This window comes from Dermacoccus sp. PE3 (assembly GCF_001021715.1).
In the GTDB taxonomy this organism is placed as follows: domain Bacteria; phylum Actinomycetota; class Actinomycetes; order Actinomycetales; family Dermatophilaceae; genus Dermacoccus; species Dermacoccus abyssi.
Genome location: NZ_LDCM01000004.1, coordinates 56,825 through 114,495 on the forward strand (window position 1 = coordinate 56,825; position 57,671 = coordinate 114,495).

A 57,671-nucleotide genomic window follows, 5' to 3' on the forward strand; every position below is an offset into this window, starting at 1 on the left:
CTCCGTCCTCGCCGAGATCCGCGACGAGCTGCGCGCGCAGCGTCGCGTCTGAGCTTCACGCTCATCCCGAGGTCACTGACCCTCTGACGCGAAACGGCGTCGACACCATCACGGTGTCGACGCCCTTTCTCGTGACCGCGCGTTCGGATCGTTTCGCGACTCGTTCGCGACGCCCGGGCCACTCAGTCCCAGTGCGGTGGACGCTGCTCGAGGAACCACCGATCCCGCTCGTTCAGGCGCGGCTTCTCGGCTGCCCCCTTCGCCTCGGATTCGTCCGTGCTCACGGGCGAAGGCGGCGTCTGGGTCTCGGGTTCCCGGCGAGCGAGCCACTCGGCCCAATCCGCCTCCGGCGTGGCGGAGGCGGCGGGCACGACCGATCCGGTCTGGGCAGCCGTGGCGCGACGAGGACCGCGACGCGGTGGCCGCCCACTCCCCTGCCGCTCGCCTCCCGCAGCCTTCGGGCGGTCAGCGCCGTCGGGCCCTGACACGTCGGTCACTGCGGCACGCTTTCACCTGCGACGTCGACCTGCGCCGCGAGACGGTGAACCAACTCGACGATGCGGGCGGTGTCGCGCGCCGGGTCACGGAAGAGGTCGACGGTCCACACCCTGTCGTGCGCCCAGCCGAGACGCTGCAGCGCGTCGGGACGGAGCCGGTCGCGTTCGCGCACGCTGTTCATCGCCGCGTAGTGCTCGCCGTCGCTCTCGACGGCGAGCAGCATCTGCCCCGGCTCGCGCGGATGCTCGATCGCGAGGTCGACGCGCATGCGCGAATGGCCGTAGCCGGTGTGCACCGTGAGCCCCTCGGCGCGAAGGCGCCGCGCCAAGTCCTCGACGACGAACGGCACGGGCACGATCTCCGCGTCGGCCCCGACCCGGCGCAACGCGACGGATCCGGACGTTGCAGCACGGCGACGCTTGCCGCCGACCACGGTGACCCCGTCGACGTCCTCGGCACGAGGTTCGAGGCGTTCGTCGCACTCGGCGACGTAGAGCAGGAAATCGCGGAGCAGCGTCGCCCCGCGCGAGCGCAGAGTCGTGGGTTCCAGGTCCTCGCCGGCGAACGTGCTCACGACATCCATGCGGCGACGGGCGCGCGAGATGGCAACGTTGAGGCGTCGTTCGCCACCCACGTGGTTGAGCGCCCCGAAGCGGCGCACGAGGCTGCCACTCGTCGGGGCAATACCCAGGGTGAGGACCACCGCGTCGCGCTCGTCACCCTGGACGCGTTCGAGGTTCTTGACGAAGAACGGCTCGTCGACGTGCGCCTCGAGGTAGGCCGCGAGCGCCTCGTCGGTGCGGGCTGCCGCCGCCACGGCGCGCTCGACGCGGCGTGCGTGCGTGAGACCGAGCGCGATGACGCCGAGGCTTTCCTCGGGCCGCTGACGGGCGTGCTGTGAGACGAGATCGACGACGGCCGCGACCTCCGGTGCGTTCTCGTCGACCGAGGCTGCCTGAGCTGCGGCGACCGGGAGGTCGTCGGAGGCCACGGCGTGCGCGCCGACGACGTGCAAGCGTAGGACGTTCTCGGTACGTGCCCGCGGGAACGTCACGAGTTCACCGTCGTAGACCGCGTCGTTGGAGAACGCGATGAGGCGCTCGTCGAGCGAGCGGTAGTGCCAACGCAGGTGGCGCACCGGCAGGAGTGCGGAGAGCACGTCGAGCACAGACTCCCCCGTGTGTGCCGTGTCCTCACCCGCGGCCGTGCGCTGGAAGAAGCTCGTCGGTGCAAGCTGCTGGGTGTCTCCGGCGACGACGACCTGTGCACCACGGCTGATGGCGGAGATCGCCTCGGCCGGCGGGATCTGGCTCGCCTCGTCGAAGATGACGACGTCGAACCACTGCCCCGGCGGGAGAGTCTGCGCAACGACGAGGGGGCTCATGGCCCAGCAGGGAGCGAGCGCCGTCATGAGGTCGGGGGCGCCGGCGAACGCGTGGCGCAGCGCGTCGGCGCTGCCTGCGTGATGACCGAAGACGAGGGCCGATTCCATCGCCTCGACCTGCTCGGGGAAGTGTTCCGCGACGGCGTCGATGCGTCGGTAGGCGCGGGCGCGCACACGCTCGGGGGCTGCGGCAAGGTGCTGGCGATCGGCGTCGGCGAACTTCACCGCAGACGCACGCAGTTCGTTGCCGCGGTGCTGCTCGTAGGCCGGATCGTGACGGCGCACACGACCGAGAACGCTCGTCCACCACACGAACTCCCACTCGGGGCCGACCGCGTCAGGGCCGAGACCGCGAGCGGCGAAGTCGTCGATGACGGCGCCGAGACCCTGGGCGCGCAGGCGCTCGAGATCGCCTCCGACGGTCGGCACGATCTCGAGTCGATCGACATTGGCGGCAAGATCGGCAACTCGCTCCGCGAGCTCGTCGAAGTGTGTGGTGAGCAGTTCGGTGGCGCCCGCCGTGCCCTCGAGCCGCACACCGAGCCAGTCGAGCTCCTCGGTGAGGCGGGCGTGGGCGCTGCGGGCCTCCTCCGTACCGATGGGAACGTTGGGGCGCCCGGTACCGCCGAGTTCCTTCCAGCGGGTCTGCTGCACACACGCCCGCTCGAGCGCGGCGTGCAGATCGGCCGGGGGCCGTCCCGGCCGCAGCGTGGCACGGGCCTGCTTGAGTACACGGCGTCGTTCGAGGACGCCGGGAGCCTCGCCCGTTTCCTTGCGCTGGGCGCGGGTGGCGCTCGCCGTGACGGCGATGTCGAGCGGAACACCGAAGATTTCGGGGGTGAAGACGTCGAGCGTCTTGTTCACCTGTTCCATGAGATCCAGGACCTCGGCCGCACGCGTGGCCGATTCCGGCAGCGGGAGGCCCGCCTTCGTGAAGAGTTCGTCGAGTTGGGATCGGTGAGCGGCGAGATCGCCGTCGTTCCCGTTCTCGCCGGCGAGGCGGGTGACGAGTGCCTTCGCGCGCTCCATGTGGTCACGCCCGCGCACGCGCGAGCCGAACCAGGGGTCGGGCTGCCCGTCGTCACGCCAGGCGTTGCGGCGCGCAAGGTCGCTCAGCAGGCGGCCCACCTCGTCACGGCCCTGTTCGTCGAGGCGCCGCAACGGCTCGCCCTCGAGGCGCACGCGCGAACGCGGCGCCACCGGCAGGGCGTTGAGTTCGGCGATGCGATCCTGCGCGTCGTTGGCGCTGACGCCGAACGGGTCACGCACGCGGTGCAGCGCGCGCACGTGCTCGAGCAGGGTGAAGCGGTGCTCCTCGAGCGTCTCGATGACGGCCTCGTCAGGAGCGTCCTGGCCCGGGCCGGTGTCGTGACTCGAACGAAGGGCATCACCGACGTGCGGTGCCCCCGAGGCAGGCGCTGTGACGAGGCGGCGCGCGAGAGCGTCGACGAGGTCGGCTGCGGTGCCGGAGCCCGCGTGGGCGTCGAGCATGAGGTCACGCAGCCCGAGACCCTCGAGCCGGCCGATGACCGCGTCGATCGCGGCGCGCTTCTCCGCAACGAAGAGAGCGCTGCGGCCGTGTGCGGTGAGCGTGGCGACGAGGTTGGCGATCGTCTGGCTCTTGCCCGTACCGGGCGGGCCCATGAGCACGAGGTGCTGGCCGCCCATGACGGCGTCGATCGCCGCCTGCTGCTGCGCGTCGGCATCGAGGACGAGGAACTCCTCGCGCGGGTCGGCGTCGAGGCCGGGTTCGGGCATCTGCGCGCCGACGTCGAAGGTGGCCTGCTCGTCACCCGCCATGGCAGCGATGACGGGGTGTTGGTGCAGCCACGCCGACTGGTCGGAGACGTCGCGGACCATGGAGAGCTTGGCGTAGCTGAACGTCGAGACGACGAGACGTTCGTCGACACGGAAGCCGGGGATGCTCGCGCCGGCCCGGCGCATCATGTCGTAGGTCGGAGCAGGGTCGAAGCCGTGGGGGCCGGACGCGAGCGACGTCAGGTAGTCCTGGTCGATGTTGATGCCGCGCGAGGCGAAATAGGTCGACAGCGCCGAGTTGAGTTCGACGGTGCGCGACACCTCGAGCACGAGGTCGTCACCGTCGCGACCACCGAAGTGGATGTCGCACTGGCGCAGGAGGATCGGGGCGGCGGGGACGGCGTCACCGCTGAGCTGCCAGGTCGCACGCCCGAGGGCGAGGAAGCAACTGATGATGCCCCGCTCCTCGAGCAGCTCACGCGAGAGATCGCGCACGGCGATGGCCCGCTCGTACGCGGCACGGTAGGCGCTGGGTTCGCGCACGATCTCGGACAAGAGCACGTTGCGGCCGGAGAGCAACTTCGCGACGCCGGCCGGGTGCGCCGTCGTGAGGTCGAGCTCGACCGTGTCGTCGGTGCGCTGCCACAGAAGCGAGTTGCGTCCGCCGAGGTCGACGAGGTGACGCTGCCAAAGAGCGGCAGCGTCACGCACGGCCTGGGCGCGCTCGGTGTCGAGCACGCTCGCGTGGGCCTCGGGAGCGCTGCGGTCGTCGTTCGTCACCCCGGAAGGCTATCGAGACGAAGGGTCTGTTTCGCCTCGCCTCGCCGTGACGGGGTGCGACTTCACCCATAGAGCTCGGCCAGGGCCGCCTGTTGGGCGTCCGGCGACATGGTGGTCAGCAGCTGTGCTCCCGCACGACGGTTGGCCTCCCGCTGTTCACGCGAGGTGAGCAGGGCCAGGGCACGACCGGCGGCTGCCGTCGGTGAGTCGACGGCCCACAGCGGTGTTCCCTCGAACGCGGGGATGTCACGCACGAGCGTCGGCGTACCGAGCGCGAGCGCGTCGAGAACGCTGAGCGGGAACCCCTCGTACCGCGCCGTGTGGAGATAGACGCCCGCCGCACCCACCAAGCGCCGCACCTCGTCGGCGTCGACCCAACCGGTCACCGTCACGTCGGCGGCCATGAGGCGCTCGGCCAAGCCCTTGTCGTCGTCGCTGCCGAGCCACACCGCCCGCACGTCCGGACGCTCTCGACGCACGAGCTGGACGGCGGCGACGAACCACTCCGGATCCTTCTGCCGGCTGACCCGGCCACTCATGACAATCGTCGGATGGGCCATCTCGCCACCGCCCCGCGGGGCCTCCGAGCTCTCCGGTGATCCCTCACGAACCGGCAGCGTCGGCACGTTCGGCACGACGACGACCTGCGCCCTCGGCGTCAGCCGTCGGGCGAGCCGTGCCTCCTGCGGTGAGAGAACGACGACGGCATCGCTTCTCAGCCCCAGCAGGCTCTCGGCGGCTGCCACAGCGAAACGCGCCGGCCGTGACGCACTCGTGTCGGAGAGCTTGTACCCGTGCGGCTGGTAGACGACGCGGGCCGACAACGGCAGCGCCCGCGTGTAGACGCCGGCCCAACTCGAATGTGCGTGAACAACATCGGCACCGAGCGCGCCGGCAACCTCACGCACCGCCCGAATGCGCGCCGAGGTTCCCTCCGGCAGCTCGCGGCAGGAGGCGAACGTGGACTCGCCCGGCTCGTCGAGGCCGGTGTACAGCAGGTGGTGTTCGTGCTCCGGCGCGAGTTGCGCGATCGTGCGGATGGCGCGCGAAACTCCGGTGCTGAAGCATTCGGTGACGTGAAGGATCCGGGTCACGGCTGCCTCGGGGCGTAGCCGACGACGTGGTGCGTCGCTCGTCGCACCACGGGAACGCGCCCCAGCGAACGACGGAGGAACGGGTACAGCCGCCGCAGCTTGAGGTCGAAGGTGAACGGGGTGTCGGTGGCGTTGATGTCGACCCGTGGCAGGGCGAAACGTCCGTATCCCTCGTAGGTCGCGAAGGCGCACTCGAAGCCGGCTTCGCGCACAGCAGCTCGCGCCGCCGCGTCGTGATCGCCGTAGGGGTAGGCGAACGTGCGGGGGGTGTGGCCGAACAGCGCCTCCATCTCCTCACGCGCGACGCTCGTCGCAGCACGGAGCCGCTCGGCGCTCATCCCGCGCATGGACGCGTGCAGGTCGCTGTGGCAACCGATCTCGATCCCGTACTCGCGCAGTGCTTGCACGCCGTCGCGATCGAGGCGGGCCGAGGCGGCCGGTTCACTGCGGTCGGGCTGCGCGCCGAGCAACCCGGGTGAGACGTAACAGATGGCCGGGACACGCGCGGCGGCAAGCAACGGCGCCGCCTCGTCGAGCACGGAGGCGTAGCCGTCGTCGAAGGTGACGAGGCAGCTGTTCGAGGGCACGCTGCGCTCACCGGCCAGCGCGGCGAGGTACTGCGCCTCGGTCAGCGGACGGAACCCGTGACGCTCGGTGAGGCGTGCGATCTGGTGGGAGATCGCTTCCTTCGTCACGAAGATGTTCGCCGGATCCAGCGAGCGCGGCACCTGGGCCACGCCGTGGTACATGAGCACGAGCGGCGTGGGGCCCGTCATGGCCGCCCCCTCGCTGCACCGGCGAGCGCGGCCGCTGCAAGGACGGCCGCCTCCCCCGCCCCGGCCACGAGCAGGCGGTTCGGCTTCTTCTCGGCATAGGTCGGCTCAGCCCGTTCGAGGACCACCGCGCGCGCCGTGCCGTCACGTCCGATGCGCTTGACGGCGTCATCGGCGAGCGCGTTGGCCAGAGCCGAGGACTCACGCGCGCTCACGCCCTGCGCGACGATGCGGATCGTCGTCGAGTCGGGGTCGAGGTTGGCCGTGGCCTTCGCGTCACGCGACACGGGGATGGAGCGACCGATGCTCTCGACGTGTCCGGGCGCACCGCTCGCCACCGCTTCTTGCTGGGCCACCTGCTTGAGGCTGTCGGCGCTGGCCGCGATGTCGGCCTGGTTCCCGCCCTCGGATGCGGCGCGCAGCCCGACGACGGATGTCGCGTCGTAGCGACCCGGTAGGAGCAGCGCCGTCAGAGCGACGACCAGAGTGCCGAGGACGACGATGGCGAGCGGCAGGCGCCACCGTCCGATGCCCGTGCGGGACGCGCCATCAGTGTCCCTGGAGGTCGGTGACGAACCTGAGCCGCGGGTTTCCGCAGCGGGCAGGTCCGTCGGGTCGCGATGGTCGGTCATGGGTTTCCTTTCGTCGAGGAACGGCGCGAGCGCGTCACGCCGACCGGGAGAAGCCCGACAAGAAGCCAGGTGGTGGCGGTGAGTGCCGGTGCGCGCCAAGGGAAGTCGATGACGCCGTGCACGAAGGCGCCGGCGAGCGCGGCTGCGGCGGCCACCTCGACCACCGGCGCACCACGCGCGTTCATGCGCGCGAGTACGCGCACGCCGACGACGAGCAGCACGCTGAGGGTCGCGAGTGCGAGAAGTCCGCCTTCGGCCAGCGCAGTGAGCACGATGCTGTGCGCGTGCAGCGGCGCGACGTTCGTCATGCCGAAGGTTGCGTCGCCGGCGGTTTCCGGTAGGCCACCGACGCCGACCCCGGTGAACGGACGACCGTCGACGAGCTCGCCGGCATACGCCCAGATCGCCGGGCGCTCGTCCGACGCACTGCGCGTCGGCGAGGTGAGGGAGTCGAACCGCGCGCTGACGGCGCTGACGAACGATCCCCCCGCTGCGGCTGCGAGCGCCCCCACGAGGACGAGCGCGAGCCCGAACGTCAGGAGTCCGCGGCGGGCGGCGGGACGCACGAGCGCCACCAGGGTGAGCGTGACGAGCGTTCCGATCCAAGCACCGCGCGAGAGGCTGAAGACGAGTGCCGCGACGACGCCGGCGAGGCCGACGACGCTCGTGACTCGCCACGTCCGGGCACGAATGCGGCCGTCACGCGGGGCCCAGGCGGCGAACGTCGTGAGGAGGACGAACGGCAAGGCCATCTGCATGAGCGAACCGAATTCGTTGGGCTGCGCGAGCGGCCCCTGGAGGCGGCCGTTGATGACGCCGCCGCCCTCGTGGCTCGAGAGCGCGCCGAGATCTGCGAGCGACCCGAGTGCCACGACGGCGGCGGACGCGCTCACAGCGACGAGCATCCAGGCCCGGCGACGCGCGTCGAGTTGGGCGACACCGAGGGCGCAGATCCACCCCATCCAGCTCATGGCCACAAGACGCCAGGACCACGGCAGGTCGGGGGCGTACGGCAGCGTGAGCGTCTGGCCGATCGGTACGAGTGCGCACGCGCGCAGGGCTACGGGCACGTACACGTGACGCTCGAAGAGCACCACGACTCCGGCGAAAACGCAGACGAGAGCCATGAGGGGCGCCACGGCCCGCTCCGACCAGGGTGCGACGGCGAGGGTCGTCGCGACGGCCGCGGCAAGCAGGCTGCGCAGGCGGGTTGCGGTGCGGTGTTCGCGTGCCTCGCGCCGGGTTCGTAGCTGGGCGCTCATGCCGGCCTCGCGAGAGAGCGGAGGAAACCGAGCGTGGGGCGATCCCACACCGACGTCAGGACGCCCCACACGAGGACGTAGACGCCCACGCCGAACGCCATCGCGACGAGCGGCGCCATGGGGACGAGCATGACCGCGGCCGCCACGAACGCGGCGAGCGCGACGACTGCGAGGGGCCGACTCGCGCTATGCACCGGCATGACACGGCGCAGCGCCGTCACCGTCACGCCTGCCTGGACGACGTAGGACAGGCTCGTCGTCACGGCGGCGGCCACGGCGCCGAACGCGGGAATGAGCGCGAGGTTGAGCCCGACGTTGGTCGCGAGGGCTGCGGTGCTGGCCCACAGCACAGCGGGATCGGGACGCAGGGCGAGTAGCGCGGTGGCACCGACCTGTGCCAGTCCGAATGCGAGGGGCGCGAGGCACAGACCCCACAGCACGTGGGCCGAGGCGAACTCGGCGCCGAACAGCAGGTGCATGAGGTCTTCGCCGCGCACCACGAGGAGCGCGGTGTAAGGCACGTAGACCGCTGCGACCAGCACGATGCAGGCGCGCACGATGCCCGCGCGCGACGCAATCGGGGCCGAGGTGTCGGCGAGGCTCGGCTGCACGACGCGGCACAGCGACCAGCTGACGAAGAGCACTGTCTCGAGCAGCCGGTAGGCCGCGGTGTAGTGGCCGACGGCGACCTCACCGGCCAGGACGGCCAGCAACACGACGTCGAGGCGGAAGAGCGTCATGGAGACGAGGTCATTGATCCCGGTGACCCGCACGGCGCGGAGGAAGTCGCCGAGGTGGTGACGCGTGACGAGAGCCGCCCGCGGCCGGACGTCGGCCACGACACGGCTCACCCCCGCCATGACGACGAGACTCCCGAGGGACGCGGCGCAGTAGGCCCACGCGACCGCGACCACCCCGTGTCCCTCGGCCAGGACCCAGGCGACGAGGCCCAGCGCCAGCAGCCGTTGCACGACAAGCACCGCGGCTGGCACGACCTGGACGGCACGCACGTTCGCAGCCGTACGGAAGGCCTCGACGAGCGTGTCGCTACATCCCGCGACCACAAGCACGGCGATGACCTCGCGGGAGGCGGCCGGTTCGTCGAGCGTCATGAGGACGATCGCAGACACGGTGACGACGGTGATCGCGAGCGCCATCCGCAGTGTCAGCAGGGCCGACAGGCGGGCGTCGAGCGACTCCGGTTCCGCGCCGACGAGTTGCACGAGGCGCTGGTCGAAGCCGAGCGTCACGACCGACGCGAGCAACAGTCCGAGGCCCAGGCCGAGGCTGAAGAGGCCGAAGTCGGCCGCGCCCAGCTGCCGGGCCATCAGCCCGAGCATGCCGAGGGTGCCGAGCTTGCCGACGACTTCGCCGACGCTCAGGGTGAGCGCTCCGACGGTGAGGCGCCGCGCCGAGCTGCGCGTCGCGGGTGCACGATTCACGAGTGAGCGCCCCGCTTTGCCCGGCGCGTCATGCCTTCGAGTGCTCCGGCCACCTTCGCGACATCGCGAGCCGCCGTCGCGAAGGGCACGAGCGCTGCGGCGCGAACGCCGCGCGGACGCCGCAGCGCGCGCCGCACCGGCACGCCGAGATAGCCCACCGCACCGACGGCGAGTGCCGTTCGGGCAAGGGGCCCTCTGGTCACGAGAACGGCGCCACCCCCGTAGGCGAGCAGACGCAGGCCGTCACGCACGACGAGCCGGGTGTTGCCCGAGTCGGCCGAGCCCTGCCCGTACCGGTAGTACATGCGCAGGGTGGAGCGCACGCTCGGTCGTTGCTCCCATTCGACGGCGGCATCGGCGACGAGCAGCGCCGGGTGGCGGGCCGCGATCCGCATGCCGAACGTGACGTCCTCACCCGTCGGGAGGTTCTCGGGGAAACCGCCGACCTCGGCCCAGGCGGCTCGCCTGAAGGCGACGGAACGCCCCGTGGGCATCTCGGGGCGGAACGCGCGGCCGAACGCTCGCGCGTAGAGGCGCTGACCGGCGCTCGGGTGGTGCAGTTCAGCGACGTCCGGGTAGCCGCAGGCGGCGAACGCGTCATCGACGGCATTCCTCGCCGTCGCGGTGTAGACACCCGTGAAGAGGTAGGCCTCGGGGTGCTCGCTCGCTGCGCTGCGGAAGGCCTCGAGCCACGTCGGGGCCGGTGTGCACCCTACATCGGTACACGCGATGAGCTCGTGGGCGGCGGCGGCGATCCCGGCATTCCTGCCCTCGGAGATTCCGGCGCCCTCGGCCCGCAACACGTGTACCCGTGCATCACGGCGGCCGGCCGCCTGCGCCACCTCGAACGTGCCGTCGCGTGAGCCGCCGTCCACGACGACGAGTTCGTCGTCAGGACCGAGCAGCGGCACCACGTCGTCGAGGAGGCGCGCGAGAGCCTCGGCCTCGTCGAGCACCGTCGTGACGACCGACATCGGCTCGGCGCCTCGCACGCCCGCCCCCGGTCGGCGGGCGGTCCCCGCGAGGAGGCGGGTGAAGCGGTCGGCGGCTTCGTCGGGTTCGAGAACGGTGGTCGCGAGCACACCGGGGCCTGCGGCGAGCAGTTCACGGCGGCGCTCGGGTCGCACGCAGTCACGCAGGGCGGCAACGACGGCGTCGACGTCCTCGGAGCCGACGAGAATGCCTGCAGCGCCGAGCTGTTCGGCGACAGGTGACGCCGCGACGACCGGCACTCCCGCGCGCACCGCCTCGTACGCCGTCAACCCGAACGCCTCGCGGCTGAGGTGGGCTCCCGCGTCGGTGCGCGTGAGCATCAGCGCAGCATCGAAGGCACCGAGGAGGGACCAGGCGTCGTCACGGGCAGGGTGAAGCACGAACCGTTCCCCCACGCCGAGTTGTTCCGCGAGTGCGGTGAGTCGCTCGGCCTCCTGCGGGTAGGCGTGATCGACGACGCCGAAGACGTGCAGCTTCCACGTCGGCAGGCACGCGAGGGCACGGATGGCGACATCGACCCCCTTGTAGGGCGCGAGTCGCGTGGCCATGACGGCACGCCTGATGCCGCTGGAGCCCTCGTCGAACCCGAGGGTCCGCCGCGCGGCCGCCCGCGTCAGTGGCGCACCGGGAAGCGGCCCCTGGATGGCAACCGCACGGGTGTCACCTGCGAGCCGGGCCCCCTCGGAGCCCAGCAGCCGAGCGTCCGCCAGCGTGTTCACGATGCGCGAGAGGCGCGGGAAACTGTCGTCGTGGCGCACCCAGGCGACGCGCGCTCCGGCGCCGGCGGCCGCGGTCAGGGTGAGCAGCGCGGCCTTCACGCCGTGCGCGACGACGACGTCGGGACGGGAGGTGCGCAGGTATTCACGCAGGTCGACGACGCTCGCCGCAGCACCGCGGAAGCGGCGCCCCGAGCGAAGGTCGAGCGTGCGCGCCGACCGTTCCTGCCAGCGGCGCAGGGCGTCGCTGCCATGCGGTGCGAGAACCGTGACATCCGCCGTCGCCTCTTCCCGGACGAGCCGCTCCTGCCACACCTCGGCGCCGCCGCGGGTGCGCGTCGGCAACACGATGCCGACCCGCAGGGGTCGTGGGAAACGCGCGTCGTCGTCAACTGCCGTGGCGTCCGAAAACACTGCCCACCGTCCTCACGATGATCTTGAGGTCCTGCCACATCGACCAGTTGTCGATGTAGAGGTTGTCGAAGTGCGCCCGCTCGGCGATGTCGGTGTCGCCGCGCAGGCCCTGCACCGCCGCGTAGCCGGTGAGCCCGGCCGGCGCGCGGTGCCTGTCCTCGTAGTCGGGGTAGATCTGCGAGTAGCGCTCCACGAAGTAGGGGCGCTCGGGACGCGGGCCGACGAAGCTCATGTCGCCGCGCAGAATGTTGAACAGTTGCGGCAGTTCGTCGAGCGACGTGGCGCGGATGAAACGGCCGACGGCACCGATGCGTTGATCGCCTGCGATGCTCCAGCGGGTCTGCGAGTCCCCCTCGCGCGCCGGGTGCATGGACCGGAACTTGAGCATGGTGAACGTTGCTCCGCCCTTGCCGATGCGCTCCTGGCGGAAGATGACTCCGCGTCCGAGCTCGATACGCACCGCGAGCGCCACGGCCAGCAGTACCGGCGAGAGAAGAACGAGCGCGACGAGCGCCAGAACGATGTCGAGAACCCGCTTGCTGACGACGTCCACCCACCGCATCTGGGCCGGGGCGACAGGGATGATCGGGATACCGCGGATGTGGTCGGCCCACGGCCCGCCCCAGCGACGCATGCTGTACCCGTTCGGCACGGTGTACACCTCGACGTCGGGCGGCGCATCGCGGCGCAGCAGGTGTGCGAGCTGCCACTCCTGCAGTTCGGGAAAGGCGCAGACGACGATGTTGACGCCGAACGTCTCGACGACCTCGCCGAAGTCGGCGTAGTCGCCGATGACGGGAGCGGTGATCGTCTGCTCGACGAGCGCACCGTCGTCCGGCTCGGCGCCGAGGAATCCCACGAGCGCCGCGCCTTGACCGCTTGTGGTGATGCGGCGGGCCAACTCGCGGGCTCCGGCGCCCGTACCGACGATGAGGACCCGGGTGCCGCCACGTTGGGCGTGACGGGGCGCGCGGCGGCGACGTAGGCGGTACACGAGCGTGCGTCCGGCGATGACGACGGTCACGGTCAGCACGAGACCCGCGAACAACTCGCCGCACGTCGGGGCGTCGTCGACGAGAAGCGCGAGGGCACCGACGCCGAAACCGACGAGGATTCCGAGCACGAGATACGGCAGTTCGTCGAGCACCGATTGACTGAATCGGCGTCGGTACAACCCGGCCCAGCGGTAGGTGGTGACCATCCCGAATGCGAGACCCAGTACGGCCAACGGGTTGACCGGGGTCGCGAACTCCATGCCTGCGGGGACGGCGAGGTCGATGGCCAGCAATCCACTGACGTCCCGGGCCCGGCGCGTGCGCGCCCGGCGGTCACGGGCCGCACGGGCGTCCTCGGCTGCGGCGCCGGCGCCGCGCGACATCGAGGGTCGACGCCTCGGTTCGACGCGGTCGTGTCGGCCTGCGGCATGACGCGCGGCCCGCCGCGACGCAGGTGCGCGACCGGCCGGAAGCGCACTCCGCCCGTGGCACGCATGTCGCGAGGCGCACTCCTCCGCGGCCGCGACGGAGTCGCACACGTGGGCGACGCACCGTGTGGTCGTCTCCTCGGGTGCTCGGGTGGACATGCTTTCCTGCTTTCCTACGGCGCTTCGGCCGGTCGTCCTCGGGGTCAGGGATGCGTGAAGGGGTGAGCGCGCCAGCGGCGCACGACCCCCGCGACAAGCGGTGATCGATCACGCACTGATCGGGCGCACGCTCGAAGACGTGCGTCGGCGACGTGCCGGCCGCGGTCCGCGTACTCAAGGGCAGGGTTCGACCACGCACGCACGCACAGGCGTTCCTCCACCTCGTTGCGCAGGCCGCGCTTGAAGTCGTTGATGCCACGTCCGAAGTCGACGACCCGGACGGCGTCGTCGACATACCACGTGGCGAGCATGTGGCCGAAGAGCACGAGCCCCGGTGAGCGGCGCTCGTAGCCCGGTCGCATCCTGCTGTCGACGAGGACGCGCTTGCCGTCGTCACACCCGACGACGACATAGGTGACGAGCGTGCCGTCGAGAGTGAGGAGCCACACCTCGGCATTGCCCTCGGCGGCAAGATCGAGAACGCGCTGCACGTGACGCTGCCCTGCCGCATCGGCGAACGCGTCGCGCCGGGCGAGCTGACGCTCGCGAGCTGCGCGCACCTCGAGCGTCCTGGGCAGAGCTGCGCGGATCTCGCCGGCGTTCCGCAACCGGTGTACCCGCCAGGCAGAGCCGGACTCGTCGAGCCTCCGGCATGCGGTGCGGTGCTTGGCACGGGTTTTCTTCGACGCCCACCGGCCGGGCCGACGCTCGTCGGGCCAGCGGAGCAGTGGGATCGGGTCACCGGCCTGCGCCCGCAGCCGCGGTAGGCATCGCACGAGGTAGGCGAGGGTCGGATCGTTCGGCGAGACCTGGTCGAGGTGCAGGCGCCACACGCGGTGCCGGCGCACGAAGGTGGCGACACCGAGTGCCAGCGTGGCAGCGACCTCGGGCTCCACGAGGTGGAAACTCTGACGGTCGAGCTTTCCCTCACCCGCCAGGCGGATGTCGACCGGTCGCCACGGGCTGGCTGGTCGGCGCTCGAGGAGCGCAAAACCGAGTGGCCGGGTGAACGATTCTTCCCCTTGGCGACCGACGACGATGACCACGAGGTCCGCGTGCCGAGCACGCGCCTGCTTCGCGAGTTCGTCGATCGGCAGGTGGGTGACGGGAGCTTCGCTCCTGAGAACGGCGTCAACGTCGTCGCTCAGGGATGTGTAGCCGAGTTCGTCATGGTCGAGACGGTGGGCCGTGTAATGGCCTCGGACGGCGAGAAGTGTGCTCATGCGAGGCTCTTCACCCCGCCTTCCGCCTCAGGATCGACGACGAAGGAGACGGCACGCTCGTTGCGAGCCCGCTGCTTGGGTGCCACCTTCGCGAGGGCGGAGCCGGCCACGAGGGTCACCGGATCCAGCCACTTGCCGGGGGGCGGGGTGAGCCCGAAGGTTCGCCGAAGGTGGAAGTCGGCCCGTTGGCGACGCTCGGTGCGCGTGGAGGCAGTGGTCCGGTGCTCGACGGAGAGCGAGACACTCGGCTCGCCGGGCGCGTTCACGACACGGTGCGGGCTGTTCTGCGGCCACCACGCAACCTCGCCCGGCTGCAGGTCGATCACCTCGGCGGACGCATCCCACGCAGGGTCGTACGGCAGTTGCTCGTCCGCATACCCGGCCGCGATTGAATCCAGTTGGCGCACAGAAACATACGGCTCGCGACAGGGATAGACGAATACCTTTTTTTCACCGCGGATATGCCACAGAGCGTTCGGCTGGTTGTCGGCGTGATAGAAAACCTGCGCGGACGGAGAAGACACGAGGAGGGTCGCCTTGAGCGTGCTCCAGGCGTCACCGACAGTGGACGAAACTTCTCCGTAGAGTTCGTCGACAATTGCTCCGAGCTCTGGCACATGCTGGCCCGCCCCGACGATATTCAGCCAGAGGCGACCTTGGTCGACTATGTCGAGCAGTTGGAGACCCGTGAGATCTGCCACGTCACCACGACGCCACGTCGCGCCGTCACAGGGGTCGTCACCCATGGTGTAGGCATGGACCGCTGAACGCGGCATCGCATCGATGATGCGGGCGATACCGTTTCGTGCGAAGAGGTCGAGGCCGTCGAGGTCATGGCGGGCAACGTGGGTGCGCTCCCCCCAGGCACGTGCCTCGCCCTCGCCCCAGTTGATCAGTGAAGGTGCCATCGTCGGCCCACCCTTTCGGCAAGGATCATGTCTGTCTCGCTCCACGCGATTCGTCAGCACGAGGTGAATTCCAAGGCACCCGAGAAACCGGACGACCGTCCAATACTCTGCGGCGACAAATGGGGCATACATTTACGCCCGTGCCCAGATATGTGGAGCTTTTTGACCATAGGAGCCGCCTTTTCCAGTATTTAAATCAAATCCGTAAACAACCACTGCCTAGCCTGCCTGGCGGTGTTTCCGCATGAAGGGGTGGAAGGAGGGGGACATTGTGGCGCCCAGCCATGGAGAAACCGCAACTCCGTTCTCGACTACGTTGCGATCGGCCATTTCGGCCCGACGAATCACGCTCTCGGCCTTGTCACATCAGTTGAGCGCCAACGGCACTCCTGTCAGTGTGTCGGCGCTCAGCCATTGGTCTTCGGGCAGGCGACAGCCTGAGCAGGCCAGAAGTATCGAGGCCCTCACGGTTCTCGAAGACCTGCTGGGCCTGGGGTCGGGTGAGCTCACCGATCTCGTTGGGCCCCCGCGCCCGCGTGGGCGCAATCCCCGGGTGGTTCCGGTGTCGCAGGCAATGCCGGAGACCGGCCTCGTGGCCAAGGCCTTGGGCGAGCTGGGGTTCATGCAGCACGACGAACTGCCGTACGAGCAGACGGTCCACGAAAAGCTCTTCGTCGACGCCGTCGGCGTGGAGCGGACGCTTGAGTTTCGTCACATCGTGCGCGCTCTCTCCCCCGGCCCGATCCGACTGCCGTCGATCCATGTCGTCGACGAAGTTGACCCGGCCGCGTTCTCGACGTCGATCGAGGATCACTTCGAGGCGGTCGCGGGGTGCAAACTCGGACGGACGGTGCTGTGGCCGGAGCACGGGCTCATGGGCGCAGAACTGATCCTGGCCGAGGACGCACGTCGGGGTGACATCGCCGTCGTCGATCACCGCATCCAGTTGCCCCCGAGCGCGCTACGCGCGGTCGAGGCCACCTACAGCGTCCCGCGGCGTACGCGCGAGGTGCTCATCCAGGTTGAGTTCGCAGGCGAGCTGCCCGCCACTGCCGAGGAGTACGTCGACCTCGGCGAGGGCGAGATCGGCTATCGCCTCGACGTCCGCCCGCACCGACTGCTCCAACTCATGGTGCAGGACGTCGGGCCGGGCCTCGTCGGCATCCGCTGGACCTGGCCCGACGACGGCGTCAGCTGACGTCGCCCGCCTGTCTTACAAGCGCTCGAGGATGCTCGGCTTGCGGGCGACGCGGACGAGCGCTGCGGCGAGATGGGCTGCGCGGCCGCTCGGGCAGAGCTCGAAGAGTTCGTCCGGCGTCGTCGGGAGGCCTGCAGCCTTCGCTCCGCGCACGACCAGTTTGTCCGCGTACGGCGCGACGCTCGGCCACACATCCTGAACTTCGCGAAGGAAGATGTCCGCTCCCGTGGGACCGATGCCGTCGAACGTCTGAAGGAGCTCTGCGATGCCTGCGGCGTCGCCGTCCGCCTCGTCGCGCAACTCGCGTAGGTCTCCGTTCCACCGTTCGTCGAGCAGGACGACGTTGGCCTCGAGTCGTGTCGCCGTCGACTCGTCGTAACGGCGGTACCCGCCACGTCCGAGGGCGTTGACGCGCTGCTGCCAGGTACTCCTGCGCAGATTCGCGGGCGTGCGCCATTCGGCCTTCCACAGTTCGCGCGCGGTGGCCACGGCGATGTCGGAGCTGATCCGGGTCGAGAGCAGTTGGGCGAGAACGAGGAGCTGCCACAGACATGCCGGTTCGTCACGCAGTGTGATGTCGGCGTCGGCCGCGAAGGTCGTGCCGTGCGCCTCGAGGAGCTTCCGTACCGTCCCCTGCTGTGTAGAGCTCATAGCTCGACGTTATGCCCCTTCCCGGTGCGCGCAGCCGCCGGTCGACCCCTGCGCATGGACAGGGCCAACGTGCGATCGATGAGGCGCCCTAGCCTGGACGCCATGACGGAATCGACGAGGACCATGCGCGAGCGGATGCTCGCCGGCGAGCTGTACATCGCGGACGATCCGGTGCTCGGCGAGGAGTCGGCGCGCGCCCAGTCGCTGGCACACCGCTACAACACGATGGACCCGACGGACTCTGCCGGGCGCCGCGCCGTCATGGAGGAACTGCTCGGCGCGTTCGGCGAGGATTCCGAGGTGCGCCCGCCGTTTTATTGCGACTACGGCTACAACACGACGATCGGGGCGCGCACGTTCGCGAACTGGAACCTCACGTCGCTCGACGTCGCCCGCGTCACGATCGGTGACGACGTGCAGATCGGCCCGAACGTCCAGTTGCTCACGGCGACGCACCCGCTCGACCCCGATCAGCGGCGCGACAAGTGGGAGGCCGCCGAGCCGATCACGCTGGAGAACAACGTGTGGCTCGGCGGCGGGGTCGTCGTCTGCCCGGGCGTGACGATCGGTGAGAACACCGTCGTCGGTGCGGAGGCTGTCGTGACGAAGGACCTGCCCGCGAACGTTGTGGCCGTCGGTTCGCCGGCACGCGTCATCAAGGAACTCTGAACCGCTTCCCCTGACCGCCGCGTCAGTCGTCCTCGGCCACTCGCACGACGATCTTGCCGCGCACGTCGCCGCCGAGCAGCGTCTCGAAGCCGTCGCGGATGTTCTCGAGCGAGACGGTGGAGTCGATGAGCGGGCGGACGCCGGTGTTCTCCATGACCCGCACGAGCTGCTGGAGTTCGGTGAGCGTGCACATCGTGGAGCCGAGCACGCGCTTCTGCTGGTAGAAGATGCGGCCGAGATCGGCCGAGGGGTTCATGCCGGTGGTGGCGCCGCACGTGACGATGGCGCCGCCGGGTCGCAGTGACTTGACGGAGTGCGACCAGGTGGCTTCGCCGACGTTGTCGATGACGTAGTCGACCTGCTCGGGCAGGCGCGCGCCGTCGGCGATGCCGCGAGCGCCCCAGCTCTCGGCGAGGGCGAGTTTCTCGTCGGTGCGCGAGGTGGCGTACACGGTGGCGCCCATGGCGACGGCGAGTTTGATGGCGGCCGAGTTCACTCCCCCGGCGGAGCCCTGCACGAGCACGGTGTCGCCGGCGCGCAGCTTCGCCTGGGTGGCAAGCATCCGGTAGGCGGTGCCCCACGCGACGGGCAGGCAGGCGGCGTCCGCGAAGGAGATGCCGTCGGGCAGGGGGACGAGGTTTCGGGCGGGCACCGCGACGTACTCCGCGAAGGTTCCCTCGTACTGTTCGGAGAGCAGGGAGCGCTTGGGGTCGAGGGTCTCGTCGCCGCGTCCGCGGTCGAGGTCGCCGATGATCCCGTGGACGACGACGCGGTTGCCGTCCTCGTCGTAGCCCGCGGCGTCACAACCGAGGATGCGCGGCAGCAGCTCAGGCGGGTGGCCGACGCCGCGCAGGGTCCACACGTCGTGCATGTTGATGGAGCTCGTGACGATCTTGACGAGCGACCATCCCTGCGGGACGTCGGGCTTGGGCTTCTCACGCACTTCGAGGCCCGCGAGCGGGTCGTCGGCGTTCTGGGACACGGCAACAGCAGCGATCATGCCTTCGATCCTGGCATCACCAACGCCCGACGTGGGCCGAACCGGATGCCGAGGTTGGCCGGCCCCACACATTCTTGCCCGAGGGCCGATCGGTGCTCCCGGCAGGATTCGAACCTGCGACACCCGCTTTAGGAGAGCGGTGCTCTATCCCCTGAGCTACGGGAGCGTCGTCCTCGCATCGCGCCGACCAGGCGGTGACGCACTCGCGTGAACGTCGCGACGTGCTCCGCCCGAGGGGTTGCACGCGCAGCGGTCAGCCTAACTGTTGTCGGGCGGGCTGCTGTAGTCGCGGGGCGCCGCGCCTGCGCGGCGCCCCCTTGTGCGGCCACTGCCCCGTCACGTTCTGGCCCGAGCGGGCGCGACTGCTGCTCCCCGACTGAATTCGTTTGCGGCCCGCAGAAGCGCTCCGAGAGGATGGAACCCATGCGAGCCGTCACCGAAGCAGAGATCCGTGCGTCCTTCGTCAACGCCTCCAAGGGCGAGGCGAAGCGCGCCAACCTGCCCGACCTCGACGGCATCGAGTGGGACGGTCGCGACTACTTCGGCTGGATCGACCCCAAGCGCGAGCAGCAGTCGTACGCCACCTTCGTCGTCGAGACCGAGGACGGCGACGCAGTGCGCACCCTCCTCCTGCGCCGCGCCACCCCACCCAAGGAGCGCCGCAAGCTGCTGTGCTCCTGGTGTCAGGACATCACCGCCACCGACAACGTCACCCTCTACGTCGCGCCGCGCGCCGGAGCGAGCGGCCGCGTCGGCAACACCGTCGGCACGTCCATCTGCACCGACTTCTCCTGCTCGAGGAACGCCCGCCGCGTCCCCAACGCCATGGAGGTTCAGGACGAAGCCGAACGCGTCGCCTGGCAAGAACTGCGCGTCGCCCAACTGCGCGAGCGCTCCCGACACTTTCTCGACCTCATCAGCGAGACGGCGTAGTCGTCCGGTTCACCGGGTCGAGCAGGCTCGCGGTCACCCGGCACTCAGCGCGTCGTCACGCCGCCTTCGCACCTGAACCGGGCCCCGTCAGAACACAACGGGGCACCGCGTCAGTCCGGCACCACACACGCCCGACCGCGCGAGGCCTGTACCCCTCACGACACCCCGCCCACGATGACGTCGCTCACTCCCCGAAACGCACCGCACCACCGAGCCAAGCCGCGTGATTGCATGGGTACCTGCCAGTAGCCGAGCACCTGGAGGAAGTCCCATGACGAAGCCGTGGACCCGCCCCGCCCACGCCATGCTCGCCGTGGCCTGGGGTGGCAACGAGTTCACTCCCCTGCTCGTCATGTACAAGTCGCAGCACCACCTGCCGGCGGTCACCGTCGACATCCTGCTCTTCGCCTACGTGCTCGGCATCATCCCGTCGCTGCTCATCGGCGGCCCGCTCTCCGACCGGTACGGGCGAGCCAAGCTCCTCGCTCCGGCCCCCTGGATCGCGATGGCCGGCAGTGCCACCCTCGCGCTCGCGCACGGTCAGGTCGCGGCGCTTTTCGCCGGACGCGTCCTGTCCGGCATCGCGCTCGGCCTCGTCATGGCCGTCGGCACGTCCTGGGTCAAGGAACTCTCCTCCCGCCCCTACGACGACGTACCCGACGGCACCGGCGCCAAGCGCGCCGCCATGTCGCTCACCGCCGGATTCGGCATCGGTGCGGGCGTCGCCGGCTGCCTCGCTCAGTGGGCGCCCTACCCCGACGAACTCGCGTACGTCGTCAACATCCTCGTCACGCTGAGCGCAGCAATCGGCCTGCGCGGCACCCCGGAAACCATCGACCTGACGAACCGCAACACCGGGCGCCTGCGCGACGACCTGCGCATCCCCGCGCTCGGCCACCGACGCTTCCTCACCGTCGTCCTGCCGGTCGCGCCCTGGGTCTTCGGCGCAGCCGCCTGCGCGTACGCCGTCCTGCCCGCCCTCATGAGCTCCCGCGTGACGAACGCACCCATCGCCTTCTCCGCGCTCCTGTGCGTCGTCGGCCTCACCTGCGGCTTCTTCGTGCAATCCCTCGGGCGCAAGATCGACCGCCCCGGCTCCGCACGGGCCGTGACGGCGGCGCTCGTCGTTCTCGTCGCCGGAATGCTGCTCGGCGCTCTCGCCGCGTCAGAGCTGGCCATCGCCACCGCGATTCTCGGTAGCTTCGTCCTCGGCGCCGGCTACGGCCTCGCCATGGTGAGCGGCCTGCTCGAGGTGCAGCGCATCGCGGGCCCGCGCGACCTCGCCGGCCTCACCGCCGTTTTCTACTCCGTGACCTACCTCGGCTTCGCGGTGCCGGCCATCATGGCGTTGGTCGCGGAACAGGCGGTCATCCACTACTCCGTGATGTTCCTCTTCGGCGCCGCGATGGCCGCCGCGTGCCTCGCCGTCGTCGTCCTCTCCGACCGACGCGAACAGCGCCTCAGCGCACGAAGCTGAACAGCGCCACCGCCACGAGCGCGGCGAGTACCATGCCGCCGATCGACGACGCGAGGAACCGCTCCGACGTGCGCTCCGGCACGAGATCGGGCCGACGGTGTCCGCCCGCTCGACCCGTGAGCGCCGACAGAACAACAGGCTCACGCACCTCGACGCGCTGCCCGGCGTAGGCCTTCACCCGCCGCAGGTCCGCATCACCGAACATCGCGACACCAGCCACGAGAAGCGGCTTGTCCGCGTGATCGAGGACGACGAGAGCATCCTCGGCGGGCCATCCGCGGAACCGACGCGGCACGATCGCTCCGATCTCGCTCCAGGCGATGAACGAGCGATCCCGCCCGTCCGCGAGGTACTGCACACCGTCGTCGTCCACGCGCAGACGAACCGCACGCTCACTCTGGTACGAGAAACCGAAGTACATGACGAAAAAGAGGACGACGACGACAACGTTGCCGAGGAACGGACGCATGACGAGCACCGGCGTGGCCAGTACGACGAAGAGAAGAAATTCGCACAGGTGGTGGCGCAGGTAGGCCACAGCAGCTGCGTTGATCGTCACGGCGCCAAGTCAATCAGACCTAACGCCCGCTCGCCGGTGCGGGGGCGATCGAGCCCCCAAGACCCCACCGACCCCGCTACCGCGAGCCTTCTGCCCCATGTGCGCTGCGGCGCAAATGTGACGGACCGCTCTGTTTTCGAGCGTTCACGAGGAAAGACGCACGAGGCGAGCATTTGGTTGCACTCGAGTTTCATCTGATTCGTCGACCCCAGCCGGGCAATCGAAGACCGATCGTCCTGCTGTTCGGCTCGGTTCGTGGAAGAATCGACGGGCACCACGCCGCTCGACGTCTTCCGAAGGTCGCTCCCGATGCTTGCACGCCCCTTCTCCTCCGCCCGCGCTCTCGCCGGCGCCGCCGGTCTCGGCGTCATCGCTGTCACCGGCGCGTCCGCCGCGTCCGCGCTCCCCATGGCGCCGGGAGGCAGCAGCGCCATCTTCCAGTCGCCGACCTGCGGCGCGAACGGAACGCTCGTCACGGTCACGTTGACCAACGGCAGCGAACTCGTCCAGACGTTCACCGCCTCAGCGGGAGGCTCCCCCGTCTCCCCGGCGGCCACCACCGTGGCTCCGTACGCGTCGACGACGGTGACGTTGTCCATCCCGTCGGGCGCCGGCGCCGTCTACATCAATGCCGGCGGAGTCGGCGTCGGCTCGCTCCCGCTCGACCAGTGCGTTCCGGCGCCGGAGCCGTCGACGTCCACCCCGACCTACACGCCGACGCGAACGCACAGTGCTCCCGCACCGACCACGGACAACGTGCCCGCAACCGGCCTGCCGAGCGCGACGAGCGACGTTCCGGCACCGACGGAGCCGTCCACCACCCGCTCCAACGAGATGAGCCCGACGGCCACCTCCACGCCGAGCAGCAGCGCGTCCTCCTCGTCGTCGTCCTCCACGTCCTCCTCGAGCTCGAAGACGTCGTCACGGACGCCGAGCAGCAGCGCGTCGAGCCTCGCCGCGCCCGCGTTCGACGACTCCGACGGCCCGAGCAACCTCACGCTCGCCATCGGACTCGGCGTCGTCCTCCTCGGCGTCGGTGGCGCAGCGGCCATGTTCTTCCGAGAGTTCAAGTAAGCCCGGGTCCACCAACTCGCGAAGGCGCCGCAAGCCCGAGGGCTTGCGGCGCCTTTGTCGTGCGACCGGTTCGGTCAGAGGCGGCCGTAGGAGGATCCGCGAACCACCGGGTAGAGACCCGACGGCATGCCCGCCTGGCGGGCTTCGTACGACATGCCGTTACCGGCGTAGATGCCGATGTGGCCCGGCGAGTAGACGAGGTCACCCGGACGCGGGTTCGAGACCGGCGTCGTCATGGCCCGGATGGCACCGGACTGGTGCGGAAGGTTGACGCCGATCTGCTTGAACACGTAGGCGACGAAACCGGAGCAGTCGAGACCCGTGGCCGGCGTGCTGCCGCCCCACGTGTAACGGATGCCCGTGTAGCGCGACGCGATGGCGACGACACCGGAGCGCGACGGCGTGGCAGCCGAGGCCTTCTGGTTCGTCATGCGCGTCGCGGCCGTGTTGACCGTGTACTGACGCGTGCGCTGCGTGGTCGCCGTAGCGGCCGGACGCGTGCGCTGCGTGGTCGCCGTAGCGGCCGGACGCGTGCGCTGCGTGGTCGCCGTAGCGGCCGGACGCGTGCGCTGCGTGGTCGCCGTAGCGGCCGGACGCTGACGCTGCTGGCCGTTGGCGTTCTGCTGGTTCGGCGTGCGGTGCTGCGTGACGGTGCGGCGCACCTGCGTGCGGCTGAGCTGCTGACGCTCCTCGCGCTCCTTCGCGGCGGCGCGAGCCTCACGACGCTCCTGCGCAGCCTTGCGCTGAGCGGCGAGGGCCTGCGTGGCGCGCTCGTTGCGCTGCGTCAGGGCCTGACGGACCTGCGTGCGCGAGGCCTTCTTGACAGTGGACTTCTTGGTAGCCGCAGCCTTCTTGGCCTGCTTCACGACGAGCGACTTGGCGGGGGTGACCGTCTTGAGCTCGAGCGGCGTCGTGGCGGCCCGCACGGCCTCCTCACGCGGCGTCGTCGGAGCAGCGCCTGCGGACGAGCCCGTCGCGGCGAGGCCTGCGACGAGACCACCGGCGACAGTGACGGCCGCGGAGACGCGGGTCAGGCTACGGGGGTTCTTCGACTGGGCGTGACGACCGATGGTCTTCTGGGTGGACAATGTGCAACCTCTCGAGCGCCTACGAGGTGAGCTGTCGGGTTCGGGCCAGTTGCTCAGCCCGGTCACGCCGACCTGTGCGGTCTCGTGCGTGACTTCACCCCAAGTCCGTGGCTCATGGCCTCGGACGAAAAGTGGGTCCCCCGCCCCTGTCACTGCGATCTCGCGGATAAGACTCGTACGCCCCGACAGGGCTGGGCGCGAAGGGCGAACGAGTGTTCTCGAACCGAACCGCAACCGACCGTAACGGAAAGATCACGGACACGTGGAGTTGGTGTTCGCCGCGTCACGGCGCGGCAAACGCGAACTCCACCCGTGGGGGCATGACGCTTCCCGCCACCGCCGAAATCCGCAAAACCGTTACAGGCCGCTTATGTGACAAACATCACACGCGTCAGCCCTGACGAACCTCCACGAAAACGTGGGACGCGAGGTCGTGCGGAAGCGACACCGCGTCGTCCGGCCGGTCGAGCACCGCAGCGTGCACACGCTCACCCTCGGCGCGCACGATCAGGGCCACCTGCGGCGCGAGGCCGACGCTCGTCAGAACAGCGAGCGACTCGGCGTCCGCCTGGGCCGGCTCACCGATGCGCCGCACGATGACCTCGACGGGCTCCTGGCCGGCGACCTCGACCAGCGACTGCACGCCGTCACGGAAGCCGATCGCCTCCCCTTCCCATCCCAGCTCTGCGAGACCCGGAATGGGGTTGCCGTAGGGCGACAGGCCCTTGTCGGCGATGAGTTCGAGAATCTTGCGCTCCACGCGCTCACTCATGACGTGTTCCCAGCGGCATGCCTCGTCGTGCACGAACTCGAGTTCGAGCCCGATGACGTCGACGAGCAGGCGCTCGGCGAGGCGATGCTTGCGCATGACGCGGGTCGCCAGCGTGCGCCCCTTCTCCGTCAGCTCGATCCGCCGACCGTCACCGACGTGCAGCAGGTCGTCACGCTCCATGCGCGCGACCGTCTGCGAGACGGTCGGGCCGGAGTGGCCGAGGCGCTCGGCGATACGTGCGCGCAGCGGAGGGATGCCCTCTTCCTCGAGGTCATAGATCGTGCGCAGATACATCTCGGTGGTATCGATGAGGTCACTCACGAGGACAAGAGTGCCACCTCCACGGCCCCCTGCGTAGCCGTGCGCAAAGGTTGTACGGCCATAATGAGCGCCGACCGCACAGCACGAAGCCCACGAGGAGTACCCCCATGGCACGCAGCGATCGCGATACGGCGAGTGGACGCGAGCGCCTCGCCCAGATGCAGGCCGAGCAGCGCCGCTCGGAAAAGAAGAAGCGCATGGCCCTGATCGCGGGCGGAGTCGCCGCGGTCGTCGCGCTCGGTGGAGGTGTGGGTTTCCTCGCGACGCGCGACTCCGGCGACGGAGGCGACGGCGGCACCGCCAGCTCCGACATCAAGGGCATGAAGACGTGGAGCAACCTGGGCCGCGACCACGTGGAGGGCGACCCCACGTTCCCCATGACGCCGCCCGCAGGCGGTAACCACAACCAGGCCTGGGCCAACTGCGGCGTCTACGACAAGAAGATCCCGGACAAGTACGCCGTCCACAGCCTCGAACACGGCGCCGTGTGGATCACCACCGACAAGGCGAGCAGCGGTGACATCTCCAAGCTGAAGAAGCTGGCCGGCCAGGACTACATGCTCATGAGTCAGTACCCGGGTCAGGGCTCGAAGATCGTCCTGACGGCCTGGGGCCACCAGCTCAAGGTCGACAACGCTTCAGATCCGCGCATCAAGAAGTTCATCGACGCCTACCTGCAGGGCCCCCAGACGCCTGAGCCGGGCGCAGCCTGCAGCGGCGCGTACGACCCGAACACGGGCAAGCTCGCCGGCCAGATGTGACGCTCGGACCTTCCATGACGGACGAAAAGAAACCGCACGACGGTGGGGGCCCCGAGCGTCATCGAAGCCCGGAGCCCGCGTCGGACGACGAGCGTCGCGACGACCTCACCTGGGCACAGGTACGCCGCCCGGCGGCCATCACGCTGGTCGCACTCGTGGCCCTCGTCCTCGCCGCACTCGTCGGCATGTGGTCGGCGCAGCCACGTCACCCGGGAGCCGACAGCGTCGACGCCGGGTTCGCGCGCGACATGTCGGCGCACCACGCGCAGGCTGTCGACATGTCGATGACGGTGCGCTCGCGCAGCACCGCAGCCGACATCCAGACGCTCTCCTACGACATCGCGACGACGCAGGAGAACCAGCGCGGCCAGATGATGGCGTGGCTGCAGGAATGGGAGCTGCCCCTCGCGGTGTCCGGTGAGCGCATGGCGTGGATGGCGCGGACCGGCCACCAGCACGCTGGTCTTCCGAAGGGACAAATGCTCCTCGCGGACGGCCGGATGCCGGGCATGGCGTCCGGCGAGCAGTTGTCGAAGCTACGCGAGAGCCGCGGCAAGCAAGCAGAGATCCTCTACCTGCGGCTGATGATCGTCCACCACCGCGCCGGCGTGGAGATGGCAGAGGCCGCTCAGGCTGCGGCGAGCGACTCACAGACCGTCCGCCTGGCCAGAACCATGGTGGAGGGCCAGAAGAGCGAGATCAACCTCATGACGAGCATGCTCGCCAAGCGCGGCGCCAAACCCTGGAGCGATGCCGAAGCAGGTCAGAAATAGCCATCAGCAAACAAGAACGAAGGGCCGGACGCCACGTGGGAGTCCGGCCCTTCGCCGTTCGGCGCGCACCCGAAGGCGCTGCGGCCGAACAGAACGAAGCACGCCACCAGGGGGAGGGAACGCGGCGCGCTTCGTCATGGTCAACGCTACAACGGGTCGACTTCGTTCCCGAAGGAACACCCACCGCGCGTGAGGTAGGTCGCATCGTCCCGGCAGGGGATTTCGCGTCAGCGAATCTCGTTCACGGCCAACGACGTTCGAGACGCCATGCCGAGGGGTCGTCGAGGTTCCCCTCGGCGGTTCGCACGAAAACAAGACGGTCGTGAAGGCGCGAGTGGCGACCCGCCCAGAACTCGATCTCATCGCAGTCGATGCGGTAGCCGCCCCAGAAGTCGGGCAACGGAACGTCGTCGGGGCTGCCGGTGTCGGGGTAGCGCGCAGCCATCTCGGCGTTCGCCGCTTCGAGCTCGGCGCGTGAGTCGAGCGGGCGCGACTGCTTCGAGACCCACGCACCGACGCGCGAACCCCACGGGCGTGAGTCGAAGTATGTGCGCACGACGTCACGCGGCAGCTCCCGAGCTGTGCCGGTGAACCGGATCGCGCGGAACATCATGGGCCACGTCAGCGCGCCCGCCACCTGAGGGTTGGCCGCAAGATCGGATGCCTTCGCCGACTCGAGATTCGTGTAGAAACCGGGTCCGTCGGTCTCGAGGTAGCGCATGAGCACCGTCCGCACGTGGGGTGCGCCCTGAGCGTTCGCCGTCGCGATGCTGATGGCCTCAGGCTCCGGCACGTCACCCGAAGCGTCCTGGCGGCGGCGCGCGTCGCCCACCCATTGCCGCACGAGGTCGTAGGGCGCCGGGGGCACCTGCGACTCGTCGAGACCTTCACCGTCGTAGTCGATTCGCACCTCAGTCATGCCCCCATCTTGCACCCGCACACCTAGACTGCTCCGAGTGAGTGCCGAGACCTCTGCCGCGGAAACCGTCGTCATCCCCGATTCGCTCAAGCCGAGCGACGGACGTTTCGGTTCCGGCCCGAGCAAGATCCGCCCGGAAGCCCTCCAGGCCCTCGCTTCGCGCTGGGCGCCCGTCATGGGAACCAGCCATCGTCAGGCACCGGTGAAGAACCTCGTAGCCGACGTGCAGGCGGGCCTCACCGAGCTCTACTCCCTGCCCGAGTGCTACGAGGTCGTCATGGGCGTCGGAGGCTCGAACGCGTTCTGGGACGTCGCGACGTTCTCCCTCATCGAGAAGCGTCAGCAGAACCTCGTCTTCGGCGAGTTCACCGCCAAGTTCGCCACTGCTGCGGCGGCACCCTTCCTCGAGGCTCCGCATGTCATCGAGGCACCTGCGGGCAGTGTCGCTTCCCCCGTCGCAACGGCCGGAATCGACACCTACGCCTGGGCGCACAACGAGACCTCGACCGGCGCGATGGCACCCGTGCAGCGCCCCGACGGCATCGCCGAGGACGCACTCGTCGTCATCGATGCGACGTCGGCGGCCGGAGGCCTGCCCGTCGATCTCACCGAGACCGACGTCTACTACTTCGCGCCCCAGAAGTCGTTCGCGAGCGACGGCGGCCTGTGGTTCGCCTTCATGTCCCCCGCTGCGCTCGAACGCGTCGCGCGCATCAAGGCGAGCGGACGTTGGATTCCTCCGTTCCTCGACCTCGACACCGCGGTGACGAACAGTCGCGCCCACCAGACGTACAACACGCCGGCCCTCGCGACGTACGCGCTCATGAAGGAGCAGCTCGACTGGCTCCTCGCAGGCGGCGGCATGGACTTCGCAGTGGGCCGTACGACCGCGTCGTCGCAGGCGCTCTACACCTGGGCCGACGCGCACGAACTGGCCTCCCCGTTCGTCAGCGAAGCCCAGCACCGCTCACTCGTTATCGGCACGATCGATTTCGCCGACACGGTGGACGCCGCCAAGCTGGCCGCGACGCTGCGCGCCAACGGCATTGTCGACGTCGAGCCCTACCGCAAGTTGGGCCGCAACCAGCTGCGCATCGGCATGTACCCGGCCGTCGACCCCTCGGACGTCGAGGCCCTGACGCGTTGCATCGACCACGTCATCGAACGTCTCTGACGTCACTGCTCAAGCGGGCGGGCCGAGCCCGCGCCGCTAGCATTTCCCAGGCTGCATTCCCAGGAAGGACGCTCATGCCCTCGGCCGCGAACCTCACTCGCGCCGTCGCCGAACACCGTTCCGCGACCGTCGAACTCGCCGACCACGCCATTCACCTCGATCTGACGGGGGCGCCGGATTCGACACAGTCGACCTTCACGTCGACCTCGACGATCACGCTCGTCTCGAGCGAGTCGAGTGTCGAGATCGACCTCGTCGCGGTAGGGGAACCGCAGGTCGAACTTGACGGTGAGCGCGCCCGAGCGACGTACGCGGACTCGCGCGTGCGCGTCGAAGGGCTCACGCCGGGGCGCGAACACACCGTTACGATCACCGCGCAGTGCGTGTACGGCCACACGGGTGAGGGCCTGCACCGCTACCACGACCCCGAGGACGGCGAGACCTACCTCTACACGCACTTCGAGCCGACTGACGCCCGCCGGGTCTTCGCGTGCTTCGACCAGCCCGACCTCAAGGCTCCGTTCCGCATCAGCGTGAGCGCACCGACAGGGTGGCTCGTGCGTTCCAACGCCGAAGCCGAGCACAGCGCGAGCGAGGGCGCCGTCACGACGACCGACTTCGCCCCGACTTTGCCGATCTCGACGTACATCGTGTGCGTCATCGCCGGCCCGTACCACCTCGTCGAGGACGAGTGGGTGAGTGACGACGGCCGCCGCGTGCCGCTGTCGCTCATGTGCCGCCCCGCGATGGCGTCACGTCTGCCGAGCGCCGACCTGCTGCGCTGGACGAAGGCCGGGTTGCCCTGGTGCGAGGAGCGGTTCGGCCGTGAGTACCCATGGGGCAAGTACGAGCAGATCTTCGTGCCCGAGTACAACATCGGCGCCATGGAGAACCCCGGCCTCGTGACGTTCAACGAGCGCTACCTCAAGCGCGGCGACGCCACCCGCAGCGAGCGCGAGGCACTCGCCAACACGCTTCTGCACGAGATGGCGCACATGTGGTTCGGCGACCTCGTCACGATGCCGTGGTGGGACGACCTGTGGCTCAAGGAGTCCTTCGCCGACTTCATCGGCACCCAGGCGAGCGAAGAGGTCACCGAGTTCGCCGACGCCTGGGTGACCTTCGGGCTCGGCCGCAAGATGTGGGCCTACTCCGCCGACCAACTGCCGACGACGCACCCGATCGTCGCGGACATCCCCGACGTCGAGGCCGCGCGGGCCAACTTCGACGGCATCACCTACGCCAAGGGCGCCTCCGTGCTGCGTCAGCTCGTTGCCTACGTCGGCGAGGACGCCTTCTACGCAGGAGTCTCGGCGTACTTCGCGGACCACGCGTTCGCCAACGCCTCGCTCACCGACTTCCTCACCGCCCTGTCGACCGCGAGCGGACGTGACATGAGCGCGTGGGCCGAGGCGTGGTTGCGCACGGCCGGCCCGGACACCCTCTCGGTGGACGGTGGCGAGCTCGTGCGCGAAAGCCTCGACTGGAGCGCCGACGAACCGCCCGCCGCCCCGGCGGCACGCCCGCACCGCCTCCAGGTGACGTCGTTCTCCGTCACGGACGAGGGCTGGACGCCCCTCGATTCGGAGTGGATCGACGTCACCGACGCACGCACTCCCCTGCCCAACACGGGCGCCGTCACGCTCGTCGACGACCACGACTGGACGTACGCGCGCATCGTGCCCGACGCCGCCACGTTCGACGCGTTGACGGGTCATCTCGCGGCGCTCGAGCCGACGAACTCGCGTGCCGTCGCGTGGGGTCAGCTGTGGCACGCGTGCCGCGACGCGCACCTTCCGACGCAGACGTTCTGCCGGACGGTGCTCGGGCACATCCCGGCAGAGCGCTCCCCCGCCGTCGTCGACGGCGTGTGCCTCAAGTACGTCACGGCCGTCACGGCGTATCTCCCCACCTCGATGCGCACTGAGTGGGGCGACGCGCTGTGGCGTGTCGCGCGGGATGCCTACACCTCGGCCCTCGACGGTGACCTGTACGACGCCTTCGCACAACCGACCGCACGCCTCGATCTCGCGCTGGCGTGGCGACGCGTCCTCACGTGGGCTGCCGGCATCGCTCCCGCGGCGCAGCACGAAGTGAGGGCAATGCTCGACGGCCCCGACGGTCTCTTCCACCCCGACGCCGACGAGCGCTGGGCCTTGCTCGTCTCGCGCGCGGCGCACGCCGGCGAGCACGAGGTCGACGAGGTGCGGGCCGAATTGGATCGCGAACTCGAGCGCGATACGACGAAACGCGGCATCGCACAGGCCATTGCCGTGCGCGCCGCGCTGGCGACACCACAGGCGAAGCTCACCGCATGGGAGCGCACCGATGACGAGTCACTGACGAACGAGGAGGTGGCTGCCCTCGTCGCCGGCCTCACGCACCCTGCGTCGGTGCTCTGCGCTCAGAGCGTCGACCTGCAGGCGCGTTACCTCGATTCGCTGGAGCGGTGGTGGAACGGACGCAGCCAGGTCATCGCCTCGAAACTCGCCCGTGGGCTGTTCGGTGTCGTCACCGATGCCGGGGCCGCTCAGGCCTGGCTCGACGGGCGCGTCGAGGCCCCGGGAGCGTTGCGCCGCATCGTCGTCGAGGAGGTCGACCAGCTACGCCGCGCCGAGCGTGCCCGCGAGAACGCGAGCGCCGCGGCCTCCGTCTGAGTCAGAGGCTCGCGAGCTGGGCGAGGATCGGCACGAGCACGAAAGCCGCGAGCGCGACGAGAACGATGAGGCGACGGGTCTTCGGGGTCATGCCGCCGATTCTCTCACTGCGGGTTCGCGCACCGCGGCGTCGCCGCTCTGGCCGGCCGAGACGCTGGCCAGAGCGCTGACGCGCTCGTCGTCGGTGTTGTCGAGGTCGCGCTCGCTGCGGTGCAGCCGCGGACGCATCGCCATGACATCACGCGAGTCGTAGTGGCGGGCGTGCATGAGCGCCACCCCGGCGACCAGCGTTGCAAGGCCGACGGCGATGCTGCCGACGAGGATGGTCCAGCGGGCGCCGAACGTGTTGCCGATCCAGCCGATGAGCGGAGCGCCAACCGGTGTGCCGCCCATGAGGATCGCCATGTAGAGCGCCATGACGCGACCTCGCAGCGCCGGTGCGACGCTCAGCTGAACGGTGGCGTTCGCCGTCGTCAGCGCCGTGAGCGACGCGAGGCCGACGGGCACGAGGAAGATGCCGAAGAGCCAGACGTTCGGAGCGATCGCGGCGAGCGCCGAGAACACCGTGAAGGACACGAGCGCGAGCATGAGGAGCCGCAGCGACGGCGCCTTGCGGCGTGCGGCGAGCAGAGCGGCTGCGAGCGAGCCGACAGCCATGACCGACGAGATGACGCCGTAGGCGCGGGCGTCGGCGTGGAAGACCGTCGTCGCCATGAGGGCCGTCGTGATCTGGAAGTTCATACCGAACGTGCCGAGCACGAAGACGAGCCCCATGATGAGCTGCAGGTCGCGCCGTCCCTGGACGTAGACGAGCCCCTCGCGCACTCCCCCACGGCCCTTGCGCCGGGGCGCCGGACGTAGTTCGCGGGGGTTCATCGCGGCGAGTGCCACGAGAACGGCGACGAACGACAGCGTGTTGACGACCATCGACCAGCCCGCGCCGATGCTCGCGATGAGCAGGCCGGCGACGCCGGGGCCGATGAGGCGCGCAGCGTTGAACGAGGCCGAGTTGAGACCGACGGCGTTCGTCAGGCGGCTCTCGGGAACCATCTCGGAGACGAATGCCTGACGCGTCGGGTTGTCGAGCGCGGTCGCGATGCCCTGGGCGAAGGCGATGGCCATGACGGCGCCGAGGCTCGCGGTGTCGGTGAGCAGCAGAACGGCGAGCAGCGCCGAGGTGAGCGCGAGCGCGCTCTGGCTGAGCATGAGCAGGCGACGCTTCGGGTAGGCGTCGGCGAACGCTCCGGCGAGCGGGGCGAGGAGGACGACGGGCGCGAACTGCAGCGCAGTGACGAGGCCGAGGGCAGCGGCGTCGTGGTCGGTCAGCTCGGTGAGAACGACCCAGTCCTGGGCGACGCGTCCGACCCAGGTGCCGACGTTCGACACGAGTGCGCCGGCGGCGTACAGACGGTAGTTACGGATGGACAACGAGGCGAATGTGGGGCTCGTGGTACCTCCTCGGCTCGCGGGACGGGCGGGCGATCACGTCCGTCAACGCCGGAATGCCGCGGAATATTCCGTACCTATGCTTTGGTGACGCGCGTCTCGCCCTCGGGGTCGAAACCGTCGTCGTCGCCGTCGTCGTCCCTGTCGTCCTGAGGCCCGTCGACGAGGGTGATGTCGTCGTCGAGATCGTCGTCGCCCAACTGGTCGTAGGGCGGGTCGGTGTCGACCGGCTCATCGGCCGCCCGAGCATCGAGCGACTCAGTGGTCGGCGACCCTGCGTCGGACGGTTCATCGCGACCCGGCGTCGTCGGCAGCGCAGCCCCGCGCCTTCCCTCTGGGCTCACGTCTCCCCCGCGCAGCCCGAACGCGACCAGAACGAGCGCCGCGAGTTCCCGGGTGACGGTGCGATCGCCCTCCTGCCACGCGGCAGCGGGGTCCGGATCGAGCGATGCGAGGACGCTGGGACGCAGCGTCGTCAGGCCTTCGAGCGCGAGGAGACGTTCACCGCCCGGCATCGCGCGCAGGCGCGCGACGCGCCCGGCCCGCAGGGCGTAGCGAAGGCGGGTGAAGCACCACGGAATGAGTGCAAACAGGATGGGCACGAGCGCCGTCAGGAGTCCGAGCGTCAACGAGAGCCTGCCGAGACCGTCGGCGAGGTCGTGGCCCGACGCGGAGAGGCTGCGCCCCGTCGTCGCCGCGTTGTCGAAGGGGGTGCGCACCTCCTGGCCGACGAACGGGATCTTCGCGACGGCGCTCGCAGCGTCGTTCATGTTCTGAGCGAGCGAACCGCTGCCGGTTTCCAGCTTCGTCGCGCCGTCCTCGGCCACGAGCACGCGGCCGTGCACGATGACGCCCGCCCACACGGCGAGCAGACACCACAGCGCGAGCAGCGCGTCCGCAACGAGCTGACGCGTCCGCCGAGCCGAATCGTCGGCGTAGAACCGCAGGCTCATGACACCTCCCCCTTCGTTCGTCCTGTCCCCATCCTAGGAATGCCTTGCACCGCAGAAGGTCGCGTTCAGCACGCAAACCCATCCAGCAGACATCCAGAAAACTTCCAGACTCGACGATCAGAATGGTCGGTATGAGCACACCCGAGGCACGCATCCTCATCGTCGAGGACGACACCAACATCCGCGACCTTCTCGCCACGAGCATGAAGTTCGCCGGTTTCGACGTCGCGGTTGCCGGCAGCGGTAGCGAAGGCCTCGGGCTCGCCGCCACGCAGGATTTCGACCTCGCCGTGCTCGACGTCATGTTGCCCGACATGGACGGCTTCACCGTGACGAAACAGCTGCGTGACGGCGGCCGTGAGCTGCCGATCGTGTTCCTCACCGCCCGTGACTCGGTCGACGACACGGTCAAGGGCCTCACCGTCGGCGGTGACGACTACATCACCAAGCCGTTCAGCCTCGAGGAGGTCGTCGCCCGCATCCGCGCCGTGCTGCGTCGCACGAAGGCCGACGACGCCGATGGCCCCACGGTGCGCGTCGCCGACCTCGAACTCGACGACGACAGCCACGAGGTGCGCCGCGCCGGACGCGTCATCGACGTCTCCCCCACCGAGTTCAAGCTGTTGCGCTACCTCATGCTCAACGCGGGCCGCGTCGTGAGCAAGAGCCAGATCCTCGACCACGTGTGGGACTACGACTTCCGCGGCGAGGCGGGCATCGTCGAGTCGTACATCTCCTACCTGCGCCGCAAGATCGACGCCGACTTCTCCGAGCCGCTCATCCACACCAAGCGCGGCGTCGGGTACGTGCTGCGCGAACCGCGCTGAACGAGGCCACGCTCTGCCCTCCCAGTCGCCGCGTCCGACGCCGTCGACGCTCTCAACTCCCGGCCGCACGGCCCGCGAGCAGTACGCCAGGTTGCGGGGCGGCATTCACCGCTGGCCTCTTCGTGCACGCATCATCGCGGTACTCGCAAGCCTGCTCGGTGCTGCGATGTTCGTCGTCGGCACGGCCGGCTCCTGGCAGCTCGAGACCTACCTCGTGCAGCGAGAGGACGCCGACCTCCAGGCCGCCGCGCCGACCCTCGTCTCCTCGACGATCCAGCAGGAATCCGAAGAGCCGTACATGACGCGCGCGGTGCCGCTCAACGTCTACGCGGCACGCATCGTCGATTCCCGGCGCACCCACGACTACGTTCCGGCCACCGGCCCGCGCCCCGATTTCCCCGTCGTCTCGGCCCGAACGGCCCGCACGTCGGAAGGCACGCCGCAAACGATCGGCTCCCAGGGCTCGTCGACGACGAAGTGGCGCATGGTGCAAGGCATCGACGAGGCCTCGGGCCGCCCCTATGCGGTCGCCGTCAGCCTGTCGAACGTGCGCACGGTCGTACGCCGCATGCAGATCATGACAATCGCCGTCAGCTCCCTCGCACTGCTCATCGCGACGGGCGCAGGCCTGTGGGCCGTGCGCCGCGCGTTGCGCCCGTTGCGCGACATCGAGGACACGGCCGCGGCCATCGCCGCCGGTGACCTCACGCGCCGCGTGCCCGACCCGGAAACGACCGACGAGGTGGAGAGCCTCGCGCACTCCCTCAACGTCATGCTGAGCCAGATCGAGCGCTCGATGGCCGTCAAGGATCGCAGTGAGGAGAGCATGCGTCGCTTCGTCGCAGATGCCTCCCACGAGCTGCGCACTCCCCTCGCGACCGTCCGCGGTTACGCGGAGTTGTACCGCGTCGGCGCCGTCACCGACCCGGCCGACGTGTCCGCCGGATTCGGGCGCATCGAGAACGAAGCCAAGCGGATGAGCGCCATGGTCGACGACCTGCTCCTGCTCTCGCGCCTCGAGACCGAACAGCGCGCCGCGACGGTCGGTTCCGACTCGGCCGCGACCGCACGCCCCGTCTCCGACGTGGACCTCACCGTCATCGCCGCGGACGCCGTCGCCGACGCAGAGGCCCGCGTCACCTCACAGCGCTTCCGAGTGCGCGGCATCGACGGACCGCTCGGGCCCGTCACGGTGCGCGGAGACGAGCAGCGCCTGCGGCAGGTCGTGACGAACCTCGTGACGAACGCCGAGCGCTACACGCCCGAGGGCACCGAGGTCGACGTCCGCGTCGGGTACCTGCCCGGCCCGGACGGACGGCGCGATGCCGTGCTCCAAGTGGTCGACCACGGCCCCGGCATCCCCGAGTCGATGCGCGAGCGCGTGTTCGACCGCTTCTACCGCGCCGACCCGGCCCGCAGCCGCACCCAGGGCAGCACCGGCCTCGGCCTGTCCATCGTGGCCGCCATCGCAGCGGCCCACCACGGCACCGCGTCGGTCGACGAAACTCCTGGCGGCGGAGCCACGTTCACTCTCCGTCTGCCCTCCGGCCGCACAGCGGATCCACAGACAGACCAGGCCCGCTCAACCGATGCGCACCCACCGCCCACGACCCACTAACCTCGGTTCGAAGAAGGACCACGCGACAGCAGGAGTCTCGACATGACCGACCACCCGAACGCCACGCCAGACCGCCCGGACGGCGGGATGCGGCGCCCGCTGCCCGGTCAGCATCAGGCTCCTGCCACCGGCGCTTCCGACTCGGGCCGTCCCGGCCAGGGTGACACCTCGACTCCCTCGGGAGGCTCGCGCCCCGTCGACGCCACGCAGGAGATCCGTCCCGAACCGGCACGTCCGTACGGCCCCGGTGACCACCCGAACACCCAGGGCACGGCCGGACACACCGTGCCGCAGCCACGCCAGCAGCCGGCGCAGGCTCCGAACCCCCAACAGCAAGCGCCCTGGGGCGCTCCGGCCGGCGGGTACGCCGCGATGAACGCCCACCCCGGCGGTCCGGCTGCGCAGGGCCCCGCGGCCTCGGCGTTCTCGACGACCGACCAGGAGAAGGCGAAGAGCCGCAAGGGCCTGTTTGCTGCGGTCGGCGCCACCGCCGTCCTCGCAGCGGCGCTCGCCTCCGCAGGCACCTACGGCGTCGTGAAGGCAGGCGACGACGGCACCGGCTACACGAACGGTAACTCCACCGTCATCAAGGCCGACCCGAAGGACTTCGCCGACGCTGGCACCGTCAACTGGTCGGCGACGGCGGCCAAGGTGAACCCGAGCGTCGTCTCGATCTCGGTCCGTTCCGGCGACAACGGCGGGCAGGGCTCGGGCGTCATCCTCGACAAGCAGGGCAACATCGTCACGAACAACCACGTCGTCGCGGGCGGCGACCGCGGGGACGACGCCGAGGTGCAGGTGACGCTGCACAACAACCGCACCTACAAGGCCGACATCGTGGGCACCGACCCGTCCACCGACCTCGCCGTCATCCGTATCAAGGACGTGCCGTCGCTCACCCCGGTGGAGATCGGCGACGACAAGAAGCTCGTCGTCGGCCAGCCCGTCATGGCCGTCGGTAACCCCCTCGGCCTCGCGGGCACCGTGACGACGGGCATCGTCTCCGCGATGAACCGTCCTGTGACGACGAGCGGCGGAAACTCCGGGGGGTCGTCGACGTCGAACGACACCGTCGTGACGAACGCGATCCAGACCTCGGCCGCCATCAACCCGGGCAACTCCGGTGGCGCGCTCGTCGACGGCAGCGGCCGTCTCATCGGCATCAACTCCTCGATCGCGTCGTTGAGTTCCGGCGGCGGCTCCGGTCAGAGCGGCAACATCGGCATCGGCTTCGCCATCCCGATGAGCGTCGTGAAGAACATCTCCGACCAGCTCATCGACAAGGGCGAGGCCGAGCACGCACTGCTCGGCATCTCCACTCAGCCCACAGAGGTGAGCAACGGAAAGGCCACGCTCACCGCGGCGGAGGTCTCGTCCGTGAGCAAGGGCAGCGGCGCCGAAAAGGCCGGCCTGCGTGAGAACGACGCCATCATCGAGCTCGACGGTCAGCCCATCACGTCGGCGAACGCGCTCGTCGCGCAGGTGCGCTCACGCACGGTGGGCAGCACGGTGAAACTGACGATCATCCGCGACGGCAAGCAGCAGAACGTCCAGGTCACGCTCGGAGCCCAGCCCGCCAAGAAGTGACCTGAGGACGCGTCAGTTCGCAGGGCCCATCCCGGCAACATCGGGGTGGGCCGTGCGCGTCGACAGCGGCACCGAGCAGTGCGGCCGAGCCCGCTATTGTTGGCTCTCCCCCATCGCTCGCGACCCGAGGTGAGTCACCCATGCCCGCACCCACGTCGGACGCCGTCCTCACCCACGAACGCGAACACCTCGCCCGGGCGCGCGCCAACCTCGCCCGGATGCGGGAGGCGACACTGGCCCTGGATGCGTCGAAGGCGAGCGACGCCGTCAGCGGTGAGGCCCTCGGCGCGACGCTTGCCCGGCGCGTGGCGGCCCTGACCGACGACCCGTCGACAACCCTCTTCTTCGGTCGCATCGACTACACCGACCCGACGCAGGCCGCCGCCCACGAGGAACAGCTCTACGTCGGGCGCCGACACGTCTCCGACGAGGACGGCGACCCGCTCGTCATCGACTGGCGCGCACCGGTTTCGACGGTGTTCTACCGGGCCTCGCCCGCCGAGCCCATGGGCGTCAGCCTGCGGCGACGATTCGGCGTCGAGCGCGGCGAACTGACCGCCTACGAGGACGAGCACCTCAGCCACCCCGACGAAGGCGACGGCGTCGACGGCGACCTGCGCAGCGCGATCCTCGCCGAAGAGATCGAGCGACCGCGCTCCGGCCCGATGCGCGACATCGTCTCGACCATCCAGCCCGAGCAGGACGCTCTCGTGCGCGCGGACGTGACGACCACCGTCTGCATCCAGGGAGCGCCCGGCACCGGTAAGACCGCCGTCGGTCTGCACCGCGCCGCGTGGTTGCTCTACACCTTCCGGGCACGGCTCGATCGCGCCGGCGTCCTCGTCGTCGGCCCGAACGCGGCGTTCCTCGACCACATCTCCGCCGTGCTCCCGTCGCTCGGCGAGGCGCGGGTACGCCACGCGACGATCGCGACCCTCCTCTCGGGCGACGCCGACCCCGAAACCCCGAAGGAACGCCGCTGGGTCGTGCGTGGCACCGATGACGTGGCTGTCGCCGTGCTCAAGGGGGACGCGCGCTGGGCGCCCGTGATCCACCGTGCCGTCTGGGCACACGTCGGCGAACCGACCGAAGCGCTCGTCGTGCCGCGCGGCTCCCGTCGGTGGCGCGTGGCCGCCTACGAAGTGGCGGAGATCGTCGACGAACTGCGCACGCGGGGTGTGCGTTACGAAGCGGCCCGCGCGATGTTGGCGCAGCGGCTGGCGCACGCCGTCATGGTGAAGCTCGAAGCGTCGGGCGACTCGCCGGACGACCGGGTGCAGGACGCCATCGCGCGCAGCGCCCCGGTGAAGGCGTACGTCAAGGCGCTGTGGCCCAAGATCGACGCGGCCGGCGTCGTCCATCGGCTCCTGTCCGACGCCGACTTCCTCAGCGAGTGCGCGCGCGAGGACCTCGACGCCGACGAGCAGGCTCTCGCCCCGTGGGCGAAGCCGCCGCGGGCCAAGGGCTCGGCGCGGTGGAGCGTCGCGGACCTCGGGCTGCTCGACGAAGCCGCGGACGCGATCGAGCGCACGACGAGCCTCGGGCACGTCATCGTCGACGAGGCCCAGGACCTCTCGGCCATGCAGTTGCGCGCCGTCGGCCGTCGCTGCTCGACGGGTTCGGCAACCGTGCTCGGCGACATCGCGCAGGCGACGACGCCGTGGGCGCCCGGCTCGTGGGACGCCTCGATGGGTCACCTCGGCAAGCCCGAGTTCCACCTCGAGGAACTGCGTCAGGGATTCCGTGTGCCGGCGGCCGTCATCGAGTACGCAGCGCTCCTCCTGCCGACGATCGCGACGGGGCTCGCAGCGCCGGAGTCGGTGCGTTCCAACCGTGGACGCCTCGAGCACCTCAAGGTCGACGGCGCGCAGGCCCTCCCCGCAGGAACGCTGGACGCGATCCGCAGCGCGGCCAACGAGCCGGGATCGGTTGGCGTCATCGCCGTCGGATCGACGCTCGACGCACTCGAATCAGCGCTGCGTGACGCAGGGCTGGCCTACGGACGACTGGGCAGCGATCACGGCGATGCTGAGGATCACCAGATCGAACTCGTGCCCTCCGACGTGGCGAAGGGCCTCGAGTTCGACCGCGTTGTCGTGGTGGAGCCGGCCGACATCGTGGCTGCCGAAGCCGACGAGCTGACGGGGCTACGGCGCCTCTACGTCGTCCTGACGCGTGCCGTCAGCGCCCTGACGATCGTGCACGCCCAAGGGCTGCCGCCGCAGCTCAGTTCGAGCGCGGCGCCCGCAGGTGAGCCCGCTCGGCCAGTTCTTCGTCGCTGACGGGAACGAGCAGGTCGGCGCCCGGCGGCAGCACTGCCGTGACGGTGAAGACGGTCTCGGCGTCGTCGAGGTTGTTCGCGTCCTGGTAGTGGATGAGGTCGCCGCCCGGCTCCCAGAACGCCTGCCCCGCGCGGATGATGCGCTCGGGTTCACCCTCGATCTCGAAGCGCATCTCACCGGAGATGAGGTAGCCGAAGACGGGGCCGGGGTGGCGGTGCGGCGGGCTGCCCGCGCTGCCGGGCGGGAGCGTGACGAGCACCGTCGTCACGTCTGCGGGGCCGGGCACGTGTTCGACGTTCGCTTGGGACAGAACATCGATCCTGGGGTCGGTGTCGCTCACGGCCTTCTCCTTCGATTGATCACTCTGTGGCGATGGCGGACAGGATGTTGAGCTTCGACGCGCGTCGGGCCGGCCACCAGGCGGCGAGCACACCCACGAGGGCCGCGAGCACGAGGAAGAGCGCGAGGCGCCCGTACGGAATGACGAGGACGTCAACACCCGAATCGGCCTGCGTGCGCTGGAACAGCACCCCGAAGATCGTGCCGAGGACAACGCCGATGAGAGCACCGATGAGCGAGATCGTCACGGCCTCGAGGCGCACCATCGAGCGCAGCTGACGGCGGCTCAGACCGACCGCCCGTAGCAGCCCGATCTCGCGGGTGCGCTCGATGACGGACAGCGCGAGCGTGTTGATGATGCCGAGCACGGCGATGACGATGGCGAGACCGAGCAGGCCGTAGATGAGGGTGAGCATCGAGTCGATCGGCGCGCGCTGCTCGGCCGCGTAGCCCTCCTGGTCCTTCACCGTGATCGTCGGGATGTCCTTGACGACACCTTCGAGCCCGGCCTGCACCTTCTTCCGGTCGGCGCTGTCGGCTGCGAGGACGTGGAGCATGTTGTCCTTCTCCGCGCCGCCGATTGCTTCGAACGTCGGGATGGTGACGACGTAGTCGTCCTGACGGTCGTTGTCCTCCTTGTCGAAGACACCCGCGACGTTGACCGCGCGGGTGTGCGAGCCGTCGACCGTGATGCGCACCTGAGTGCCCGGCTTCCAGTTGAAGGCCTTCGCGACGTCCGTCGAGACGAGGAGCTTCGAGTCGTCGAGCGCGTTCGAACCCTGCGTCACCGTGATCGGTGCAACGTCGTCGAGGGTGGCCGCGTCGACGGCCAGGAAGGTGGCGGGAGCGTCGTTGGCCGTGCCGTCGCCGTACCGCTGGCGTGAGACCTCACGGACGCCGTCGACCTTCTTCATCGACGGCGCGATGCTCTGCGACATCGGCTCCGAGCGCTGGCCGCTCACGACGAAGTCGCCGCGGAAACTCTTGGCGATGAGGGCATCGATGCTGCCCGAGGCCGAGGCGCCGAACACCGTCATCATCGACACGAGCGCGAGCCCGATCATGAGCGCCGATGTCGTGGCCGCGGTGCGGCGCGGGTTACGCAGCGAGTTCTCCTCGGCGAGGCGTGCCACGACGCCCTGACGCCGGGCGAGGGCACCGATGCCGCGTACCACCGGGCGCGCCAGCACGGGTGTGGCCGCGATGGTGCCGAAGAGCATGAGCACCATGCCGGTGACGAACACCCAAATGCTCGAGTCGGTGATGAGCTGCGCGACGACGAGCGCGACGCCGATGACGAACAGGAGCGCACCGAACCACGCGCGACGGGAGACCGTCTGCTCGGGCTCGACCTGGTCGTCGCGCATGGCAGCGATCGGTGAGATGCGGGAGGCACGGCGGGCCGGAAGCCAGGCCGCGAGCGTCGTGACGCCGAGGCCGATGACGAGCGACACGATAATGGTGCGGGGCTCGAGTGTGAGGCCACCGGTGTCGATCTCGGCGCCGAGACGAGCGAGCAGGGCCGAGATGCCCTTGGCGAGCAGGACGCCGACGCCGATGCCGAGCACCGAACCGATGAAACCGACGACGAGCGCTTCGATGACGACGCCGCCGAAGACCTGACGCCGCGACGCGCCGAGCGCGCGCATGAGCGCCAATTCCTTGCTGCGCTGCGCGACGAGGATGCCGAACGTGTTGACGATGAGGAACGAGCCGACGAGCAGCGCGACGCCCGCGAAGACGAGGAGGAAGGTCGTGATGAACGACAGCGCGTCCTGGATTCCGGAGGCCGCCTCGTCTGAGGCCTGCTTGCCGGTGACGACCTCGAAGCCCTCCGGAACGGTGGGTTTGAGGGCCTTGACGACGTCGCCCTGGGACGTGCCGGGCTCGGCCTCGACCCACAGCGAGGTGTAGCCGTCGCGCCCGTCGAGGAAGAGCTTCTGGGAGGTCTTCGTGTCGACGACGGCGAGCGTCGTGCCGACCATCGAGCCGTTGGCGTAGGAGGCGAAGCCGACGAGTTTGCCGGAGTAGCGCGGCGTCTCACCGGTGGTGAGGATGCTCACCGTGTCGCCGATTCGGTAGCCGCCGCGCTCTGCCGTTTTCGGATCGAGCGCGATCTCACCGTTCTTCGTCGGTGCCCGGCCCTCGGTGATGTGGAGGCCCTCGGCGCCCTCGGCGGCCTTGGCTGTGTGGAAGTTGACGCCGAACGCAGGCGCCCCCTGCCCGCCGATGACCTTGCCGTCCTTGGCCAGGACGGTGGCCGAAATGGAGGTGACGACTCCGTCGACCTGCTTGACGCCGTCGGCGGCTCGGGCCTTCTCGAGCGCGCTCGGCGGGATGATGCGAGCGCCGAGGCGCGAGCCGTGACCGCCGTTCTCCTGGGCGAGGCGGACGTTGGCGTCACCGACGGTGCCGTTCATGATGCCGGTGAAGGCCTTGCCGAGGGAGTCGGTGAACATGAGCGAGCCGGCGACGAAGGCGACGCCGAGCACGATGGCGAACGTGCTCATGAGCAGGCGCAGTTTGCGCGCCCACACCGTCTTGAGCGAGGTGGCGAGCACCCTTATCGCCGCCCGGCGCGGAACTCGAATTGCTTCATGCGGTCGAGCACGCGCTCCGACGTGGGGTCGCGCATCTCGTCGACGACGCGGCCGTCGGCGAGGAAGACGACACGATCGGTGAAGCCGGCAGCTAAGGCGTCGTGGGTGACCATGACGATGGTCTGCCCGAGCCGGTCGACGCTGCGACGAAGGAAGCTCAGGACCTCCTCGCCGGAGCGGGAGTCGAGGTTGCCGGTGGGTTCGTCGGCGAAGATGATGTCGGGTTGCGTGACGAGGGCACGCGCACATGCGACGCGTTGCTGCTGGCCACCGGAGAGCTGGCTGGGGCGGTGCCCGAGTCGCGATTCGAGCCCGACGGCGTGGATGACGTCGTCGAACAGCTCCTGGTCGACCTTGCGCCTGGCGATCGAGGCGGGCAGCAGGATGTTCTCGCGCGCTGTGAGCGTCGGCACGAGGTTGAACGACTGGAAGATGAAGCCGATGCGGTCGCGGCGCAGCGCGGTGAGGCGCTTGTCGTCGAGGCCGCTGACCTCGGCGTCACCGATGTAGGCCTTGCCGTCGGTGGGCGTCTCGAGCGCAGCGAGGCAGTGCATGAGGGTGGATTTGCCCGATCCGCTCGGGCCCATGACGGCGGTGAACTCGCCCTCGTAAAGATCGAGGCTCACCCCGTCGAGCGCGAGGACACGCGCGTCGCCCTCGCCGTACGCCATCGTCAGGCCGTCGGCCTCCGCCGCGATCGTGCGTTCGCTCATGCCGCCAACCTAGCGCGCCGCACTGACAAGGGGTGGAAACGGCAGCGCCGTCGAGACCACGAGCCGGCGGTGGTCACAGACAAGGCAATGGGCTACGGCATCAACGGGATACCCGGGGCAAGGGAAGGTAGGGGCAGTCACGTGTCGGGGGTGCGCACCGTCCACAGGTGTGACGGCTGGGCGCGCCTGTGGATAACGAACAGCACCGCTCGAAGCGTCCTGCCTACCGTCGAACCCGAGGAGACGAACCCCCTCGCCTCCCCCGTTCGAAAGGCAGCACCATGGCATCGCAGTACACCGTCGACTCCGACGCGATCTCCACCCACGGCACCGACACGGCCACCCTCGTCACCGAGCTCGAGACGTCCCTGACGAACCTCAACACGAAGCTGACGACCCTGCAGACGCAGTGGAAGGGCTCGGCGTCGACCAACTTCTCGTCCCTGATGACGACGTGGCACACCGACATGACGAAGCTCAAGGGCACCCTCAGCTCGATCAGCTCGACGCTTCACCTCACGAGCAACGAGTACTCGACGGCCGAGGACACCAACATGCGTCGCTGGATCAGCGCCTGACAGCCCACTCACGCACGAACACGAAGCGCGCCCGCGCGAACCTCCACGACCTAGCGTGGAAGAACGTGCGGGCGCGCTTCGGACCTGCCGGCTCACAAGGCGGCGGCAACCTCCGTCGCCTGCTTGATGGCACGCTTCGCGTCGAGCTCGGCGGCCACATCGGCGCCGCCGATGACGGTCACCTTGCTCTCGTCGAGGCCGGGGATGAGGTCGCGCACCGACTCCTGGCCGGCGCAGATGACGACGGTGTCGACGTCGAGCACCCGCGTGACCGGCTCGGCGGCGTCGAACTTCTCCTGCGCCTCGCTCGACACCTTGCCCAGACGCTTGTCGAGCGCCTTGAGCTGCGGCACCATGCCGAGCGGCAGGCCGGTTTTCTTCGACAGCTTCGTCACCGGGCCCACGGGGCGCGGCGGCGCGGCGGTGAGCGTCAGGTGGAGGCCGTCATCGTCGATGCGGTCGTACGTGGCGCCGCCGATGAACTCGACCTTCGAGTCCTTGAGCGTCTGCCGGTGCACCCAACCGGTCGTCTTGCCGAGGCCCTTGCCCAGCGCCGTGTGCTTGCGCTGCACGAGGTAGACCTGGCGGCGCGGATCCTCCATCACCTTCTCGGTGATGTTGCCCGGCACCGTTTCGGAGTCGGTGACGCCCCAGCGCTCCATCCAGTGCTTGAGCGTCTCGTGCGGCTCGTGCAGGAGGAACTCGCTCACGTCGAAACCGATGCCTCCGGCGCCGACCACGGCGACGCTCGCGCCGGCCGTCTTCTCGCCGCGCAACAGTTCGTCGTACATGATGACCTTCGGGTGGTCGAGGCCCTCGATCTGCGGGCGACGCGGCACGACGCCCGTGGCGAGCACGACGTGGTCGAACTCGGCCAGCACGTCGGCGTCGGCCTTCGTGCCGAGGCGCACCTCGACCTTGAGCTCCTCGAGGCGACGCGTGAAGTAGCGCAGGGTCTCGGCGAACTCCTCCTTGCCGGGGATGTTCATCGCGAGACGGAACTGGCCACCGAGGTGATCGCGCGTCTCGAACAGCGTGACGGCATGGCCGCGCTCGGCGAGGTTCGTCGCGGCGGCGAGACCGGCGGGGCCGGCGCCGACGACGGCAACGCTCTTGGTGCGCTGCTTCGGCACCGGCAGGAGCACGAGCTCACCCTCGCGCCCGGCCTGCGGGTTGACGAGGCAGCTCACCTTCTTGCCGCCGAAGGTGTGGTCGAGGCAGGCCTGGTTGCAAGCGATGCAGGTGTTGATGAGGTCGGTACGCCCGGCCTCGGTCTTCTTGACGAAGTCCGGGTCGGCGAGCAGCGGGCGCGCCATCGAGACCATGTCGGCCAGGCCGTCGGCGAGCAGCTGCTCGGCCACCTCGGGCGTGTTGATGCGGTTGCTCGCGATGACGGGGATGTCGACCTCGGCGCGCAGCTTGCCGGTGGCCCACGCGAACGCGGCGCGCGGCACCGACGTCACGATCGTCGGGATGCGAGCCTCGTGCCAGCCGATGCCCGAGTTGAACATCGACGCGCCGTCGGCCTGCAGGTGCTGCGCGAGCGTCGCGATCTCCTCGAACGTCTGCGAGTTGTCGACGAGGTCCGCCACCGAGATGCGGTACAGCACGATGAAGTCCTCACCCGCGGCGTCACGCACGGCACGGACGATCTCGCGCGGCAGGGTCATACGCGCCTCGGCGCTGCCACCGAAGCGGTCCGTGCGGTCGTTCGTGCGCGCGGCGAGGAACTGGTTGATGAGGTAGCCCTCGGAACCCATGATCTCGACGCCGTCGTAGCCGGCTTCCTTCGCCAGGCGCGCCGACGTCGCGTAGTCGCGGATCGTACGCTCGACGTCCTTGGTCGTCATCGCCTTGGGGCGGAACGGCGTGATCGGCGACTTCTTGTTCGACGCGCTCTTGCTCCAGGGCGTGTAGCCGTAACGACCCGCGTGGAGGATCTGCATGAGGATGCGGCTGTCGTGCTCGTGCACCGCGTCGGTGACGATCTTGTGGCGATCGACCTGACGCTTCGCGGTGAGCATCGACCCGAACGGGCTGAGCTGACCGGTCGTGTTCGGCGCGAAACCACCCGTCACCATGAGCGCGGTGCCACCTTCGGCGCGGGCGGCGAAGTAGCGCGCCAGCTGCGGGAAGTCACGCTTCTTGTCCTCGAAGCCGGTGTGCATCGAGCCCATCATGACGCGGTTCTTCAGCGTCACGCCGCTCACCTCGAGCGGGCTGAGCAGGTGCTCGTAACTCATGCGGTTCTCCTCGATGTACGTGACGCCTCGGGCGCCTCGGTGGTCTCGTGTCGGATGGCAGTCGGTGGGGTGTCTGCGACGGGAACGTCGGAGGCTCCGAACAGGTCGAGCATCTCGTCGCACCACGCGAGCAGGGACTGCTCGGTGAGGATGCCGCCGCGCAGCACCGCGTACAGCGGACGCTCCTCGTCGGTGAGCGCTTCGACGTCCGGGTAGTGCTTGGCACGGTTCGCCTCGAAGTAGGCGAGCTGTTCGGCGTGCTCGGCGCGCCGGCGTCGAATGTCGGCGACGACGGCGTCCTCGTCACCGAAGCCCATGCCGCGGATCTTGACGGCGAACTCCGAGCGCAGCTGTTCGCTCGGGGTGGGCTCCCGCGTCCAGCGCAGCAACTCTTCGCGACCGAGATCGGTGACGGCGTAAACCCGTCGATCCGGGCGCCCCTCCCCCGGTTCGATGCGGACGGCGAGCAGGCCGTCCTCGGCCATGCGCCCGAGGACGCGGTAGATCTGTTGGTGCGTGGCTCGCCAGAAGAAGCCGAGCGAGCGGTCGAAGCGACGCGTCAGGTCGTACCCGGTGGCCTCCTGCTCCGCGAGGGAGACGAGGAGCGCGTGCTGCAACGACATGCACTTAGTTTCATATGCGCGCAGGTGCATGTCAACGCGGGCAGCGTGAAGCCACCCAAGGGCTGGGTTGAAGGGTTCAGCGACTCACGCCGACAGCGTGCGGCCCCCTGCGTCGAGGGCGTAGCGGTACTCGGCGAGCGACGCGGCGAGCGCGTGATCGTGCGTGACGAGCAGGATGCCCAACCCGTCAGCCGCGCGGCGCCGGAGAGCGTCAGCGATGGCCGTCGACGTGATCGGGTCGAGGTGGGCCGTGGCCTCGTCGGCGAGGAGGTAGCGCGGCCCCTGAGCGAGGGCTCGGGCGAGAAGCAGCCGCTGGAGCTGCCCTCCGGAAACCTCACGAGGCAACCGGTCGAGCACCGAGCCGTCGAGGCCCACCTCCTCCGCGAGCGCCACGGCATCGACCTGCCTGCCACGCAGACGGGCCGCCAGCTGGATCGCGTCGCCAAGGCGCATGCGCGGATCGGCCGCCGCGAGCGGGTGTTGGGTGAGCAGCGCGGTGTGGCCACTCAACCGCCCCCCGGCACGCACGGGTTCGTCGTCGCAGCGCACCTCACCGACACTCGGGGCGAGGAGCCCGGCGAGCAGTCGCGTCAGTGTCGACTTGCCGCTACCCGAGGGGCCCACGAGGGCCGTGACGGCGCCCGGGAGCACCTCGAGGTCGAGCGGACCGACCTGCGCGCCGTTCGCGCCCGGGTAGGTGTACGCCACCTGGCGTGCCACGAGACTCATCGCTCCCCCTGCCCGACGCGCGCCGCCGTCGCCGTGAGTGCCCGCAGGTAGTCGTCGGACGTCTCGGCGGCCAACGCTGCAGGCTCGGTGTGCGCCACGAGGACGCCGTCACGCAGCACCGCCACGCGGTCGACGAGGTCGCCGCTCAGCACGGCGTCGATCTCGTGCGTCACGACGAGGACGGCGACGCCGGCGTCGTCCGCAATGCCGCGCAGCACGGCGAGCAACTGCGAGGCGAGTTCGGGGTCGAGGCCGGCCGTCGGTTCGTCGGCCACGAGCACCCGCGGTTCGGAGGCGAGCGCTGCGACGAGCGCCGCGCGGGCCAGCTGACCGCCGGAGAGCTGGTGCGGAAAGCGTTCGAGCAGGTTCTCGTCGAGGTGCACGAGCTCGCAGAGCTCGGCCAGGGCGCGTGCACCGTCATGACGGCGGTGCACCTCCTCGATCTGCCCGCGAAGGCGCCGGGTCGGGGTGAACGCGTCCGAGACGTCCTGCGGAACGTGGCCCACCTGCGCGGAGGCCGAACCCGGACGGTGCGGGTCGACGACGACATCACCCGCGACGATGCGCCCCTCGACGCGCGCGTCACGCGGCACCAAACCGCAGCAGGCCGCCACGAGCGTCGACTTGCCAGCACCGGACTCACCGACGAGGGCCGCCACCTCCCCCGCCGCGACCGCGAAGCTGATGTCGTCGCACGCGAGCGTCGTCTGCTCGCCGCGGCTACGACGCACGCTGACGTGCTCGAGGCGCAGCGCAGCGCGGTGGCCTGAATCGCGAGCGCCGGACGCCTCGTCAGAAGGCTCTTCCGACCCGGCCTGCTCGGCCTCGACCAGAGCGGGCGGCGCAGAAGCCCCACGTATGCGCTTCGCGTACAACGACGACAGCGCCAACGTCAGCACGACGAGGAAGATCGACGGGAAGACGAGCGGCCACCACTGCCCGGTGAGCAGCCCCGCGCGCGAGGTCGCGATGAGCGTGCCGAGGCTGGCCTGTTCGGGGCGCAGACCGATGCCGAGGAACGACAGGGTCGACTCGTGCCAGATCGCGTGCGGCACGAGCATCGTCACGGCGAGCGCCGTCTGCGGGGCCACCGCGGAGAGCACGTGGTGGCGCACGATCTGCGTCGACGATGCTCCGGCGACGCGGGAGCACGCGACGTATTCGGACGCGAGCACGGCCTGGGTCTCGGCCCGCACCACGCGGGCGACGGTGGGCCAGTGCGTCAGCGCGAGCGCGATGAGGATGGCCGTGACGGAGCCACGGAACATGGCGACGACGACGATCGCCGCAAGAAGGTGCGGCACGGAGGCCACGGCGTCGGTGACGCGCATGAGCAGACGATCCGCCCGCCCGCCGAGGCTGGCCGCCGCCGTCCCGACGGCAAGACCGAGCACTGTCGCGACGAGCGCCGCACCCAGCGCGACGACGAGCGAGACCCGCAGCGCCTCGGCCACCTGGACCGACACGTCGAAACCGAGCGTGTCGGTGCCCATGACGTGCGGCCAGCCGGGGGCCGTGCGGGCGGTGTCGTAGTTCGACTCGCGCATCCCCGACGACGCGAGCAGCGGCCACAACACGGCGTAGGCCGCGATGAGGGCGAGAACGATCGCCGGGCCGCGCCGTGGCCGCAAACCAGCAGAGACGCTTCGGGGGCTCATCGCTCCACCTGCGCTCGCGGGTCGACGACGAGCAGGGCACAGTCCGAGAGCCACGAGCCGAGCATCATGACGAGCGTCGTGGCAGCGGTGACCGCGGCGAGCAACGCGAAGTCGGCCGTCAGGGCCGCCTCCACGGTGGCGTCGGCGAGGCCGGGCCAGCTGAAGACCTCCTCGACGACGAGGGCGCCGACGACGAGCTCGGGCAGCCGCGCCCCCATGAGGGCGATGAGAGCGGCCGCAGAGACCGGGGCGATGTGGCCGCGCAGCACCTCACCGCGCGAGAGGCCGCGCACCTGGGCCTCACGTACGGCGCCGCTCCCGAGCGCCTCACGCACGGACTCGCGCAGGGCCAGGGCGAACCAGGGCACCTGGCTCAGGGCGAGCACGACCGCGGGCATGACGATGTGGTGCACCACGCCGCCGAACGTCACCGGCTGCCCGGGCTCGGTGAGCCCGCCGACCGGGAACCAGCGCAGGGTCACCGCGAACAGCGCGACGGCGAGCAGACCGATGACGAACGGGGGCATTCCGGTGAGGGCGAGCGTCACCCGTTCGAGCGCGCGATCGAGCAGACCGTCGGGGCGCAACGCGGCGACAGCGGCGACGCCGAACGCGACGAGCAGCGCGATAACGAGCGCGACGACCGACAGGCCCAGCGTCCACGGCAAGCGCTCGGCGAACACCGTCGTCACGGGCTGTTTGAGGCTGTGGCTCGCACCGAAGTCGCCGGTGAAGGCGTTCGCCATCCAGTTCCACCACGTCTGCCAGAACGGCACGTCAAGCCCGAGCGAGTCGCTGATCGCGTCGCGCTCGGCGCGACCCGTGTGCTCAAAGCCGTCCCCGAGGTAGGTGACGAGCGGGTCGAGCGGCGAGAGCGCCGCGAGCGCGAAAGTTGCCAGCGTCACCGCGGGCACGACGAACAGCGTCGCGAGGGCACGGCGTGCCGTGAGCACGCCGATCTCGTGACGCCGTTCCCCGAACCGACGACGAAGTGCCTTCACGCGATCAGTTCTTCTTCCACGCGCCCAGCGACCACCACGGGCCCCACGTCGTGCCGTGAGAGTGCGGCTCGACGATCGGCGCCGGGCCAGAGAAACCCTTGTCCCGCGAGGCGTACGTGTGGTGCAGGGTGGCGAGCACGACGTACGCCGGGTCCTTGACGTACTCGTCCTGCGCGGCGCGGTACTGCTTCGTCGCTTCGGTCTCGTCGGAGGTCGACTGTGCCGCCTCCAGAGCTGCGTCGACCTTCGCGTTCTTGTAGTTGCCGGGGTTGTCGAACGGCCCGGACGCGGAACCGCGCGAGTGCAGCGCGCGGTGGGCCTGGGTGTCGACGGTGTACGGATTGTCGCCACCACCGAGCATGACGGCCGTCGTGCGCATCTTGGGTTCGATGTCGTCCCAGCTGCCGCCCCACAGCTTCACGTTGACGCCGAGGCCGCGCAACTGGTCGGCGAAGGCGGAGGCCAGTTCGCGGCGCAGGGTGTCGGACGCGGGGTAGGCGAGCGTCAGCTCGGCGCGCTTGCCGTCCTTCGTGCGGACACCGTCGGCGCCCTTCTTCCACCCCGCCTCGTCGAGGAGTTTCTCGGCCTCGGCCTTGCGGGCTGCACCCTTGGCCTTCGTGAAGTCGACGTCGGCGTGCTGGGGGAAGACCTTCGTGATGGGGCTGACCTCCGGGGTGCCGCGCCCGGCGAGCACCTTCTCGACGAGCGCCTCGCGGTCCACCCCGATGTTGAGCGCACGGCGCGTCTCGGGCTGGGAGGTGATCGGCACGGACACCGGCAGCGAAACCCCACGCCAGTCGGCGGAGCGCACACCGGTGACCTTGAGGCCGTCACGCCCCTCGACGCTCTTGGCCAGGCGCGGCGGCAGCGCGGAGCCGTCGACCTGCCCGGAGACGACCTGCTGCATGCGGGCGTTGTCGTCCTCGACGTGACGGATGACGACCTTGTCCACCTCGGGCTTGCCGCTGCGGTACTTGTCGTTGGCCACGAACGTGGCCTCGTTCGGCGCGAGCTTCTGGAGCTTGAACGGGCCCGTGCCGACGGGCTTGGTGTTGAGCTCGGAGCTCGCCGCGTCACCCGAGGTGACCTTCTCGCTCGGCGCGATGCCGAGGAGCAGGCGCGAGGCGAAGCCGCCGTTCGGCGCCTTGAGGCGGAAGACGACCGTGGAGGCGTCCGGCGTCTCCACCTTGTCGATGAGGCGGTAGTCGTCGGCGATCGGCGACGCGGACTTCGGGTCGAGCACCGCGCGGTAGGTGGCCGCAACGTCCTTGGAGTCGAAGGCGCTGCCGTCGTGGAACGTCACGCCCTTCTTGAGGCGCACCGTCCACGTCTTGCCGCCGTCGCTCACCTTCGGCTTCGACTCGGCCAGCGCGGGCGCGAGGTCGGGAAGCTCCTTGTCGTTCGGCGCCGACGGACGCAGGAGACCCTCGAACACAGGTGAAACGCCCGTCGCGCCGTAACCGGCTACCGGGTAGTACTGACCGACCGGCTCGGCATCTGCCAGCGTGATCTGGTTCGTCGACGACGACGCCTTGTCACCGTCCGAGCCCCCGGGCGCCGAGCACCCCGCCAGAGCCACTCCGAGTGCGGCCGCTGCCGCAGCGATGGTCGTCCTGTTCGCCGTGCGAACCATGTGCGTACTCCTTGTGATCCAGAATCCCCAGCGCCGAGGCGCAGGCCTACCCTAACGCCCTGGTGCGACGACGTCGCACATAGGCCGTGAGGCACGCGTCACTGTGCCGCCACCACGCCGGTCGACGCGCACAGCGAAGCGGGCGACCACCCGAAGGTGATCGCCCGCTTCACGCGAGGGGTGGGATCAGAAGCCCATGCCACCCATGCCGTCCATACCCGCACCGGCGGCGTCGCCGCCGGCGTTCTTCTCGGGCTTGTCGGCGATGACGGCCTCGGTCGTGAGGAACAGCGCCGCGATGGACGCAGCGTTCTCCAGAGCCGAACGCGTCACCTTGGCGGGGTCGATGATGCCCGAGGAGATCATGTCGACGTACTCGCCCGTGGCGGCGTTGAGACCGTGGCCCGGCGTCAGACCGCGCACCTTCTCGACGATGACGCCCGGCTCGAGACCCGCGTTGAGCGAGATCTGCTTGAGCGGAGCCTCAGCGGCGACGCGCACGATGTTCGCACCCGTGGCCTCGTCACCCTCGAGACCGGCGAAGGCCGACTCGGCGTCCTTCGTGGCCTGGATGAGCGCGACGCCACCACCGGCGACGATGCCCTCCTCGACGGCGGCCTTCGCGTTGCGAACGGCGTCCTCGATGCGGTGCTTGCGCTCCTTGAGCTCAACCTCCGTCGCGGCACCGGCCTTGATGACGGCGACGCCACCGGCCAGCTTCGCGAGGCGCTCCTGGAGCTTCTCGCGGTCGTAGTCGGAGTCGGAGTTCTCGATCTCGGCGCGGATCTGAGCAACACGGCCCTTGATCTGCTCGTCGTCGCCGGCGCCCTCGACGATCGTCGTCTCGTCCTTCGTGACGACGACCTTGCGGGCGCGGCCGAGCATGTCGAGCTCGGTGGTCTCGAGCTTGAGGCCGACCTCCTCGGAGATGACCTGGCCGCCCGTGAGGATGGCGATGTCGCCGAGCATGGCCTTGCGGCGGTCACCGAAGCCCGGAGCCTTGACGGCCACGGCCTTGAACGTGCCGCGGATCTTGTTGACCACGAGCGTCGACAGGGCCTCGCCCTCGACGTCCTCGGCGATGATCATGAGGGGCTTGCCCGACTGCATGACCTTCTCGAGAACCGGCAGCAGGTCCTTGATGTTCGAGATCTTCGAGTTGACGACGAGGATGTACGGGTCGTCGAGGACGGCCTCCATACGCTCGGTGTCGGTGACGAAGTAACCCGAGATGTAGCCCTTGTCGAAGCGCATACCCTCGGTGAGCTCGAGGTCGAGGCCGAACGTGTTCGACTCCTCGACGGTGATGACGCCTTCCTTGCCGACCTTGTCCATGGCCTCGGCGATGAGCTCACCGATCTGCGGGTCAGCGGCGGAGATGGACGCGGTAGCAGCGATCTGCTCCTTCGTCTCGATCTCCTTGGCGTGGTCGAGCAGCTGCTTGCTCACGGCGTCGACGGCCTGCTGGATGCCGCGCTTGAGCGCCATCGGGTTGGCGCCGGCCGCAACGTTGCGCAGGCCCTCCTTCACCATGGCCTGCGCGAGGACGGTGGCCGTCGTCGTGCCGTCACCGGCGACGTCGTCGGTCTTCTTGGCGACCTCCTTGACGAGCTCCGCGCCGATCTTCTCGTACGGGTCGTCGAGCTCGATCTCCTTGGCGATGGAGACACCGTCGTTGGTGATCGTGGGTGCGCCCCACTTCTTCTCGAGGACGACGTTGCGGCCCTTGGGGCCGAGCGTCACCTTCACCGCGTCGGCAAGGGTGTTCATGCCGCGCTCGAGGCCGCGACGGGCCTCCTCGTCGAAAGCAATGGTCTTGGCCATGTGCGTGGCTCCTCCACGTGACGTACGTAGTGACCGCACCAGCGCCCGCGACGGACGAGCCCGATCGTTCGCGCGGTCATGTCGCGCGAGCCCCGAACCCTCACTCATGCAGTCAGGTCTTTGTCACTCTCATGTTCAGAGTGCTAAGGCCATGATTAGCACTCGCCCCCTGCGAGTGCAAACGGCGACGGGGCTGCGACCGCCGTGTTCGCTCACAGCGGCAGACGCAGGTCGGGGTGGGCGCTCAGCTCGTGCGACGGCGTGAGGCGCGACGGCGCTGGATGCGCTTGACGAGCAGAGGGTCGGCCGCAAGCGCCTCGGCCGTGTCGGCGAGGGCGTTGAGTTGCTGGTAGTACTGCGTCGCGCTCATGCCGAAGCGCTCCTTGATGGCGGCTTCCTTGGCGCCGGGCAGCTTCCACCACTCGCGCTCGAAGGCGAGCATGGCGCGGTCTCGTTCACTCAGCCCGGGCGCCTCGTCGTCACCGGGGACGCGGGCACCTGCAGGGGTCTCGATGACGGGCATGCGACCAGGGTAGATCGTCGCCTCCTGCCCGCCCGAACACCAGGGCCAGGACAAAGGCGCGTGGATGGCGGGTTTGGCTGAAGATGACGCCGACGTCGCGCGCATCTTCACCCAAACCGACCATCCACGTGCAAGACGCTCGAGCCTCCGGCCCGTTCGGAGCACGCCGCGCGGTGAATCGACTCGCGATAGATTTGGCGGCATGCCGCAGCCGTATGACGAACTCGTACATCCCAGCTGGGTGGAACCCCTCGCGCCGGTCGCCGACCACATCGCCGCTGCCGGGCAGTTCCTGCGCGACGAAGTGGCCGCCGGGCGCGGGTACCTGCCGGCGGGCGAGAACGTCCTGCGAGCGTTCACCCAGCCGTTCGAGGACGTGCGCGTCCTCATCGTCGGCCAGGACCCGTACCCGACGCCGGGGCACCCGATCGGGCTCAGCTTCGCCGTCGATGCGCACGTCCGCCCGATCCCGCGCAGCCTGCAGAACATCTACGCGGAACTCAAGGACGACCTCGGCATCGAGCCGCCGGAACACGGTGACCTGAGCGCGTGGACCGACCAGGGCGTGCTGCTGCTCAACCGCTGCCTCACCGTTCAGCCCGGCAAGCCCGCAAGCCACCGCGGTCACGGCTGGGAGAACGTCACGGCGCAGGCCATCACGGCGCTCGTCGAGCGCAAGCAGCCCCTCGTCGCCATTCTCTGGGGTCGCGACGCCCGCTCACTCGCCCCGCACCTCGGCGACACCCCGACCGTCGAATCCGCGCATCCCTCACCGCTTTCCGCGCGCAGCGGCTTCTTCGGCAGCAAGCCCTTCAGCCGCACGAACGAGCTCTTGGAGCAGCTCGAAACCCACACGATCGATTGGCGTATTGCATGACGAACGACCTCCCCGCGCCCGGGGCTCAGGCATCCGAACAGACGCACCACGGTCTGCTCTGGCACCGGTACGTCGCCATCGGTGACTCCTTCACCGAGGGCATGAGCGACCACGACCCCCGCGAGGACGACGCCTACCTCGGGTGGGCTGATCGCCTCGCCGTCGACATCGCGATGCAGCAGGAGGAGCGGGGCGCGAAGCTCGAGTACGCCAACCTCGCGGTGCGCGGCAGACTACTCGCGGACGTCATCGGCCCCCAGCTCGACGCGGCCCTCGCGATGAAGCCCGACCTCGTGAGCATGGTGGGTGGCGGCAACGACATCATGCGCCCGTCGGTCAACCTCGACGATCTCGCGGCCGGCATCGAGGACGCCGTCGTCCGCCTCAAGGAGGCCGGCTCCGACGTCCTGCTGGCGACGCTCGTCAACCCCGCCGCGTCGAAGATCATGACGCGCCTGCGCCCGCGCATCACGTGGCACCTTGCGAACCTGTGGGGTATCGCGCAGCGGCACGACTGCTACGTGCTCGATCTGTGGTCGATGACCCCCCTGCGCGATCCGCGCATGTGGTCCGTCGACCGTCTGCACCTTTCCGCCGAAGGCCACAAGCGCGTCGCGCAGCAGGCGGCATGGACGCTCGGGCTTCCGACGACCGGCGAGTGGCTCGCCCACCTGCCGGCGCAGGCTCCGAAGCCGGTGCGCCAGCGCGTCGCCGAGGACGCCGAGTGGGCGCGTCAGTACCTCGCGCCGTGGGTGGAACGTCGTATCAAGGGCACGAGTTCCGGTGACGGTCGCCTCCCGAAGCGTCCCGAACTCACGCCCGTGGATCTTCTGACGGCCCGCTCGTTGATGGTCGACGACGAGGCGTGACGGCACGGGCATGGCGCCTCATGAGTGTGCCGGTTGCAGCAGCGCTCGCCATGAGTGCCGGCGGCTGCCGTGCGTCGGAGGGCGACGACAAGACCGTCACGGTGCTTGCCGCCGCGTCGCTCACGGAGTCGTTCACGACGTTGGCGCGCGCCTACGAGAAGGCTCACCCCGGCACCCACGTCGAGGTGAGCTTCGCGGCCAGTTCGACGATCGTCACCCAGCTCTCCCACGACGCTCCGGCCGATGTGGTGGCTCTCGCCGACACCGAGGCACCGAAGAAGCTGCCGAAGGATCTGGCCGAGGGCAAGGCGTGGACGCCGTTCGCCACGAACCGCCTCGAGATCGTCACGCCCCGCGGGAACCCAGCGCACGTCACGGGTCTCGCCGACCTCGCGAAGGTCGACACCGTTCTGTGCGCCAAGGAGGTGCCGTGCGGGCGCGCTGCCCACAAGGCCCTCACCAAGGCGAAGGTCGCGCCACACATCGTCAGCTACGAGAAGGACGTCAAGGCAACGCTCGCCAAGGTCGTCGCCGGTGACGCGGAGGCGGCGCTCGTGTACGCCACCGACGCCTCGAGCGCACGCTCGAAGGTGAGCGGCGTCGAGGTACCGACGGCCTCGAACGTCACGACGACACTGCCGATCACGGCGTGGAGCGACACTGCCGACGCGAAGGGTTTCGCGCAGTTCGTGCGCGGCGACGAAGGGCGACGAGTCCTGCAGGGCAACGGCTTCGGCCTGCCCGGCTGACGACGATGAGCGACGAGACGGCAAGCGCTCCCCCGCCTGCACGCAGGAGCGCAGGCACGGGTGACCGCGGCGGGATCGTGCTCGTGACACTCGCCGTCGTCGCTCTGCTCTTGATCGTCCTCCCCCTCGTCGCGCTGCTCACGCAGGTGCGTTGGGGCAGCCTCCTCGACGACCTCACGACTGCCGGTGCCCGCGAGGCTTTGTGGCTTTCGCTACGCACCACCGTGACGTCGGCGCTGCTCGCTTCCTTCTTCGGCACTCCGCTCGCCTGGTGGCTCTCCCGCCTGCGTGGTCGCGCCGCCGCCTGGACGCGGGCCGTCGTCACCGTGCCCCTCGTGTTGCCGCCGGTCGTCGCGGGCGTTGCTTTGCTCGATGCGTGGGGGCGCTCGGGGCTGCTCGGGCGCGCCGTGACGGCTGTGACGGGCGAGCCGGTGCCCTATTCGTGGGTCCGCGTCGTCATGGCGGAAACGTTCGTCGCGATGCCGTTCTTCGTCCTCGCCGCCGAGGGCGCGTT

General features: G+C 69.6%; 48 protein-coding genes, 1 tRNA gene and 1 riboswitch (2 of these 50 running past the window's edge). Of the genes, 19 read left to right on the plus strand and 30 right to left on the minus strand.

What is annotated here, in order from left to right; genetic code table 11:
* Window positions 1-52, plus strand: the end of a protein-coding gene (locus AA983_RS10655) for an MscL family protein (RefSeq protein ID WP_047312278.1). 308 nt of this gene lie to the left of the window's left edge; 52 of the gene's 360 nt are visible here — the last part of the coding sequence; its start codon lies off the left edge, out of view; its stop codon occupies window positions 50-52.
* A gap of 441 nt (window positions 53-493) precedes the next feature.
* Here the strand turns inward: AA983_RS10655 and AA983_RS10665 are convergent, their stop codons facing one another.
* From AA983_RS10665 to AA983_RS10710, 10 genes are all read right to left on the minus strand, one after another.
* On the minus strand, window positions 494-4,420 hold the full coding sequence (locus tag AA983_RS10665; protein WP_052947066.1) for an AAA domain-containing protein: 3,927 nt from the start codon (window positions 4,418-4,420) through the stop codon (window positions 494-496).
* Window positions 4,421-4,482: 62 nt separating this feature from the next.
* Window positions 4,483-5,514, minus strand: a complete 1,032-nt coding sequence (locus tag AA983_RS10670; RefSeq protein ID WP_052947067.1) for a glycosyltransferase family 4 protein — start codon at window positions 5,512-5,514, stop codon at window positions 4,483-4,485.
* The gene (locus AA983_RS14925) at window positions 5,511-6,290 is read right to left on the minus strand and encodes a polysaccharide deacetylase family protein (RefSeq protein ID WP_052947068.1); all 780 of its coding nucleotides are present in this window, start codon (window positions 6,288-6,290) and stop codon (window positions 5,511-5,513) included. Before AA983_RS14925 ends, AA983_RS10670 begins: the two co-directional genes overlap by 4 nt.
* Entirely contained in the window at window positions 6,287-6,919 is a 633-nt protein-coding gene (locus AA983_RS10680; RefSeq protein ID WP_047312280.1) for a hypothetical protein, read from the minus strand. Before AA983_RS10680 ends, AA983_RS14925 begins: the two co-directional genes overlap by 4 nt.
* A complete protein-coding gene (locus AA983_RS10685) occupies window positions 6,916-8,181 on the minus strand; it encodes an O-antigen ligase (RefSeq protein WP_047312281.1) in 1,266 nt (421 codons plus the stop codon). Before AA983_RS10685 ends, AA983_RS10680 begins: the two co-directional genes overlap by 4 nt.
* Window positions 8,178-9,623 (minus strand): oligosaccharide flippase family protein, encoded by a 1,446-nt coding sequence (locus AA983_RS10690; RefSeq protein WP_047312282.1) that lies wholly within the window; start codon window positions 9,621-9,623, stop codon window positions 8,178-8,180. Before AA983_RS10690 ends, AA983_RS10685 begins: the two co-directional genes overlap by 4 nt.
* Window positions 9,620-11,746, minus strand: coding sequence for a glycosyltransferase (locus AA983_RS10695; protein WP_047312283.1), 2,127 nt, complete (start codon window positions 11,744-11,746; stop codon window positions 9,620-9,622). The genes AA983_RS10690 and AA983_RS10695 overlap by 4 nt, the downstream gene beginning before the upstream one ends.
* Window positions 11,721-13,124: a sugar transferase gene (locus AA983_RS10700; protein ID WP_052947069.1), complete on the minus strand. Its 1,404-nt coding sequence runs from the start codon at window positions 13,122-13,124 to the stop codon at window positions 11,721-11,723. Before AA983_RS10700 ends, AA983_RS10695 begins: the two co-directional genes overlap by 26 nt.
* A gap of 248 nt (window positions 13,125-13,372) precedes the next feature.
* Window positions 13,373-14,551, minus strand: coding sequence for a GNAT family N-acetyltransferase (locus tag AA983_RS10705; RefSeq protein ID WP_047312284.1), 1,179 nt, complete (start codon window positions 14,549-14,551; stop codon window positions 13,373-13,375).
* Window positions 14,548-15,519 (minus strand): hypothetical protein, encoded by a 972-nt coding sequence (locus AA983_RS10710; protein WP_156170354.1) that lies wholly within the window; start codon window positions 15,517-15,519, stop codon window positions 14,548-14,550. The genes AA983_RS10705 and AA983_RS10710 overlap by 4 nt, the downstream gene beginning before the upstream one ends.
* A 502-nt stretch (window positions 15,520-16,021) precedes the next feature.
* On the opposite strand from AA983_RS10710, the gene AA983_RS10715 reads away from it, so the two are divergent.
* Window positions 16,022-16,657, plus strand: a complete 636-nt coding sequence (locus AA983_RS10715) for a hypothetical protein (RefSeq protein WP_156170356.1) — start codon at window positions 16,022-16,024, stop codon at window positions 16,655-16,657.
* A gap of 15 nt (window positions 16,658-16,672) precedes the next feature.
* Here AA983_RS10715 and AA983_RS10720 read toward each other — a convergent pair whose 3' ends face one another.
* Window positions 16,673-17,308: an endonuclease gene (locus tag AA983_RS10720; RefSeq protein WP_047312286.1), complete on the minus strand. Its 636-nt coding sequence runs from the start codon at window positions 17,306-17,308 to the stop codon at window positions 16,673-16,675.
* Window positions 17,309-17,410: 102 nt separating this feature from the next.
* Between AA983_RS10720 and AA983_RS10725 the strand changes: the two genes are divergently transcribed.
* Window positions 17,411-17,977: a sugar O-acetyltransferase gene (locus AA983_RS10725; protein WP_047312287.1), complete on the plus strand. Its 567-nt coding sequence runs from the start codon at window positions 17,411-17,413 to the stop codon at window positions 17,975-17,977.
* Window positions 17,978-17,999: 22 nt separating this feature from the next.
* Here the strand turns inward: AA983_RS10725 and AA983_RS10730 are convergent, their stop codons facing one another.
* Together AA983_RS10730 and AA983_RS10735 are read right to left on the minus strand one after the other, a co-directional pair.
* Window positions 18,000-18,977, minus strand: coding sequence for a zinc-binding dehydrogenase (locus tag AA983_RS10730; protein WP_047312288.1), 978 nt, complete (start codon window positions 18,975-18,977; stop codon window positions 18,000-18,002).
* Window positions 18,978-19,070: 93 nt separating this feature from the next.
* Window positions 19,071-19,143 (minus strand) — tRNA-Arg (locus tag AA983_RS10735).
* 257 nt (window positions 19,144-19,400) lie between these two features.
* On the opposite strand from AA983_RS10735, the gene AA983_RS10740 reads away from it, so the two are divergent.
* Complete coding sequence (locus AA983_RS10740) at window positions 19,401-19,910, plus strand: FBP domain-containing protein (RefSeq protein WP_047312289.1); 510 nt, start codon at window positions 19,401-19,403, stop codon at window positions 19,908-19,910.
* Between the two features lie 271 nt (window positions 19,911-20,181).
* Window positions 20,182-21,387, plus strand: coding sequence for an MFS transporter (locus AA983_RS10745; RefSeq protein WP_047312290.1), 1,206 nt, complete (start codon window positions 20,182-20,184; stop codon window positions 21,385-21,387).
* Here AA983_RS10745 and AA983_RS10750 read toward each other — a convergent pair.
* Window positions 21,371-21,946 (minus strand): hypothetical protein, encoded by a 576-nt coding sequence (locus AA983_RS10750; protein WP_047312291.1) that lies wholly within the window; start codon window positions 21,944-21,946, stop codon window positions 21,371-21,373. The genes AA983_RS10745 and AA983_RS10750 overlap by 17 nt on opposite strands.
* A 309-nt stretch (window positions 21,947-22,255) precedes the next feature.
* On the opposite strand from AA983_RS10750, the gene AA983_RS15510 reads away from it, so the two are divergent.
* Window positions 22,256-23,020, plus strand: coding sequence for a hypothetical protein (locus tag AA983_RS15510; protein ID WP_156170358.1), 765 nt, complete (start codon window positions 22,256-22,258; stop codon window positions 23,018-23,020).
* Window positions 23,021-23,094: 74 nt separating this feature from the next.
* Here AA983_RS15510 and AA983_RS15830 read toward each other — a convergent pair whose 3' ends face one another.
* Both AA983_RS15830 and AA983_RS10765 read right to left on the minus strand, forming a co-directional pair.
* Window positions 23,095-24,108 carry a C40 family peptidase gene (locus AA983_RS15830; protein ID WP_052947071.1) on the minus strand — a complete coding sequence of 338 codons (1,014 nt, stop codon included), beginning with the start codon at window positions 24,106-24,108 and terminating at the stop codon, window positions 23,095-23,097.
* A 3-nt stretch (window positions 24,109-24,111) separates the two neighbouring features.
* Window positions 24,112-24,283: riboswitch (cyclic di-AMP (ydaO/yuaA leader) on the minus strand.
* A 216-nt stretch (window positions 24,284-24,499) separates the two neighbouring features.
* Entirely contained in the window at window positions 24,500-25,201 is a 702-nt protein-coding gene (locus tag AA983_RS10765; protein WP_047312293.1) for a metal-dependent transcriptional regulator, read from the minus strand.
* A gap of 107 nt (window positions 25,202-25,308) precedes the next feature.
* Here AA983_RS10765 and AA983_RS10770 point away from each other — a divergent pair, with 107 nt between their 5' ends.
* Entirely contained in the window at window positions 25,309-25,962 is a 654-nt protein-coding gene (locus AA983_RS10770) for a DUF3105 domain-containing protein (RefSeq protein WP_047312294.1), read from the plus strand.
* 14 nt (window positions 25,963-25,976) lie between these two features.
* The gene (locus tag AA983_RS10775) at window positions 25,977-26,735 is read left to right on the plus strand and encodes a DUF305 domain-containing protein (protein WP_082128898.1); all 759 of its coding nucleotides are present in this window, start codon (window positions 25,977-25,979) and stop codon (window positions 26,733-26,735) included.
* 241 nt (window positions 26,736-26,976) lie between these two features.
* Here the strand turns inward: AA983_RS10775 and pdxH are convergent, their stop codons facing one another.
* On the minus strand, window positions 26,977-27,654 hold the full coding sequence (gene pdxH, locus AA983_RS10780) for a pyridoxamine 5'-phosphate oxidase (protein WP_047312295.1): 678 nt from the start codon (window positions 27,652-27,654) through the stop codon (window positions 26,977-26,979).
* Window positions 27,655-27,691: 37 nt separating this feature from the next.
* Here pdxH and serC point away from each other — a divergent pair, with 37 nt between their 5' ends.
* Window positions 27,692-28,828 carry a phosphoserine transaminase gene (gene serC, locus AA983_RS10785; protein WP_231579587.1) on the plus strand — a complete coding sequence of 379 codons (1,137 nt, stop codon included), beginning with the start codon at window positions 27,692-27,694 and terminating at the stop codon, window positions 28,826-28,828.
* A 74-nt stretch (window positions 28,829-28,902) separates the two neighbouring features.
* Window positions 28,903-31,485, plus strand: a complete 2,583-nt coding sequence (gene pepN, locus AA983_RS10790) for an aminopeptidase N (RefSeq protein WP_047312297.1) — start codon at window positions 28,903-28,905, stop codon at window positions 31,483-31,485.
* An 87-nt stretch (window positions 31,486-31,572) separates the two neighbouring features.
* On the opposite strand, the gene AA983_RS10795 is transcribed toward pepN, so the two are convergent.
* Window positions 31,573-32,913, minus strand: a complete 1,341-nt coding sequence (locus tag AA983_RS10795) for an MFS transporter (RefSeq protein ID WP_082128864.1) — start codon at window positions 32,911-32,913, stop codon at window positions 31,573-31,575.
* A 95-nt stretch (window positions 32,914-33,008) separates the two neighbouring features.
* A complete protein-coding gene (locus AA983_RS10800; RefSeq protein ID WP_052947072.1) occupies window positions 33,009-33,884 on the minus strand; it encodes a hypothetical protein in 876 nt (291 codons plus the stop codon).
* Between the two features lie 131 nt (window positions 33,885-34,015).
* On the opposite strand from AA983_RS10800, the gene AA983_RS10805 reads away from it, so the two are divergent.
* The 4 genes from AA983_RS10805 to AA983_RS10820 all read left to right on the plus strand — a co-directional run bounded on the left by AA983_RS10805 (window position 34,016) and on the right by AA983_RS10820 (window position 40,198).
* Window positions 34,016-34,711, plus strand: coding sequence for a response regulator transcription factor (locus AA983_RS10805; RefSeq protein WP_047312580.1), 696 nt, complete (start codon window positions 34,016-34,018; stop codon window positions 34,709-34,711).
* A 166-nt stretch (window positions 34,712-34,877) separates the two neighbouring features.
* The gene (locus tag AA983_RS10810; RefSeq protein ID WP_156170360.1) at window positions 34,878-36,329 is read left to right on the plus strand and encodes a cell wall metabolism sensor histidine kinase WalK; all 1,452 of its coding nucleotides are present in this window, start codon (window positions 34,878-34,880) and stop codon (window positions 36,327-36,329) included.
* Between the two features lie 42 nt (window positions 36,330-36,371).
* Window positions 36,372-37,916, plus strand: coding sequence for a S1C family serine protease (locus tag AA983_RS10815; protein ID WP_231579588.1), 1,545 nt, complete (start codon window positions 36,372-36,374; stop codon window positions 37,914-37,916).
* A 140-nt stretch (window positions 37,917-38,056) separates the two neighbouring features.
* Window positions 38,057-40,198 carry an AAA family ATPase gene (locus AA983_RS10820; RefSeq protein ID WP_047312299.1) on the plus strand — a complete coding sequence of 714 codons (2,142 nt, stop codon included), beginning with the start codon at window positions 38,057-38,059 and terminating at the stop codon, window positions 40,196-40,198.
* Here AA983_RS10820 and AA983_RS10825 read toward each other — a convergent pair.
* The 3 genes from AA983_RS10825 to AA983_RS10835 are packed head-to-tail and all read right to left on the minus strand — an operon-like array spanning window position 40,143 to window position 43,850.
* The gene (locus tag AA983_RS10825; RefSeq protein ID WP_052947073.1) at window positions 40,143-40,538 is read right to left on the minus strand and encodes a cupin domain-containing protein; all 396 of its coding nucleotides are present in this window, start codon (window positions 40,536-40,538) and stop codon (window positions 40,143-40,145) included. The two genes, AA983_RS10820 and AA983_RS10825, sit on opposite strands and share 56 nt — an antisense overlap.
* A 19-nt stretch (window positions 40,539-40,557) precedes the next feature.
* Window positions 40,558-43,098, minus strand: a complete 2,541-nt coding sequence (locus tag AA983_RS10830) for an ABC transporter permease (RefSeq protein ID WP_052947074.1) — start codon at window positions 43,096-43,098, stop codon at window positions 40,558-40,560.
* 2 nt (window positions 43,099-43,100) lie between these two features.
* Window positions 43,101-43,850 carry an ABC transporter ATP-binding protein gene (locus AA983_RS10835; RefSeq protein WP_197079006.1) on the minus strand — a complete coding sequence of 250 codons (750 nt, stop codon included), beginning with the start codon at window positions 43,848-43,850 and terminating at the stop codon, window positions 43,101-43,103.
* 281 nt (window positions 43,851-44,131) lie between these two features.
* On the opposite strand from AA983_RS10835, the gene AA983_RS10840 reads away from it, so the two are divergent.
* Complete coding sequence (locus AA983_RS10840) at window positions 44,132-44,428, plus strand: WXG100 family type VII secretion target (RefSeq protein ID WP_047312300.1); 297 nt, start codon at window positions 44,132-44,134, stop codon at window positions 44,426-44,428.
* Window positions 44,429-44,520: 92 nt separating this feature from the next.
* Here the strand turns inward: AA983_RS10840 and AA983_RS10845 are convergent, their stop codons facing one another.
* The 8 genes from AA983_RS10845 to AA983_RS10880 all read right to left on the minus strand — a co-directional run bounded on the left by AA983_RS10845 (window position 44,521) and on the right by AA983_RS10880 (window position 54,662).
* Entirely contained in the window at window positions 44,521-46,671 is a 2,151-nt protein-coding gene (locus AA983_RS10845; protein ID WP_047312301.1) for an NADPH-dependent 2,4-dienoyl-CoA reductase, read from the minus strand.
* The gene (locus tag AA983_RS10850; RefSeq protein WP_082128865.1) at window positions 46,668-47,294 is read right to left on the minus strand and encodes a PadR family transcriptional regulator; all 627 of its coding nucleotides are present in this window, start codon (window positions 47,292-47,294) and stop codon (window positions 46,668-46,670) included. The genes AA983_RS10845 and AA983_RS10850 overlap by 4 nt, the downstream gene beginning before the upstream one ends.
* 84 nt (window positions 47,295-47,378) lie before the next feature.
* Window positions 47,379-48,023, minus strand: a complete 645-nt coding sequence (locus AA983_RS10855) for an ATP-binding cassette domain-containing protein (protein ID WP_052947075.1) — start codon at window positions 48,021-48,023, stop codon at window positions 47,379-47,381.
* On the minus strand, window positions 48,020-49,681 hold the full coding sequence (locus AA983_RS10860; protein ID WP_082128866.1) for an ATP-binding cassette domain-containing protein: 1,662 nt from the start codon (window positions 49,679-49,681) through the stop codon (window positions 48,020-48,022). Before AA983_RS10860 ends, AA983_RS10855 begins: the two co-directional genes overlap by 4 nt.
* Window positions 49,678-50,682, minus strand: coding sequence for an ABC transporter permease (locus tag AA983_RS10865; RefSeq protein WP_047312304.1), 1,005 nt, complete (start codon window positions 50,680-50,682; stop codon window positions 49,678-49,680). The genes AA983_RS10860 and AA983_RS10865 overlap by 4 nt, the downstream gene beginning before the upstream one ends.
* A gap of 4 nt (window positions 50,683-50,686) precedes the next feature.
* Entirely contained in the window at window positions 50,687-52,315 is a 1,629-nt protein-coding gene (locus AA983_RS10870) for an ABC transporter substrate-binding protein (protein ID WP_047312305.1), read from the minus strand.
* A 186-nt stretch (window positions 52,316-52,501) separates the two neighbouring features.
* Window positions 52,502-54,139, minus strand: coding sequence for a chaperonin GroEL (gene groL / locus AA983_RS10875; RefSeq protein ID WP_047312306.1), 1,638 nt, complete (start codon window positions 54,137-54,139; stop codon window positions 52,502-52,504).
* 244 nt (window positions 54,140-54,383) lie between these two features.
* A complete protein-coding gene (locus AA983_RS10880; RefSeq protein WP_047312307.1) occupies window positions 54,384-54,662 on the minus strand; it encodes a DUF3263 domain-containing protein in 279 nt (92 codons plus the stop codon).
* A 202-nt stretch (window positions 54,663-54,864) separates the two neighbouring features.
* Between AA983_RS10880 and AA983_RS10885 the strand changes: the two genes are divergently transcribed.
* The 4 genes in view from AA983_RS10885 to modB are tightly spaced (at most 5 nt apart) and all read left to right on the plus strand, a layout consistent with a single transcriptional unit that may run on beyond the window.
* Window positions 54,865-55,539 (plus strand): uracil-DNA glycosylase, encoded by a 675-nt coding sequence (locus AA983_RS10885; RefSeq protein ID WP_047312308.1) that lies wholly within the window; start codon window positions 54,865-54,867, stop codon window positions 55,537-55,539.
* On the plus strand, window positions 55,536-56,408 hold the full coding sequence (locus AA983_RS10890; RefSeq protein WP_047312309.1) for an SGNH/GDSL hydrolase family protein: 873 nt from the start codon (window positions 55,536-55,538) through the stop codon (window positions 56,406-56,408). The genes AA983_RS10885 and AA983_RS10890 overlap by 4 nt, the downstream gene beginning before the upstream one ends.
* On the plus strand, window positions 56,405-57,157 hold the full coding sequence (gene modA / locus AA983_RS10895) for a molybdate ABC transporter substrate-binding protein (protein WP_052947076.1): 753 nt from the start codon (window positions 56,405-56,407) through the stop codon (window positions 57,155-57,157). Before AA983_RS10890 ends, modA begins: the two co-directional genes overlap by 4 nt.
* 5 nt (window positions 57,158-57,162) lie before the next feature.
* Window positions 57,163-57,671, plus strand: partial view of a molybdate ABC transporter permease subunit gene (gene modB / locus AA983_RS10900; protein ID WP_047312310.1) — the 5' portion only. 337 nt of this gene lie beyond the right edge of the window; only the first 509 of its 846 coding nucleotides appear in the window; its start codon is at window positions 57,163-57,165; the stop codon falls past the right edge of the window.

What these genes read in the sequence shown, in the direction of transcription:
- AA983_RS14925 (WP_052947068.1), bottom strand. Translation starts at nt 6,290, where the DNA reads ATGACGGGCCCCACGCCGCTCGTGCTCATGTACCACGGCGTGGCCCAG.
- AA983_RS10680 (WP_047312280.1), bottom strand. Translation starts at nt 6,919, where the DNA reads ATGACCGACCATCGCGACCCGACGGACCTGCCCGCTGCGGAAACCCGC.
- AA983_RS10685 (WP_047312281.1), bottom strand. Translation starts at nt 8,181, where the DNA reads ATGAGCGCCCAGCTACGAACCCGGCGCGAGGCACGCGAACACCGCACC.
- AA983_RS10700 (WP_052947069.1), bottom strand. Translation starts at nt 13,124, where the DNA reads ATGTCGCGCGGCGCCGGCGCCGCAGCCGAGGACGCCCGTGCGGCCCGT.
- AA983_RS10705 (WP_047312284.1), bottom strand. Translation starts at nt 14,551, where the DNA reads ATGAGCACACTTCTCGCCGTCCGAGGCCATTACACGGCCCACCGTCTC.
- AA983_RS10720 (WP_047312286.1), bottom strand. Translation starts at nt 17,308, where the DNA reads ATGAGCTCTACACAGCAGGGGACGGTACGGAAGCTCCTCGAGGCGCAC.
- AA983_RS10725 (WP_047312287.1), top strand. Translation starts at nt 17,411, where the DNA reads ATGACGGAATCGACGAGGACCATGCGCGAGCGGATGCTCGCCGGCGAG.
- AA983_RS10730 (WP_047312288.1), bottom strand. Translation starts at nt 18,977, where the DNA reads ATGATCGCTGCTGTTGCCGTGTCCCAGAACGCCGACGACCCGCTCGCG.
- AA983_RS10740 (WP_047312289.1), top strand. Translation starts at nt 19,401, where the DNA reads ATGCGAGCCGTCACCGAAGCAGAGATCCGTGCGTCCTTCGTCAACGCC.
- AA983_RS10745 (WP_047312290.1), top strand. Translation starts at nt 20,182, where the DNA reads ATGACGAAGCCGTGGACCCGCCCCGCCCACGCCATGCTCGCCGTGGCC.
- AA983_RS15510 (WP_156170358.1), top strand. Translation starts at nt 22,256, where the DNA reads ATGCTTGCACGCCCCTTCTCCTCCGCCCGCGCTCTCGCCGGCGCCGCC.
- AA983_RS10770 (WP_047312294.1), top strand. Translation starts at nt 25,309, where the DNA reads ATGGCACGCAGCGATCGCGATACGGCGAGTGGACGCGAGCGCCTCGCC.
- AA983_RS10775 (WP_082128898.1), top strand. Translation starts at nt 25,977, where the DNA reads ATGACGGACGAAAAGAAACCGCACGACGGTGGGGGCCCCGAGCGTCAT.
- pdxH (WP_047312295.1), bottom strand. Translation starts at nt 27,654, where the DNA reads ATGACTGAGGTGCGAATCGACTACGACGGTGAAGGTCTCGACGAGTCG.
- pepN (WP_047312297.1), top strand. Translation starts at nt 28,903, where the DNA reads ATGCCCTCGGCCGCGAACCTCACTCGCGCCGTCGCCGAACACCGTTCC.
- AA983_RS10800 (WP_052947072.1), bottom strand. Translation starts at nt 33,884, where the DNA reads ATGAGCCTGCGGTTCTACGCCGACGATTCGGCTCGGCGGACGCGTCAG.
- AA983_RS10805 (WP_047312580.1), top strand. Translation starts at nt 34,016, where the DNA reads ATGAGCACACCCGAGGCACGCATCCTCATCGTCGAGGACGACACCAAC.
- AA983_RS10810 (WP_156170360.1), top strand. Translation starts at nt 34,878, where the DNA reads ATGTTCGTCGTCGGCACGGCCGGCTCCTGGCAGCTCGAGACCTACCTC.
- AA983_RS10815 (WP_231579588.1), top strand. Translation starts at nt 36,372, where the DNA reads ATGACCGACCACCCGAACGCCACGCCAGACCGCCCGGACGGCGGGATG.
- AA983_RS10820 (WP_047312299.1), top strand. Translation starts at nt 38,057, where the DNA reads ATGCCCGCACCCACGTCGGACGCCGTCCTCACCCACGAACGCGAACAC.
- AA983_RS10835 (WP_197079006.1), bottom strand. Translation starts at nt 43,850, where the DNA reads ATGAGCGAACGCACGATCGCGGCGGAGGCCGACGGCCTGACGATGGCG.
- AA983_RS10840 (WP_047312300.1), top strand. Translation starts at nt 44,132, where the DNA reads ATGGCATCGCAGTACACCGTCGACTCCGACGCGATCTCCACCCACGGC.
- AA983_RS10845 (WP_047312301.1), bottom strand. Translation starts at nt 46,671, where the DNA reads ATGAGTTACGAGCACCTGCTCAGCCCGCTCGAGGTGAGCGGCGTGACG.
- AA983_RS10850 (WP_082128865.1), bottom strand. Translation starts at nt 47,294, where the DNA reads ATGTCGTTGCAGCACGCGCTCCTCGTCTCCCTCGCGGAGCAGGAGGCC.
- AA983_RS10855 (WP_052947075.1), bottom strand. Translation starts at nt 48,023, where the DNA reads ATGAGTCTCGTGGCACGCCAGGTGGCGTACACCTACCCGGGCGCGAAC.
- AA983_RS10860 (WP_082128866.1), bottom strand. Translation starts at nt 49,681, where the DNA reads ATGAGCCCCCGAAGCGTCTCTGCTGGTTTGCGGCCACGGCGCGGCCCG.
- AA983_RS10870 (WP_047312305.1), bottom strand. Translation starts at nt 52,315, where the DNA reads ATGGTTCGCACGGCGAACAGGACGACCATCGCTGCGGCAGCGGCCGCA.
- groL (WP_047312306.1), bottom strand. Translation starts at nt 54,139, where the DNA reads ATGGCCAAGACCATTGCTTTCGACGAGGAGGCCCGTCGCGGCCTCGAG.
- AA983_RS10880 (WP_047312307.1), bottom strand. Translation starts at nt 54,662, where the DNA reads ATGCCCGTCATCGAGACCCCTGCAGGTGCCCGCGTCCCCGGTGACGAC.
- AA983_RS10885 (WP_047312308.1), top strand. Translation starts at nt 54,865, where the DNA reads ATGCCGCAGCCGTATGACGAACTCGTACATCCCAGCTGGGTGGAACCC.
- AA983_RS10890 (WP_047312309.1), top strand. Translation starts at nt 55,536, where the DNA reads ATGACGAACGACCTCCCCGCGCCCGGGGCTCAGGCATCCGAACAGACG.